The 54,512-nt window shown below is 72.3% G+C and carries 57 protein-coding genes, 2 tRNA genes and 1 riboswitch (1 of these 60 running past the window's edge); of the genes, 32 read left to right on the top strand and 27 right to left on the bottom strand.

The genetic code is table 11. The annotated features are described in order from the left end of the window. The 4 genes from ESG85_RS25050 to ESG85_RS25035 form a co-directional block, all read left to right on the top strand. Positions 1–311, top strand: the 3' portion of a protein-coding gene (locus ESG85_RS25050) for a UPF0182 family membrane protein (protein ID WP_128983046.1). The gene continues 2,704 nt to the left of window position 1, outside the view; 311 of the gene's 3,015 nt are visible here — the last part of the coding sequence; the start codon falls outside the window, past its left edge; it ends in the stop codon at positions 309–311. A gap of 45 nt (positions 312–356) precedes the next feature. Next, a tRNA-Met gene (locus ESG85_RS25045) sits at positions 357–430 on the top strand. Between the two features lie 203 nt (positions 431–633). Further along, on the top strand, positions 634–2,595 hold the full coding sequence (locus ESG85_RS25040) for a tetratricopeptide repeat protein (protein WP_128983008.1): 1,962 nt from the start codon (positions 634–636) through the stop codon (positions 2,593–2,595). Between the two features lie 268 nt (positions 2,596–2,863). Continuing rightward, positions 2,864–2,937, top strand: a tRNA-Met gene (locus ESG85_RS25035). A 153-nt stretch (positions 2,938–3,090) separates the two neighbouring features. Here ESG85_RS25035 and ESG85_RS25030 read toward each other — a convergent pair. After that, positions 3,091–3,510, bottom strand: a complete 420-nt coding sequence (locus ESG85_RS25030; protein ID WP_128983006.1) for a Fur family transcriptional regulator — start codon at positions 3,508–3,510, stop codon at positions 3,091–3,093. Between the two features lie 124 nt (positions 3,511–3,634). Here ESG85_RS25030 and ESG85_RS25025 point away from each other — a divergent pair, with 124 nt between their 5' ends. Then, positions 3,635–5,086 carry a catalase gene (locus ESG85_RS25025; protein ID WP_128983004.1) on the top strand — a complete coding sequence of 484 codons (1,452 nt, stop codon included), beginning with the start codon at positions 3,635–3,637 and terminating at the stop codon, positions 5,084–5,086. Positions 5,087–5,196: 110 nt separating this feature from the next. Here ESG85_RS25025 and ESG85_RS25020 read toward each other — a convergent pair whose 3' ends face one another. Continuing rightward, a complete protein-coding gene (locus ESG85_RS25020; protein ID WP_128983002.1) occupies positions 5,197–5,583 on the bottom strand; it encodes a CBS domain-containing protein in 387 nt (128 codons plus the stop codon). A gap of 188 nt (positions 5,584–5,771) precedes the next feature. Then, complete coding sequence (gene hisN, locus ESG85_RS25015; protein WP_128983000.1) at positions 5,772–6,566, bottom strand: histidinol-phosphatase; 795 nt, start codon at positions 6,564–6,566, stop codon at positions 5,772–5,774. Between the two features lie 106 nt (positions 6,567–6,672). Between hisN and ESG85_RS25010 the strand changes: the two genes are divergently transcribed. Then, positions 6,673–7,326 (top strand): TetR/AcrR family transcriptional regulator, encoded by a 654-nt coding sequence (locus ESG85_RS25010; RefSeq protein ID WP_128982998.1) that lies wholly within the window; start codon positions 6,673–6,675, stop codon positions 7,324–7,326. On the opposite strand, the gene ESG85_RS25005 is transcribed toward ESG85_RS25010, so the two are convergent. From ESG85_RS25005 to ESG85_RS24990, 4 genes are all read right to left on the bottom strand, one after another. Continuing rightward, the gene (locus ESG85_RS25005) at positions 7,218–7,541 is read right to left on the bottom strand and encodes a DMT family transporter (RefSeq protein WP_128982996.1); all 324 of its coding nucleotides are present in this window, start codon (positions 7,539–7,541) and stop codon (positions 7,218–7,220) included. The genes ESG85_RS25010 and ESG85_RS25005 overlap by 109 nt on opposite strands. Before the next feature lie 163 nt (positions 7,542–7,704). Beyond that, entirely contained in the window at positions 7,705–8,715 is a 1,011-nt protein-coding gene (rsgA, locus tag ESG85_RS25000; RefSeq protein ID WP_128982994.1) for a ribosome small subunit-dependent GTPase A, read from the bottom strand. A gap of 3 nt (positions 8,716–8,718) precedes the next feature. Then, entirely contained in the window at positions 8,719–10,080 is a 1,362-nt protein-coding gene (gene aroA, locus ESG85_RS24995) for a 3-phosphoshikimate 1-carboxyvinyltransferase (RefSeq protein ID WP_128982992.1), read from the bottom strand. Between the two features lie 20 nt (positions 10,081–10,100). Continuing rightward, on the bottom strand, positions 10,101–10,796 hold the full coding sequence (locus ESG85_RS24990; RefSeq protein WP_128982990.1) for a M50 family metallopeptidase: 696 nt from the start codon (positions 10,794–10,796) through the stop codon (positions 10,101–10,103). 50 nt (positions 10,797–10,846) lie between these two features. Here ESG85_RS24990 and ESG85_RS24985 point away from each other — a divergent pair, with 50 nt between their 5' ends. From ESG85_RS24985 to def, 8 genes are all read left to right on the top strand, one after another. Then, the gene (locus ESG85_RS24985; protein WP_128982988.1) at positions 10,847–11,662 is read left to right on the top strand and encodes an SOS response-associated peptidase; all 816 of its coding nucleotides are present in this window, start codon (positions 10,847–10,849) and stop codon (positions 11,660–11,662) included. A 194-nt stretch (positions 11,663–11,856) separates the two neighbouring features. Next, positions 11,857–12,489, top strand: coding sequence for an alpha/beta hydrolase family protein (locus tag ESG85_RS24980; RefSeq protein ID WP_128983044.1), 633 nt, complete (start codon positions 11,857–11,859; stop codon positions 12,487–12,489). Positions 12,490–12,744: 255 nt separating this feature from the next. Then, on the top strand, positions 12,745–13,392 hold the full coding sequence (locus ESG85_RS24975) for a sigma-70 family RNA polymerase sigma factor (RefSeq protein ID WP_219825218.1): 648 nt from the start codon (positions 12,745–12,747) through the stop codon (positions 13,390–13,392). A gap of 6 nt (positions 13,393–13,398) precedes the next feature. Continuing rightward, positions 13,399–13,710 (top strand): mycothiol system anti-sigma-R factor, encoded by a 312-nt coding sequence (gene rsrA, locus ESG85_RS24970; RefSeq protein WP_128982984.1) that lies wholly within the window; start codon positions 13,399–13,401, stop codon positions 13,708–13,710. Positions 13,711–13,985: 275 nt separating this feature from the next. Further along, entirely contained in the window at positions 13,986–15,473 is a 1,488-nt protein-coding gene (locus ESG85_RS24965) for an HD-GYP domain-containing protein (protein WP_246095271.1), read from the top strand. Further along, positions 15,470–16,834, top strand: coding sequence for an HD-GYP domain-containing protein (locus ESG85_RS24960; protein ID WP_128982982.1), 1,365 nt, complete (start codon positions 15,470–15,472; stop codon positions 16,832–16,834). Before ESG85_RS24965 ends, ESG85_RS24960 begins: the two co-directional genes overlap by 4 nt. A gap of 79 nt (positions 16,835–16,913) precedes the next feature. Beyond that, positions 16,914–17,894, top strand: coding sequence for a tetratricopeptide repeat protein (locus ESG85_RS24955; RefSeq protein ID WP_128982980.1), 981 nt, complete (start codon positions 16,914–16,916; stop codon positions 17,892–17,894). A 68-nt stretch (positions 17,895–17,962) separates the two neighbouring features. Next, positions 17,963–18,592 (top strand): peptide deformylase, encoded by a 630-nt coding sequence (def, locus tag ESG85_RS24950; protein WP_128982978.1) that lies wholly within the window; start codon positions 17,963–17,965, stop codon positions 18,590–18,592. Here the strand turns inward: def and ESG85_RS24945 are convergent. The 7 genes from ESG85_RS24945 to ESG85_RS24915 all read right to left on the bottom strand — a co-directional run bounded on the left by ESG85_RS24945 (position 18,568) and on the right by ESG85_RS24915 (position 26,177). Continuing rightward, the gene (locus ESG85_RS24945; RefSeq protein ID WP_246095268.1) at positions 18,568–18,996 is read right to left on the bottom strand and encodes a ribosomal maturation YjgA family protein; all 429 of its coding nucleotides are present in this window, start codon (positions 18,994–18,996) and stop codon (positions 18,568–18,570) included. The genes def and ESG85_RS24945 overlap by 25 nt on opposite strands. 158 nt (positions 18,997–19,154) lie before the next feature. Then, positions 19,155–20,174, bottom strand: a complete 1,020-nt coding sequence (locus tag ESG85_RS24940) for a ribonucleotide-diphosphate reductase subunit beta (protein WP_128982976.1) — start codon at positions 20,172–20,174, stop codon at positions 19,155–19,157. Continuing rightward, entirely contained in the window at positions 20,174–22,522 is a 2,349-nt protein-coding gene (locus ESG85_RS24935) for a ribonucleoside-diphosphate reductase subunit alpha (RefSeq protein ID WP_128982974.1), read from the bottom strand. Before ESG85_RS24935 ends, ESG85_RS24940 begins: the two co-directional genes overlap by 1 nt. 130 nt (positions 22,523–22,652) lie before the next feature. Beyond that, positions 22,653–22,775, bottom strand: a riboswitch (cobalamin riboswitch). A gap of 47 nt (positions 22,776–22,822) precedes the next feature. Next, positions 22,823–23,332, bottom strand: coding sequence for a GNAT family N-acetyltransferase (locus ESG85_RS24930; protein WP_128982972.1), 510 nt, complete (start codon positions 23,330–23,332; stop codon positions 22,823–22,825). 87 nt (positions 23,333–23,419) lie between these two features. After that, positions 23,420–25,045, bottom strand: a complete 1,626-nt coding sequence (gene mctP / locus ESG85_RS24925) for a monocarboxylate uptake permease MctP (RefSeq protein WP_128982970.1) — start codon at positions 25,043–25,045, stop codon at positions 23,420–23,422. Then, positions 25,042–25,296: a DUF3311 domain-containing protein gene (locus tag ESG85_RS24920; protein WP_128982968.1), complete on the bottom strand. Its 255-nt coding sequence runs from the start codon at positions 25,294–25,296 to the stop codon at positions 25,042–25,044. Before ESG85_RS24920 ends, mctP begins: the two co-directional genes overlap by 4 nt. Before the next feature lie 116 nt (positions 25,297–25,412). Further along, entirely contained in the window at positions 25,413–26,177 is a 765-nt protein-coding gene (locus ESG85_RS24915) for a GntR family transcriptional regulator (protein WP_128983038.1), read from the bottom strand. 284 nt (positions 26,178–26,461) lie between these two features. Between ESG85_RS24915 and ESG85_RS24910 the strand changes: the two genes are divergently transcribed. The 4 genes from ESG85_RS24910 (at position 26,462) to ESG85_RS24895 (ending at position 31,297) form a co-directional block, all read left to right on the top strand. Next, positions 26,462–27,754 (top strand): extracellular solute-binding protein, encoded by a 1,293-nt coding sequence (locus ESG85_RS24910; RefSeq protein ID WP_128982966.1) that lies wholly within the window; start codon positions 26,462–26,464, stop codon positions 27,752–27,754. Positions 27,755–27,881: 127 nt separating this feature from the next. Next, a complete protein-coding gene (locus ESG85_RS24905; protein WP_128982965.1) occupies positions 27,882–28,904 on the top strand; it encodes a carbohydrate ABC transporter permease in 1,023 nt (340 codons plus the stop codon). Then, positions 28,901–29,770 carry a carbohydrate ABC transporter permease gene (locus tag ESG85_RS24900; RefSeq protein ID WP_374050270.1) on the top strand — a complete coding sequence of 290 codons (870 nt, stop codon included), beginning with the start codon at positions 28,901–28,903 and terminating at the stop codon, positions 29,768–29,770. The genes ESG85_RS24905 and ESG85_RS24900 overlap by 4 nt, the downstream gene beginning before the upstream one ends. A gap of 9 nt (positions 29,771–29,779) precedes the next feature. After that, on the top strand, positions 29,780–31,297 hold the full coding sequence (locus ESG85_RS24895) for a glycoside hydrolase family 3 protein (RefSeq protein ID WP_128982963.1): 1,518 nt from the start codon (positions 29,780–29,782) through the stop codon (positions 31,295–31,297). 122 nt (positions 31,298–31,419) lie between these two features. Here the strand turns inward: ESG85_RS24895 and nagB are convergent, their stop codons facing one another. Both nagB and ESG85_RS24885 read right to left on the bottom strand, forming a co-directional pair. Continuing rightward, positions 31,420–32,205, bottom strand: coding sequence for a glucosamine-6-phosphate deaminase (nagB, locus tag ESG85_RS24890; protein ID WP_128982961.1), 786 nt, complete (start codon positions 32,203–32,205; stop codon positions 31,420–31,422). Positions 32,206–32,406: 201 nt separating this feature from the next. Then, positions 32,407–33,159 (bottom strand): SDR family oxidoreductase, encoded by a 753-nt coding sequence (locus ESG85_RS24885; RefSeq protein ID WP_128982959.1) that lies wholly within the window; start codon positions 33,157–33,159, stop codon positions 32,407–32,409. Positions 33,160–33,242: 83 nt separating this feature from the next. On the opposite strand from ESG85_RS24885, the gene ESG85_RS24880 reads away from it, so the two are divergent. After that, positions 33,243–33,845 (top strand): TetR/AcrR family transcriptional regulator, encoded by a 603-nt coding sequence (locus ESG85_RS24880; protein WP_128982957.1) that lies wholly within the window; start codon positions 33,243–33,245, stop codon positions 33,843–33,845. Between the two features lie 395 nt (positions 33,846–34,240). Next, complete coding sequence (locus ESG85_RS24875; protein WP_128983034.1) at positions 34,241–35,707, top strand: sensor histidine kinase; 1,467 nt, start codon at positions 34,241–34,243, stop codon at positions 35,705–35,707. A 283-nt stretch (positions 35,708–35,990) separates the two neighbouring features. Here the strand turns inward: ESG85_RS24875 and ESG85_RS24870 are convergent, their stop codons facing one another. Both ESG85_RS24870 and ESG85_RS24865 read right to left on the bottom strand, forming a co-directional pair. Continuing rightward, entirely contained in the window at positions 35,991–36,248 is a 258-nt protein-coding gene (locus tag ESG85_RS24870) for a WhiB family transcriptional regulator (RefSeq protein ID WP_003953983.1), read from the bottom strand. A gap of 319 nt (positions 36,249–36,567) precedes the next feature. Then, a complete protein-coding gene (locus tag ESG85_RS24865; RefSeq protein WP_128982955.1) occupies positions 36,568–37,536 on the bottom strand; it encodes a diacylglycerol/lipid kinase family protein in 969 nt (322 codons plus the stop codon). Positions 37,537–37,633: 97 nt separating this feature from the next. Between ESG85_RS24865 and ESG85_RS24860 the strand changes: the two genes are divergently transcribed. Further along, complete coding sequence (locus ESG85_RS24860; protein WP_128982953.1) at positions 37,634–38,089, top strand: hypothetical protein; 456 nt, start codon at positions 37,634–37,636, stop codon at positions 38,087–38,089. Positions 38,090–38,252: 163 nt separating this feature from the next. Here ESG85_RS24860 and ESG85_RS24855 read toward each other — a convergent pair whose 3' ends face one another. The 3 genes from ESG85_RS24855 to ESG85_RS24845 form a co-directional block, all read right to left on the bottom strand. Continuing rightward, positions 38,253–39,197 (bottom strand): RNA polymerase sigma factor SigF, encoded by a 945-nt coding sequence (locus ESG85_RS24855; RefSeq protein WP_128982951.1) that lies wholly within the window; start codon positions 39,195–39,197, stop codon positions 38,253–38,255. Continuing rightward, positions 39,194–39,607: an ATP-binding protein gene (locus ESG85_RS24850; RefSeq protein ID WP_015036094.1), complete on the bottom strand. Its 414-nt coding sequence runs from the start codon at positions 39,605–39,607 to the stop codon at positions 39,194–39,196. The genes ESG85_RS24855 and ESG85_RS24850 overlap by 4 nt, the downstream gene beginning before the upstream one ends. Positions 39,608–39,832: 225 nt before the next feature. Then, the gene (locus ESG85_RS24845; protein ID WP_128982949.1) at positions 39,833–40,093 is read right to left on the bottom strand and encodes a UBP-type zinc finger domain-containing protein; all 261 of its coding nucleotides are present in this window, start codon (positions 40,091–40,093) and stop codon (positions 39,833–39,835) included. A 52-nt stretch (positions 40,094–40,145) separates the two neighbouring features. Between ESG85_RS24845 and ESG85_RS24840 the strand changes: the two genes are divergently transcribed. Then, a complete protein-coding gene (locus tag ESG85_RS24840; protein WP_128982947.1) occupies positions 40,146–41,741 on the top strand; it encodes a Na+/H+ antiporter in 1,596 nt (531 codons plus the stop codon). Positions 41,742–41,876: 135 nt separating this feature from the next. Here ESG85_RS24840 and ESG85_RS24835 read toward each other — a convergent pair whose 3' ends face one another. Both ESG85_RS24835 and ESG85_RS24830 read right to left on the bottom strand, forming a co-directional pair. After that, positions 41,877–42,812, bottom strand: a complete 936-nt coding sequence (locus ESG85_RS24835; protein WP_246095267.1) for a 1-aminocyclopropane-1-carboxylate deaminase/D-cysteine desulfhydrase — start codon at positions 42,810–42,812, stop codon at positions 41,877–41,879. Between the two features lie 213 nt (positions 42,813–43,025). Continuing rightward, complete coding sequence (locus tag ESG85_RS24830; RefSeq protein ID WP_181019102.1) at positions 43,026–43,616, bottom strand: N-acetylmuramoyl-L-alanine amidase; 591 nt, start codon at positions 43,614–43,616, stop codon at positions 43,026–43,028. A 317-nt stretch (positions 43,617–43,933) separates the two neighbouring features. Between ESG85_RS24830 and ESG85_RS24825 the strand changes: the two genes are divergently transcribed. From ESG85_RS24825 to ESG85_RS24805, 5 genes are all read left to right on the top strand, one after another. Continuing rightward, positions 43,934–45,346, top strand: a complete 1,413-nt coding sequence (locus tag ESG85_RS24825; RefSeq protein WP_128982943.1) for a family 2B encapsulin nanocompartment shell protein — start codon at positions 43,934–43,936, stop codon at positions 45,344–45,346. A 32-nt stretch (positions 45,347–45,378) separates the two neighbouring features. Then, positions 45,379–46,431: a family 2 encapsulin nanocompartment cargo protein polyprenyl transferase gene (locus ESG85_RS24820; RefSeq protein WP_128982941.1), complete on the top strand. Its 1,053-nt coding sequence runs from the start codon at positions 45,379–45,381 to the stop codon at positions 46,429–46,431. A 132-nt stretch (positions 46,432–46,563) separates the two neighbouring features. Then, entirely contained in the window at positions 46,564–47,148 is a 585-nt protein-coding gene (locus ESG85_RS24815; protein ID WP_128982939.1) for a dihydrofolate reductase family protein, read from the top strand. Positions 47,149–47,201: 53 nt separating this feature from the next. Beyond that, positions 47,202–47,522: a hypothetical protein gene (locus tag ESG85_RS24810; protein WP_128982937.1), complete on the top strand. Its 321-nt coding sequence runs from the start codon at positions 47,202–47,204 to the stop codon at positions 47,520–47,522. A 42-nt stretch (positions 47,523–47,564) separates the two neighbouring features. Continuing rightward, on the top strand, positions 47,565–47,984 hold the full coding sequence (locus tag ESG85_RS24805) for a DUF6304 family protein (RefSeq protein WP_128982935.1): 420 nt from the start codon (positions 47,565–47,567) through the stop codon (positions 47,982–47,984). Between the two features lie 93 nt (positions 47,985–48,077). Here the strand turns inward: ESG85_RS24805 and snpA are convergent, their stop codons facing one another. Continuing rightward, complete coding sequence (gene snpA / locus ESG85_RS24800; protein WP_128982933.1) at positions 48,078–48,728, bottom strand: snapalysin; 651 nt, start codon at positions 48,726–48,728, stop codon at positions 48,078–48,080. Between the two features lie 178 nt (positions 48,729–48,906). On the opposite strand from snpA, the gene ESG85_RS24795 reads away from it, so the two are divergent. The 3 genes from ESG85_RS24795 (at position 48,907) to ESG85_RS24785 (ending at position 51,030) form a co-directional block, all read left to right on the top strand. Continuing rightward, the gene (locus tag ESG85_RS24795; RefSeq protein WP_181019101.1) at positions 48,907–49,860 is read left to right on the top strand and encodes a LysR family transcriptional regulator; all 954 of its coding nucleotides are present in this window, start codon (positions 48,907–48,909) and stop codon (positions 49,858–49,860) included. Next, positions 49,857–50,387 (top strand): hypothetical protein, encoded by a 531-nt coding sequence (locus ESG85_RS24790; RefSeq protein WP_128982931.1) that lies wholly within the window; start codon positions 49,857–49,859, stop codon positions 50,385–50,387. The genes ESG85_RS24795 and ESG85_RS24790 overlap by 4 nt, the downstream gene beginning before the upstream one ends. Before the next feature lie 181 nt (positions 50,388–50,568). Then, on the top strand, positions 50,569–51,030 hold the full coding sequence (locus ESG85_RS24785) for a GNAT family N-acetyltransferase (RefSeq protein ID WP_128982929.1): 462 nt from the start codon (positions 50,569–50,571) through the stop codon (positions 51,028–51,030). Positions 51,031–51,257: 227 nt separating this feature from the next. Here the strand turns inward: ESG85_RS24785 and sodN are convergent, their stop codons facing one another. Continuing rightward, complete coding sequence (gene sodN, locus ESG85_RS24780; RefSeq protein WP_128982927.1) at positions 51,258–51,653, bottom strand: superoxide dismutase, Ni; 396 nt, start codon at positions 51,651–51,653, stop codon at positions 51,258–51,260. A gap of 143 nt (positions 51,654–51,796) precedes the next feature. Between sodN and sodX the strand changes: the two genes are divergently transcribed. Further along, a complete protein-coding gene (sodX, locus tag ESG85_RS24775; protein WP_128983028.1) occupies positions 51,797–52,231 on the top strand; it encodes a nickel-type superoxide dismutase maturation protease in 435 nt (144 codons plus the stop codon). Here the strand turns inward: sodX and ESG85_RS24770 are convergent. Beyond that, positions 52,135–52,764 (bottom strand): CGNR zinc finger domain-containing protein, encoded by a 630-nt coding sequence (locus tag ESG85_RS24770; RefSeq protein WP_128982925.1) that lies wholly within the window; start codon positions 52,762–52,764, stop codon positions 52,135–52,137. The genes sodX and ESG85_RS24770 overlap by 97 nt on opposite strands. Positions 52,765–52,859: 95 nt before the next feature. Here ESG85_RS24770 and ESG85_RS24765 point away from each other — a divergent pair, with 95 nt between their 5' ends. Further along, positions 52,860–53,642 carry a class I SAM-dependent methyltransferase gene (locus tag ESG85_RS24765; RefSeq protein ID WP_128982923.1) on the top strand — a complete coding sequence of 261 codons (783 nt, stop codon included), beginning with the start codon at positions 52,860–52,862 and terminating at the stop codon, positions 53,640–53,642. Positions 53,643–53,767: 125 nt separating this feature from the next. On the opposite strand, the gene ESG85_RS24760 is transcribed toward ESG85_RS24765, so the two are convergent. After that, positions 53,768–54,512 (bottom strand): amino acid ABC transporter ATP-binding protein (locus ESG85_RS24760; RefSeq protein WP_164986311.1); only part of this gene is annotated, 745 nt, incomplete at its 5' end.

Below are 54,512 nucleotides of genomic sequence, written 5' to 3'. Positions count from 1 at the left end.
CGACGCAGCCGACCACGAACGACGCGGCGCTCAAGCAGGCCATCGCGGACGCGCAGAAGGCGTTCGACGACGGCGAGGCCGCCCTGCAGAAGCAGGACTGGGCGGCCTACGGCAAGGCCCAGCAGGACCTGCAGGAGGCGCTCCAGCGAGCCGCCGACGCCGGGGCGAAGCTCCAGGCCCCGGCCGCCGGCACGGGCGGCGCCAAGCCCACGCCGCAGGCGAGCGCGAGCCCGCCGTCGGCGCCCGGCGCCTCGGCGTCCCCGAGCCCGTCCGCGACCCCGAGCCCGTCGGCGGGTCAGGGCAGCGGATAACCGGTCAGAGCTTCACCCCGCGTCGTGATACGGTTGCGTTACCGACGCGGGGTGGAGCAGCTCGGTAGCTCGCTGGGCTCATAACCCAGAGGTCGCAGGTTCAAATCCTGTCCCCGCTACTCAGAACGAGGGCCCGAATCCATAAGGATTCGGGCCCTCGGCGTGTGTCCGGAGGCGTGACGGGCCCGAAGAGCGGTAGGGATGGGGCGAGTTGGTGTGAGACGTGTTTGACTTGTCTCTCTGTGGGCATGTCGACAAAACGCTGAAGTGACCTCACTGGCTGCGGTATACCAGGTGTACGCGGGTTGCGGGTGGTGCGACGATGGTATTTATGGGGGACAGGGCAACTCTGTTGGAGACAGGGCGGTTTGTGCAGCGGCATGCCGGAAACGCCGCAGACGAGATCATCGAGGCCGCGGAGGCCGTCGATGCGGCCGTCGACACCACCGCCGACCAGGAGACCGAGGCCGAGACCGAAGCCCGCCACCGCCTCGCCGCCGAGAAGGGCGACCCCGCGTCCATGAGCGTCCTGGGCGCACTGCTGCTGCGCCGCGGCGACCTGGACGGCGCCGAGCCGTATCTGCGCGGCGCCACCGCACAGGGCGACCGCGCCGCCGCCAACAACCTGGGCGTCCTGCTGCACCAGCGCGGCTACCCGGACGAGGCCGCCGGCTGGTGGCGGGTCGCCGCCGTCGCCGGCTCCGCGCCGGCCGCCCACGCGCTCGGCCGGCACCACCGCGAGCGCGGCGACGAACCCGCCGCCGAGTACTGGCTGCGCCAGGCCGCCGAGCAGGGCCACGCCCTCGGCGCGTACGCCCTCGCCGACCTCCTGGAGCACCGCAGCGACGTCGGCGCCGAGCGCTGGCTGCGCGCCGCCGCCGAGCAGGGCCACCGGGAGGCCGCGTACCGGCTCGCGCTCGCCCTGGAGCGGCGGGCCACCGAACCCTCCCGCGGCCCCCACTCCTACGACACGGGCACCGGGGCGCGCCCGGGTGCCCGCACCCCCACCGGCCCGGCCGCGGGCGGCGAAGGGCCGCTCGTGGCCGCGGGCGGCGCCCCTCAGGGCGACGCCGTCGGCCTCGCCGAGGCCGAGCAGTGGTTCCGGCAGGCCGCGGCGCGCGGGCACCGCCGGGCCGCCCTCCACCTCGGGGCGATCCTGGAGAAGCGCGGCGAGCTCAAGGAAGCCGGCCGCTGGTACCTGTCCTCCGCCAAGGACGGCGAGGCCAGGGCCGCCTGCGCGCTGGGCTTCCTGCTGCGCGACGCCGGGGACGAGGAGAGCGCCGCCGTGTGGTGGCTGCGGGCCGCGCAGGACGGCGACGGCAACGCCGCCAACGCGCTCGGCGCGCTGCACGCCGCCCGCGGCGAGCAGCAGACCGCCGAGCGCTGGTACCGCGCCGCCATGGACGCGGGCGACGTGAACGGCGCCTACAACCTCGGGCTGCTGTGCGCCGCCCAGGACCGGACCGCGCAGGCCGAGCAGTGGTACCGGCGCGCCGCGTACGCCGGCCACCGCGAGGCGGCCAACGCGCTCGCCGTGCTGCTGCTCCAGGCCGGGGACGCCAACGGCGCCGAGCCGTGGTTCTCCAAGGCGGCCGAGGCCGGCAGCGTCGACGCCGCCTTCAACCTGGGCATCCTCTACGCCGGCCGCGACGACGACCGGACCGCGCTCACCTGGTACGAGCGGGCGGCCGCCGCCGGGCACACCGAGGCCGCCCTGCAGGTCGGCATCGCGCGCCTGCGCGACGGCGACGAGCAGGCCGCCGAGCGCCACCTGCGGTGCGCGGCGGGCGGCGGCAGCGCCGAGGCCGCCTACCGGCTGGCCACCGTCCTCGACGCGCGCCGTCCGGCCCCCGGTCCCGCGGTCCTCGGCGCGCCGCGCGAGGAGAAGAGCGAGTGCGAGGAGTGGTACGAGCGGGCCGCCGAGCAGGGCCACCGGCGCGCCCAGGTCCGGGTCGGCATGCTCGCCGCCGCCCGGGGCGACATCGAGGAGGCGGCCCGCTGGTACCGGGAGGCGGCCGAGGCCGGCTCCCGCAACGGCGCCTTCAACCTCGGCCTGCTGCTCGCCCGCGAGGGCGCGGAGCGCGAGGCCGCCCTGTGGTGGACCCGCGCCGCCCACGCCGGCCACGGCCGCGCCGCGCTGCGGCTCGCGCTGCTGGCGGCCCGGCGCGGCGAGCTCACCGAGGGCCGCCGCTGGTGCGACCGCGCGGTCGAGCTGGGCCCGGCGGAGGTGGCGGAACGCGCGGCACGGCTGAGCGAGGCGCTGCACCAGGAGCTGACGGCCTGAGGTGACGTCATGAGGCGATCGCCTGAGGTGCCGGCCCGAGCTGATGGCCTGAGGCGACGGCCTGAGGCGACGGCCTGAGCTGGTGGGGTGCGGGTTGACGGGACGGGCCGACCGCCCCGGCCTCGTGGCAGGCGGCTCGCCGCGTACGTGTGCGCGTGCGCGTCCGTCGCGTACACGCGGCGTGCTCGGGCGTAACGCGGCTCACATGGTTCACCTGGTTAACCGATTTGCTCTGCTCCGAACGGTCCCGTAAGGTGGTGTTCACCGACGCGGGGTGGAGCAGCTCGGTAGCTCGCTGGGCTCATAACCCAGAGGTCGCAGGTTCAAATCCTGTCCCCGCTACTCAGTAGCACGAAGGCCCGGATCGTTTCGACGATCCGGGCCTTCGTCGTTCCCGGACGTCCGGGCGATGCGCGTGCGTGTGCGGTGTAGGGGCGCACGGAAAAGGCCCCGCCGTGCGGCGGGGCCTTTTCGCGAAGGGTGCGGGAGACGACCTCAGGCGGTCGTCGCGCAGCTCGGGCAGATGCCCCGGTAGGTGACCTCGACGTCCGAGACCGTGAAGCCGAAGCGCTCGGTGACGGGGAGGTCCGCCAGCGGGTCGCCCGCCGGGTGGACGTCACGGATCGCGCCGCAGCGGGCGCAGACCAGGTGCTGGTGCGGCCGGTGCGCGTTCGGGTCGTACCGCTTGGCGCGGCCGTCCGTCGCGACCTCCAGCACCTCGCCGAGCGTGACCATCTCGCCCAGCGTGTTGTAGACGGTCGCCCGCGAGATCTCGGGCAGGCGCTCCACGGCGCGGGCGTGGACCTCGTCGGCGGTCAGGTGCACATGGTCGCCGTCCAGCACCTCGGCCACGACGCGGCGCTGCGCGGTCATCCGCCAGCCGCGGCCGCGCAGTCGTTCCAACAGGTCACTCATGGGAGTCAGGGTAACAGTCGCCGCGGACGAGTCCCGAATCGGTGTGACTTTGGATGTTCACTTGACTTAGACAAAGTCCATCGTAGGATCGAGTCGGGCAAGGCGACGACAGGAGAGACGCACCATGACGCAGGGACCGCTCACGACGGAGGCCGGGGCACCGGTCGCGGACAACCAGAACAGCGAGACGGCGGGCCCCGGCGGACCGGTCCTCGTCCAGGACCAGCACCTGCTGGAGAAGCTCGCCCACTTCAACCGCGAGCGGATCCCGGAGCGCGTGGTGCACGCCCGCGGCGCCGGCGCCTACGGCACCTTCACCGTGACCGCCGACGTCACGCGGTACACCCGGGCGAAGTTCCTCTCCGAGGTCGGCAAGCAGACCGAGACCTTCCTGCGCTTCTCCACCGTCGCCGGCAGCCTGGGCGCGGCCGACGCCGTGCGCGACCCGCGCGGCTGGGCGCTGAAGTTCTACACCGAGGAGGGCAACTACGACCTCGTCGGCAACAACACGCCGGTCTTCTTCATCCGGGACGCCATCAAGTTCCCCGACTTCATCCACACCCAGAAGCGCGACCCGTACACCGGCTCGCAGGAGGCCGACAACGTCTGGGACTTCTGGGGCCTGAGCCCCGAGTCCACGCACCAGGTGACCTGGCTCTTCGGCGACCGCGGCATCCCCGCCTCGTACCGCCACATGAACGGCTACGGCTCGCACACCTACCAGTGGAACAACGAGGCCGGCGAGGTCTTCTGGGTCAAGTACCACTTCAAGACCGACCAGGGCATCAGGAACCTCACCCAGGCCGAGGCGAACAAGCTGGCCGGCGAGGACCCGGACTCCCACCAGCGCGACCTGCGCGAGGCCATCGAGCGGGGCGAGTTCCCGAGCTGGACCGTGCAGGTCCAGATCATGCCCGCGGCCGACGCGGCGACCTACCGCTTCCATCCCTTCGACCTCACCAAGGTGTGGCCGCACGCGGACTACCCGCCGATCGAGATCGGCAGGCTGGAGCTCAACCGCAACCCGCGGAACGTCTTCGCCGAGGTCGAGCAGTCGATCTTCAGCCCCGCGCACTTCGTGCCCGGCATCGGCCCGTCCCCGGACAAGATGCTCCAGGGCCGCCTCTTCGCCTACGGCGACGCCCACCGCTACCGCGTCGGCATCAACGCCGACCACCTGCCGGTGAACCGCCCGCGCGCCACCGAGGCCCGCACCCATGGGCGTGACGGCTTCCTCTACGACGGCCGGCACGGCGGCGCCAGGAACTACGAGCCCAACAGCTTCGGCGGCCCGCAGCAGACCGGCCGCCCGCTGTGGGAGCCACTGCCGGTGACCGGCGCGACGGGCGGCCACCCGACGCCCGCGCACGCCGAGGACGACGACTTCCGGCAGGCCGGCGACCTCTACCGGCTCATGGCCGAGGACGAGAAGGGCCGCCTGGTCGACAACCTGGCCGGCTTCATCGCCAAGGTCTCGCGCGACGACATCGCCGAGCGCGCGATCGGCAACTTCCGCAAGGCGGACGAAGACTTCGGCAAGCGGCTGGACGCCGCGGTCCAGGCCCTGCGCGGCTGACGGCCGCCGCCGTAGGTGAAGAGGGCCGGGCCTCCCGTATCCGTACGGGGGCCCGGCCCTCTCGCGTGTCCGGGCGCGCCGCGTGGCGGGCGTCCGCGGGTGGTGGGGCGTCAGGCGGCGCTGTGCACCGGGAGCCAGCAGCGGATGATGTCGCGTACGGAGACGATGCCGACCGGCCCGTGGTCGTCGAGCACCACGAGATGGCGGAAGCCGCCGCGGGTCATCGCCTCCGCGGCCTCCTCCAGGGTCCAGGTCGGGGCGGCGAAGACGACGTCCCGGGTGGTGTGGGCGTCGGCGGTCTCGTGGTCGGGATTCCGGTCGGTGCCGAGGGCGTTGAGGACGTCGCGTTCGGTCAGGATGCCGAATCCGCCGGCATCACCGTCCTGGACGACGGCCGCGCCGACGCGCCGCGCCGACATCAGCCGCGCCGCCTGACGGAGCGTATGGGCCGGGCCGATGGTGAGGATGACGGTGCTCATGGCGTCGCGGACGAGCATGGAGGGGACCACCTCCGAATCGGTGACTTCGAGAACTCTTTCACAAGTTCACAAAGGGGGGAGTCTCAGAGTGACACCAGGACGAGGACCCAACAAGAGGGCGCGCAGGGTGAGTCGACGGCGTGCGCCGTCGCACGCCCGGGCGCGCCGTAGTCGCGCCCGCGCCGCACGCGATGCCGTACGGGCCCTCAGCCGCCCAGGTAGCTGAGCAGCTCCCCGTGCAGCAGGCCGTTGGAAGCCGCCGCGTTTCCGCTGTGCGGGCCGTGGCGGCCGTCGAGTCCGGTGTACGTGCCGCCCGCCTCCTGGACGACGATCGCGACCGCCGCCATGTCCCACAGCGACAGCTCCGGCTCCGCGCAGATGTCCACCGAGCCCTCGGCGACCATCATGTACGGCCAGAAGTCGCCGTACGCCCGGGTCCGCCACACCGCGCGGCTGAGGTCGAGGAAGCCGTCGAGCCGGCCGCGCTCCTCCCAGCCGGTCAGGCTGGAGTACGCGAACGAGGCGTCCTCCAGACGGCCGACCTTCGACACCCCGATGCGGGTCGCCGAGGCCAGGCTGCGGCCGGTGTACGCGCCGAGCCCCTTCGCCGCCCACCAGCGCCGGCCGAGCGCGGGCGCCGAGACCACGCCCACCACCGGCTGGAAACCGGTCTCGCCGGCCTCCATCAGCGCGATCAGGGTCGCCCACACGGGCACCCCGCGCACGTAGTTCTTGGTGCCGTCGATCGGGTCGACCACCCAGCGGCGCGGGCCCGTGCCCTGCACGCCGTACTCCTCGCCCAGGATCGCGTCGCGCGGCCTGGCGCGCTGCAGCTGCCCGCGGATCAGCTCCTCCGCGGCCTTGTCCGCCTCGCTCACCGGCGTCATGTCGGGCTTCGTCTCGACCTTCAGGTCGAGCGCCTGGAACCGGTCCATCGTGGCCGCGTCCGCGGCATCCGCGAGGACATGGGCGAGACGCAGATCGTCGTGGTAATCGGCCATGGTCGAAACTCTATCCCCCGAAGAAGCGTCGGCCCGCGGCGGCCCTTGACACTGCGTGGCCGCCCGTCAACGCTGAGGCAGGAACCGATCCGGCTGGGAGGCGACGATGCCGACTGCCCGAGAGACCCTGCTCGACACGGCCCTCGCGGCACTCGCCGCGCTGCCCTGGTCCGCCGTGCGGATGGTCGACGTGGCCGCCCGCGCCCGGGTCTCACGCCAGACCCTCTACAACGAGTTCGGCAGCAAGGAAGGGCTCGCCCGCGCCCTCGTCCGGCGCGAGGCCGACCTCTACCTCCGCGGCGTCGAGGCCGCGCTCGCCCGGCCCGGGCCACCCGCGCACCGGCTGGTGGCCGCCGCCGAATGGACCGTCGCCGCGGCCGCCGCCCGGCCCGTCATGCGCGCCCTGCTCACCGGCGCCTGGGGCGAGCGGCTGCCCGCGCCGCGGCCCGCGCGCGGCGGGACCCGCGCCGCCGTACCGGAACAGCGTCGCGCCGACGCCGGGGTGCCGTCACCGGGCGAACTGCTGCTCCAGGCCAGGGACCGGGCCGTGGCTCTGCTCGCGGAGGACACCGTGACCGCCGCCCGCGGCTGCGAGCTGACGCTGCGGCTCGCCCTGTCGTACGTGGTCGCCGGGGCGGACGCGGCGCGGACTCAGTGCGCCGAGCCGGACAGCTGGAGGCCGATCACCCCGGCGATCACCAGCGTGATCGAGACGATCTTGAGCGTGGACACCACGTCGCCGAGGAAGACCATCCCGTAGATCGCGGTCCCCGCCGCGCCGATACCGGTCCACACCGCGTACGCCGGACCCACGTCCAGCTTGCGCAGCGCCAGGGTCAGCAGACCGAAGCTGCCGAGCGCGAAGGCCGCGAAGGCGATGGTCGGCCAGAGCCGCGTGAAGCCGTGGGAGAGCTTCAGGCACACCGCGAACCCGGTCTCCAGCAGCCCGGCGACCACCACCAGCAGCCACGCCATCGTCAGTGCCTCCCACGCCGTCGGTGACTGCTTCGTCGCACTTGGTGCGATTATGCACTTGCCAGGCGCCCGCGCCCGCAAACGTGCGCGAGACGGGCGAACGCGCCGCCGGCGTCCCACCCGGCGCCCCGGCCGCTCCCTCCGCGGTGGCCCCGTCGACCGCTCAGTCGCCCTCGCGGCGCTCGCGGGTCGCGAGCAGCCGGCGCAGCGACAGCAGCCGGGCCGGATCCGCGTGGCCCTCCGCCACCCACGCGTCGAGCGCGCAGTCCGGCTCGTCGTGGCTGCACGCCCGCGGGCACTCCTCGGTGCCCGGCTCCAGGTCCGGGAAGGCGTGGATGACCCGGGCCGGGTCGACGTGGTGCAGCCCGAAGGACCGCACGCCCGGCGTGTCGATGACCCAGCCGTCCGCCTTGTCCAGCGGCAGCGCGAGCGCCGAGGTCGTGGTGTGCCGGCCGCGGCCCGTCACCGCGTTCACATGGCCGGTGACCCGCCGCCGCTCCTCCGGCACCAGCGCGTTCACCAGCGTCGTCTTGCCCACGCCCGAGTGCCCCACGAACGCGGTCACCCGGTCGCCCAGGTACTCGCGCACCCGGTCCGCCGCGCCGCCGTCGTACAGCTCCTCGCGGTTGACGACGACGTACGGGATGTCCAGGTCGCCGTACAGCTCCAGGAGCGCCGACGGCGGTGCCAGGTCGGACTTCGTCAGCACCAGGAAGGGCGAAAGCCCGCCGTCGTAGGCCGCGACCAGACAGCGGTCGATCAGCCGCGGACGCGGCTCCGGATCGGCGAGCGCCGTCACGATCGCCAGCTGGTCCGCATTGGCGACGACCACCCGCTCGAACGGGTCGTCGTCGTCCGCGGTCCGGCGCAGCACCGAACTGCGCTCGCCGATCCGCACGATCCGGGCGAGGGTGTCCTTCTCCCCGGACAGGTCGCCCACCAGGGAGACCCGGTCGCCGACCACGGCGGCCTTGCGGCCCAGCTCGCGCGCCTTCATCGCCATCACGACCCGGTCGTCGACGAGGCAGGTCAGCCGGCCGCGGTCGACGGTGAGGACCATGCCCTCCTCGGCGTCCTCGTGCTTGGGCCGGATGCTGGTACGGGGGCGGGTGCCCTTGCGGTTGGGCCGCTGGCGGATGTCGTCCTCGTCGGTGTGCTTCCCGTAACGCCGCATGGCTCAGACTCCGAGCATTTCGGTCCACATCCTCGGGAAGTCCGGCAAGGTCTTCTCCGTCGTCGCCACGTTCTCGATCTCCACACCCTCCACGGCCAGGCCGATGATCGCGCCCGCGGTCGCCATCCGGTGGTCGTGGTACGTGTGGAAGACGCCGCCGCGCAGCGGGCGCGGGCGGATGTGGAGACCGTCCTCGGTCTCCGTGACGTCGCCGCCGAGACCGTTGATCTCCTTGGTCAGCGCCGCCAGCCGGTCCGTCTCGTGCAGCCGCAGATGGGCGACGCCGCGCAGCGTGGACGGCGAGTCGGCGAGCGCGGCGACGGCCGCGATGCCCGGCGTCAGCTCGCCGACCTCGCCCAGGTCCACGTCGATGCCGTGGATCTTCCCGGAGCCGGTGAAGGTCAGGCCCCGCTCGGTCAGCTCGCAGGAGCCACCCATCTCGGTGAAGATCTCCCGCAGCGCGTCACCGGGCTGGGTGGTCCGCTCCGGCCAGTCCGGCACCGTGACCCGGCCGCCGGTGACCAGCGCCGCGGCCAGGAACGGCTGGGCGTTCGACAGGTCGGGCTCCACCACGAGGTCCCGGCCGAGCAGCGCCGACGGCGTCACCCGCCACACGTCGGGGCGCCCGCCGTGCTCGGGCTCGTCGACCTGGGCGCCGACCGCCCGCAGCATGTCGACCGTCATCCGGATGTGCGGCAGCGAGGGAAGCCGGCCGCCGACGTGCCGCACCTCCACGCCCTGGTTGAAGCGGGCGCCCGAGAGCAGCAGGGCGCTGACGAACTGGGACGACGAGGAGGCGTCGATCTCCACGACACCGCCCTCGACACCGCCCGCCCCGTGCACGGTCATCGGCAGCGCCCCGCGCCCGTCGTCGTCGATGCGGGCACCCAGCGCGCGCAGCGCGTCGATCACGCCGTGCAGCGGGCGCTCGTGGGAACGCGGGTCGCCGTCGAAGCGCACCGGGCCGTCGGCCAGGGCCGCGACCGGCGGCAGGAAGCGCATGACGGTGCCCGCGTTGCCGACGTCCACGGCCGCCGGGCCGCGCAGCCCGGCCGGGATGACCCGCCAGGCCTCGCCGCCCGTACCGCCGGCGTCCGGGCCGCCCGCGGCGGAGGAGCTGGACGACACCGTCTCCTCGATCCTCACGCCGAGGGCGCGCAGGCCCTCCGCCATCAGCAGCGTGTCGCGCGAGCGCAGCGGGCGGCGCACCCAGCCCGGCTCGGCGGCCAGCGCGGCCAGCACCAGGGCGCGGTTGGTGACCGACTTCGATCCGGGCACGGTGACGGTGGCGTCGACGGCGCCGCCGGCATGAGGGGCGGGCCAGAGGCCGGTGAGCGGATCGGTGGACGCGGGGCTTTCGGTCATGCCCTCACTTTACGGGGGAGTCACCACGCCAGGAGCCAGCGGAAGCCGCCGATCAGGGCGCTCAGGGACACCGTGTGGAAGAAGAACAGCCACAGCGCGGCGGGCACGTGGGTGAGCCGGGAGAGCTGGTCGGCGTCCGAGTCCCCGGCGCCGCCGTGCCGACGCTTGGCCTGCAGTTCGAACGCCGGTCGGACCCCGCCGAGCAGCAGGAACCACACCGCCGCGTACGCGAACACGGACTGCACGTCCGGGGCCGCCAGCCAGGACACCAGCAGGAACAGCGCGCCGGTCAGCAGGACCGTGAAGATCCCGTACGCGTTGCGCACCATCACCAGGAGCGCCAGGAGCAGCGCCGTGGCCAGCCAGAGCAGCAGCGTCACGTGGTGCGAGGCGAGCAGTGCGGCGCCGCCGAGGCCGAGCAGCGGGGCGGCGGTGTACCCGGCGGCGGCCGTGAGGATCATGCCGAACCCGGTGGGCCGGCCCCGCGAGACCGTGAGCCCGCTGGTGTCCGAGTGCAGCCGGATCGACTGGAGGCGCCGGCCGGTGAGCAGGGCCACCAGGCCGTGGCCGCCCTCGTGGGCGATGGTGATCGCGTTCCTGGACAGCCGCCATATGGGGCGCGGCACGACCGCGGCGAGGGCGGCGACCGCCGTGGCGACCACGATCCACGTGGCGGGCGCGGGCTGGGTGCCGAGGAGGTCGAGTTCGGGGCTCATTTCGCGGACGGGCTCCTCGGTCGGGGTCGGGACCTGGCAGTGTGGCACTTATGTGCGGACGGTATGCGGCGAGCAGGCGCCCCGAGGATCTGGTGGACGCCTTCGAGGTCGAGAAGTGGGAGCCGGAGGAGACCCTGGCCCCCGACTGGAACGTGGCCCCGACCAAGGAGGTCTACGCGATCCTGGAGCGTCCCCTCAAAGACGCGGAATCGCGCCGGCCGGTTCGCCAGATGCGGGTCCTGAAGTGGGGGCTCGTGCCGTCCTGGGCGAAGAGCCCGGAGGGCGCCGCCCGGATGATCAACGCGCGCGCGGAGACCCTGCACGAGAAGCCCTCCTTCAAGAAGGCCTTCTCGGCCCGCCGCTGCATCCTGCCCGCCGACGGCTATTACGAGTGGGTCACCGCCGCCGAGGAGCGGGAGCTGGAGGTCGAGGGCAGGAAGAAGCGGCCCCGCAAGCAGCCGTACTTCGTGACCCCCGCCGACGGCTCGGTCTTCGCCATGGCCGGGATCTACGAGTTCTGGCGCGACCGCACCCTGCCCGACGACCACCCGCAGGCCTGGTGGGCGACCTGCTCGGTGGTCACCACCGAGGCCGAGTCCGGCCCGCTGGGCGTGGCACCGGCCGAGGGTCCGCGCTCGCTCGCCGACATCCACCCCCGGATGCCGCTCATGCTGACCCCCGACCACTGGGACGCCTGGCTCGACCCGTCCCGCACCGGCCTCGACGAGCTGCGCTCGCTGCTCGCCCCGCCGCCGGAGGGCCTGATGCGCGCCTACCCGGTCGCGACCGCCGTCAGCAACGTGCGGAACAACGGACCCGAACTCCTGACGGAGCTGGAGGGGCCGGAGGTGGCGACGCTCTTCTAGGAGGGCGTGCGTCGAAAGTCCCGCCTGCCCGGCGGCGCCCGGCACGCACGCTCGCCGCGCTGTCGGGTCGCCCCGACACGCACCGGACACCGCCGGGCCCGCCCTTCGGGCGGACGACGCTCCTGTCGACACACGCCCTGGCGGGCCGTGATCCGCGCCGCGGATCGCGCGCCGGGCAGGATGGGCGGGTGACCGTGACGAAGAGCGAGACCGTTCCGACCGACGCCGGGGACGCCCGGATCACCTGGCACGCCGCGAAGGAGCCGTGGACCGTGCTCGCCGTGAGCCACGGCGCCGGCGGCGGCATCGAGGCCCGCGACCTGCGGGCGCTGGCCGCGGCGCTGCCGGCCGAGGGCGTGACCGTGGCGCTGGTCGAACAGCCCTGGCGGGTCGCCGGCAAGAAGGTCGCGCCCGCGCCGAAGACCCTGGACACCGGGTGGCGCGGCCTGTGGCCCGCGCTCACCGCGCCCGGCCTGCCGGTGATCGCCGGCGGGCGCAGCGCCGGAGCCCGGGTGGCCTGCCGCACCGCCCACGAGCTCGGCGCGAGCGCCGTCCTCGCCCTGAGCTTCCCGCTGCACCCGCCCGGCAGGCCGGAGAAGTCCCGAGGTGACGAACTGCGCGGCGCCGGCGTGCCGACCCTGGTCGTGCAGGGCGGCAACGACCCGTTCGGCAGGCCCGACGAGTTCCCGCCGGGCGACCACGCCCTCGTCGAGATCCCGTACGGCGACCACGGCTTCGCCGTGCCGAAGCGGGCCCCGCTCACGCAGGACGAGGCCCTGGACATGATCATCCGCGAGGTCGGCGGGTGGATCGCGTCACTTCGCTGACCGCCCGGCGACGCCGGGAATGCCGAGCCCCAGGCCGCTGTTGTGAGGGACGTCGGTACAGCCGGAACAAGGAAGCAGGGAGTCCGTCGCATGGGTTCGACCATCTGCCCGCAGCGCCCGCAGGCCGCTGACCTGGACTGGACGGTACTGCCCGCGCCCAGGAGCGCGCCCGTTCGGGCGGCGGACGGAGCGGTTCCTCGTCTATCCTCCGAAGCGAGCGGGTCCGCGTTCGGGTTCGCCGCAGCGCTGGAGGAGGTGGGTCCGGTCACCGGTACCGACACAGGGACCGACGAAGGCCCCGAGGAGACGACCGAGGAGCGCAACGCGCGCTTCGAGCGGGACGCCCTCGGCTACCTCGACCAGATGTATTCGGCCGCCCTGCGCATGACGCGCAACCCCGCGGACGCCGAGGACCTGGTGCAGGAGACCTACGCGAAGGCGTACGGCTCCTTCCACCAGTTCCGCGAGGGCACGAACCTGAAGGCGTGGCTGTACCGCATCCTCACGAACACCTTCATCAACTCGTACCGCAAGAAGCAGCGTGAGCCCCAGCGTTCGGCTGCCGAGGAGATCGAGGACTGGCAGCTCGCCCGCGCCGAGTCGCACATGTCGACCGGACTGCGGTCCGCCGAGTCCCAGGCCCTCGACCACCTGCCGGACTCGGACGTGAAGGAAGCGCTGCAGGCGATCCCCGAGGAGTTCCGCATCGCCGTCTATCTGGCCGATGTCGAGGGCTTTGCGTACAAGGAGATCGCGGACATCATGGGTACACCCATCGGTACGGTGATGTCCCGGCTGCACCGGGGCCGCCGCCAGCTGCGCGGCATGCTCGAGGACTACGCCCGCGATCGCGGGCTGGTTTCCGCGGGCGCCGGTGAGTCGTCGCACGATCTGAAAGGCTAGGGGCTCATGAGCTGCGGAGACCCGCACGAGACGGACTGCTCAGAGGTCCTGGACCATCTCTACGAGTTCCTCGACCGAGAGATGCCCGACGGCGAATGCACCAAGTTCGAGGTGCACTTCGAGGAGTGCTCCCCGTGCCTGGAGAAGTACGGCCTCGAACAGGCCGTGAAGAAGCTGGTCAAGCGCTGCTGCGGCAGTGACGACGTGCCGGTCGACCTGCGCTCCAAGGTCATGGGCCGGATCGAACTGATCCGCTCGGGCCATCTGGTGCCCGAGCAGGACGTGGCCGCGCCCTCCGCGACGCCGCAGGAGCAGTAGCCGCGGGACGCCGACGCGGCCACGAGGCATGTGGGCGACGGCACGCAGGTCACGCGCGCAGACCGCGCCACACGGACCGCGCGACACGGACCGCGCCCCGCAGACCGCGTCAGGTGGACCACGGCGCGCAGCACCCCTCCGTGTGTGACGGGAGCCGGGCGAGGACATCGCCCGGCTCCCGGTCCGTCTGTCGCACCATCCGCTTGTATCACCCGATGGTGCGAAAAGCCCCTGCACGGCCGCTCCGCGCACCCCGACTCGCTAGCGTGACAGCCGTGATGGTGGTCCCGCGATCGGCGCGCGTGCTCGTCGGCTGTGCCCTGCTGGCCGCCGCCGCGGTCACCCTGCCCGCCTTACGCCCCGGCACGTCCTGGCCGACCGTGCTGCTGCTCGCGGCGCTCCACCCGGTCTGCGCGCTGCCCGCCCGCTGCCGGCTCGCCGTCCGGGTCCTCGGCGGCGGCCCGGACCGCGTCCCCGCACTGCCCGGCACGGGCTCCTTCTTCCCCGTCCTGCTCACCGCCGCGCTGCTGCTGCCGCCCGCCGCCGCCGCGCTCACCGCCCTGCCCGGCGCCCTGCTCGCCCGCGTCGAGCGCCCGCCCTTCGGCCTCCGCCGGGCCTGGCGCGCCGCCCGGCTCGCCCTCGCCGTAGGGGCCGCCGCGCGGGCCGGCCAGGCCCTCCGCTGCCCCGATGCCCTCGGACTCGGGCCGGACACCCCCGACTTCCCGTACGTCCTGCTCCCGGCCGGAGCCACGGCCCTCACCTTCTGCCTGGCCCTCGCCGCCCTCGACGGCGCCATCCGCGCCACCGCCGAACAGTTCCCGCTGCGCACCGCCTGGCGGGGCCTGCTCGGCCGGTTCCTGGCCCCGCACACCGTCCACGGCCTCGCCGGCCTCATGATGGCCGTCCTCTGGCGCAGCAGCTACGGCCCGGCGGCCGCCCTCTTCGTCCTGCTGCCCATGTACATCTCCTGCTGGGGCTTCGCCCAGTACCACCGGGAGCGCGCCGCCCACCAGGCCACCATCCGGGCCCTCGTCCAGGCCGTCGACATCAAGGACCGCTACACCCGCGGCCACAGCGAACGCGTCGGCCACGCCTCCGTCCTGATCGCCCGTGAGCTCGGCATGGACGAGCCCCGTCTGGAGGTCGTCCGCTTCGCCGGCATCCTCCACGACGTCGGCAAGCTCGGCGTCCCCACCCGCGTCCTGCGCAAGGACGGACCCCTCACCCCCGAGGAACGCCGGATCATCGAACTCCACCCCGAGTACGGGCACGAGATGGTCCGCGGCATCGGTTTCCTCGGCGAGGCCCGCACCGCGATCCTCCACCACCACGAACGCATGGACGGCTCCGGCTACCCGTACGGCCTCAAGGGCGAGCAGATCCCGGAGTACGCGCGCGTGGTCGCCGTGGCCGACGCCTTCGACGCCATGACCTCCACGCGCTCCTACAGTCGCGCCCGCCCGGTCGAGACGGCCCTCGCCGAGCTGCGGCGGTGCTCGGGCAGCCACTTCGACCCGCGCATGGTCGAGGCGCTCACCCGGGCGCTCCACGACCACGGCTGGCAGCCCGAGGTCACCGCCGGCGAGCCCACCGTCCCGGCCCCCAGGAACCCGCGGGCCGCCCAGGCGCCGCCCCAGCCCCCCGCGAGCCGCACCGACCCCGCGGACCGGGCAAACCCGACGGACCTGACGGGCCCGACGGGCCCGACGGACCGGACGAATCCGGCGGGCCCGCGAGCCCGCCGCGGCCGGCGGCCGGCATGAAGGCCGCCGGTTCCGGGCGGGCCGGTTCCGGGCGGGCTGGTGGCGCCCGTACGAGGACCGCCGGCGTCGGGCGGCCCCGTACGAGAACCAGGGGCGTCAACCCGGCCCGCACCGGAGCCACCGGCGCCCGGACCGCCACCGCCGTTCACGGCGCCGCCCTCCTGCTCACCCTCACCGCCCTCGGCCTCACCTTCTGGCACGGTCTCGACGAGCCGGCGAACGCCCTGGCCTTCGGCGTCCTCATCGCCTTCGGCGAGCTCGCCCGCTGGGGCGCCCGGCCCGGCGAGCGGGAACCGGCCCCGCTCGCCACCGCCGGCGCGCTCGCCTACGCCCTGCTCGGGCAGAACGCCGGCAAGACCACCACCCACGGCGTCCTCCAGACCGTCGCCGTGGTCGTCGCCGCCGGCCTCGCCGGAACGGTGCCCCACCTCGCCCGCGGCCGCGACCCCGACCTGGACCACCTGGCCCGCCGGGTCCTCACCGTCGCCTTCGCCGCCGCCTGCTTCCAGCCCCTCTACAACGCCGGCGCCGTCACCGCCCGCCTCGGCCAGGGCCCGTCGCACGTCCTCTTCCTGGTCCTGCTGCTCCTCCTCACCGCCCTGTGCGACGCCGTCCTCGCCGCCCTGCTGCACCGCGCCCGCACCGGCCACCCCTACGCGCCGCTGCTCCGCGACGAGCTGCGCGCCCTGCCCGGCATCGGCTCCGCCGTGTGCGCCACCGGCGCGGTCATGGCCCTCGCGGTGGCCGTCGCCGGACTCTGGGCGCTGCCCGTCCTCGCCGTACCGCTGGTCCTCACCCAGGTCTCGTTCCGGCGGTACGCGGCCGTGCGCACCACCAGCCGGCAGACCATCGCCTCCCTCGCCCGCGCCACCGAGATCGCCGGCTGCACCCCGCCCGGCCACGCCCACCGGGTCGCCGCGCTCAGCCGCGCCGTGGGCCGCGAGCTCGGCCTCTCCGGGCCCGAGCTGACCGTCCTGGAGTCCGCGGCGCTCATGCACGACATCGGGCAGCTCTCCCTCGTCGACCCGGTGGCCGGCGGCGCCACCGCCCCGCTGCCCGCCGAGGAACAGCGCCGGATCGCCCTGCTCGGTGCCGCCGTGGTGCGGCAGACCGGGGTCCCCGAGGCCGTCGCCCGGATCGTCGAGCGGCAGGCCGATCCGTACCGTGAGCAGCCCCTTCCGGCCAGGATCGTGCGGGCCGTCAACGCCTACGACGACCTCGCCGCCGACCGCGCGTGCGGCGGCCTCGGCGCCCTGGAACGGCTCCGGCTCGGCACCGCCCGCGACTACCACCCCGACGTCGTGGAATCGCTCGCACGCGTTCTCGCACGCGGCGGCGTCACCCCAGCTCCTCCGGGGTAACCCATGGGTAATGAGCGCGTGTCCGACCGGGCATGGTTGGATGCGAACAAGAGGGTGAAGCGACCGGCAGGCGGGAATCGTGAGGATCTTCGGGAAGGTACGGCATCGGCCCTCCGCCTCGTGGCGGCAGGCCACCGACCGCGCGTTCACGCTGATCGGCGACGGCCGGTACGAGGACGCGGGCGCGCTGCTCACGCGCGCGGCGGACCTGGAGCCCTGGCTGTCCGAGTCCTGGTTCAACCTGGCCCTGCTGCACAAGTTCCGGCACGACTGGGAGCAGGCCCGCGCCGCAGGGCTGCGCGCCGTCGCCCTGCTCGACAAGGAGTCCGGCGCCCCCGACTGGTGGAACGTCGGCATCGCCGCCACCGCCCTGCAGGACTGGCCGCTGGCCCGCCGCGCCTGGCAGGCCTACGGGCTCAAGGTCCCCGGAGCCGCCTCCGGCACCGGCGAGCCGGCCGGCATGGAACTGGGCAGCGCCGCCGTGCGGCTCTCCCCGGAGGGGGAGGCCGAGGTCGTGTGGGGCCGCCGCCTCGACCCGGCACGCATCGAGGTCCTGTCCATCCCGCTGCCGTCCTCGGGCCGCCGCTGGGGCGAGGTCGTCCTGCACGACGGCGTCCCGAACGGCGAGCGCACCACCAGCGCCGGCCCCTCGTACCCCGTCTTCGACGAGATCGAGCTGTGGGCGCCCTCGCCCGTCCCCACCTGGGTGGTCCTCCTGGAGGCCGCCACCGAGGCCGACCGGGACGCCCTGGAGCAGCTCGCCGCCGACGCGGGCTTCGCCGCCGAGGACTGGTCGTCCTCCGTCCGGCTGCTCTGCCGCGCCTGCTCCGAGTCGACGATGCCCAGCGCCGAGGGCGAGGGCGAGCACCTGGACCCGCACGACCACAGCGAGCCCGGCCACCCCGGCCCGCTCGGCCACCGCTCGCCCGGCGAACTGTGGGTGCCGGAGCGCGAGTGCGGCATCGCCGCGCCGGCCGGGCTGGTCCGCGGGCTGCTCGACGGCTGGGTGGCGGACAGCCCGGACAGCCGCGAGTGGCGTGATCTGGAAGAGGTCTGCTGAGGCCGGTGGGCTCGGGCCCGTAGGCTGTCCTCCGACGGAATCGGGTTTTCAGAAGGGCGCGGCCGGACATGGCGCAGCAGGAGACGGACGAGCAGATCAACGACGGCTTCGTCGTGGACACGGAGGACTGCGAGGCGCGTGAGCTCGCCCACCGCGAGCGGGGCACCTCGCGCCCGATCACGGTCGTCGGCAACCCCGTGCTCCACCGCGAGTGCAAGGACGTCACCGAGTTCGGCGACGAGCTCGCCCAGCTGATCGACGACATGTTCGCCAGCCAGCGCACCGCCGAGGGCGTCGGCCTCGCGGCGAACCAGATCGGCGTCGACCTCAAGGTCTTCGTCTACGACTGCCTGGACGACGAGGGCGTCCGGCACGTCGGCCACGTGATCAACCCGGTCCTCCAGGACCTCCCGGCCGACCGCCGCCACCTCGACGACTCCAACGAGGGCTGCCTCTCGGTCCCGACCGCGTACGCCTCGCTGGCCCGCCCGGACTACGCCGAGGTCCACGGCAAGGACATGCACGGCAACGACATCAAGGTCCGCGGCACCGGCTACTTCGCCCGCTGCCTCCAGCACGAGACGGACCACCTGTACGGCTTCCTGTACATCGACAAGCTCTCGAAGCGCGACCGCAAGGACGCCCTCCGCCAGATGTCCGAGGGCACCCCGCGCTACCCGGTCGTCCCCAACGACTGACCCGGGCCCCGTCGGGTGCGTACGGCGCGGTGGACGGTCCATCCGAACGCCGCGCCGACCGCGTACCAGAGCAGATCCGGCGCGTTGAACGATGTCCCCAGGACCAGCCGGGCGAGCGGGGCGTGCGTCGCCAACTGCGCCGGGATGCCGCTCAGCTGGAAGAGTTCCACGGCGCAGCTGAACCCGAGGGCGGCGCTCGCCGCGATGCCCGGCCGGATCCGTGGCGCCACCAGCACCACGAGCGTCAGGACCAGCACGGTGTAGAGCGCGTCCCCCGCGTGCTCGGCGACGGGCCCCCGTCCCACGGAACGGATTCCCAGCCCCGCCGCGACGACCGCCAGGCCGGCACCGGCCGTCCACAGCCGGGCCCGTACGGGGCCCACTTCTTCGGGGCGTTCCGTCACGGTCCGGCCTCCTGCTCGACGTCGTAAGGGATCCCGCCGGTGGTCGCGCCGGACCGGCGGGTGGAGAAGCCTGCTGCCGGCGTGCGCCGGTGCGCCGAAGGGCCCCGCTCTCCCCCCGTGGTGGAGCGGGGCCCTTCGGCGTTCTCGGAACGCGGGTCCTAGAAGTCCTCGTCCAGGTCCACCGAGCCCTCGACCGCCACCTGGTAGGCGGACGGGCGGCGCTCGAAGAAGTTGGTGAGCTCCTGGACGCCCTGGAGCTCCATGAAGCCGAACGGGTTCTCCGAGCCGTACACCGGCGCGAAGCCCAGCCGGGTCAGGCGCTGGTCGGCGACGCACTGGAGGTACTCGCGCATCGACTCGGTGTTCATGCCCGGCAGGCCCTCGCCGCACAGGTCCCGGCCGAACTGGAGCTCCGCCTCGACGGCCTCCTTCAGCATGTCGGTGACCTGCTGCCGCAGCTCGTCGTCGAAGAGCTCGGGCTCCTCCTTGCGGACGGTGTCCACGACCTCGAACGCGAAGTTCATGTGCATGGTCTCGTCCCGGAAGACCCAGTTCGTCCCCGTCGCCAGGCCGTGCAGCAGGCCGCGGCTGCGGAACCAGTACACGTACGCGAAGGCGCCGTAGAAGAACAGGCCTTCGATGCAGGCGGCGAAGCAGATCAGGTTCAGGAGGAAGCGGCGGCGGTCGGCCTGGGTCTCCAGGCGGTCGATCTTCTCGACCGAGTCCATCCACCGGAAGCAGAACTGGGCCTTCTCGCGGATCGACGGGATGTTCTCCACGGCCGCGAAGGCCGCCGCGCGGTCGTCCGGATCGGGCAGGTAGGTGTCGAGCAGCGTCAGGTAGAACTGGACGTGCACGGCCTCCTCGAAGAGCTGGCGCGACAGGTACAGGCGCGCCTCCGGGGAGTTGATGTGCTTGTACAGCGTCAGGACCAGGTTGTTCGCCACGATCGAGTCGCCGGTCGCGAAGAACGCGACCAGGCGGCCGATCATGTGCTGCTCGCCGGGGGACAGCTTGGCGAGGTCGGCGACGTCCGAGTGGAGGTCGACCTCCTCGACGGTCCAGGTGTTCTTGATGGCGTCGCGGTAGCGCTCGTAGAAGTCCGGGTAGCGCATCGGACGGAGTGTCAGTTCGAAGCCCGGGTCCAGCAGGTTCTTCTCGGTGTTCGTCGTGCTCATCACTGGCAGGCCTCGCAGGACTCGGGGTTCTCAAGGGAGCAGGCGACGGCGTCGGGGTCGGCGACCTGCTGGACGGGGATGGTGGTGGCCTGGGCGGCGCGGGCGATGCGGGTCGCCGGGCGCGAGCGCAGGTAGTACGTCGTCTTCAGACCCTGCTTCCAGGCGTACGCGTACATCGACGACAGCTTGCCGATGGTCGGCGTCTCCATGAACAGGTTCAGGGACTGCGACTGGTCCAGGAACGGGGTGCGGGCGGCGGCCATGTCGATCAGGCCGCGCTGGGGGATCTCCCAGGCCGTGCGGTACAGCTCGCGGACCTCGGCCGGCACCCAGCCGAAGCCCTGCACCGAGCCGTTGGACTCGCGCAGCGCCTCGCGGGTCTGGGCGTCCCACACGCCGAGCCGCTTCAGCTCGTCCACCAGGTACGAGTTGACCTGGAGGAACTCGCCGGACAGCGTCTCGCGCTTGAAGAGGTTGGAGACCTGCGGCTCGATGCACTCGTAGACACCGGCGATGGAGGCGATGGTCGCGGTCGGCGCGATGGCGAGGAGGAGGCTGTTGCGCAGACCGGTGGCGGCGATCCGCTCGCGCAGCGCGGCCCAGCGCTCCGGCCAGGCCGGCTCGACGTCGTAGTGGTCGGGGTGCAGGACGCCCCGGGCGGTGCGGGTCTGCTCCCAGGCGGGCAGCGGTCCGCTGCGCTCGGCGAGGTCGGCGGAGGCCTCGTACGCGGCGAGCATGATCCGCTCGGCGATCCGGGTGGACAGGGCGCGGGCCTCGGCCGAGTCGAAGGGCAGCTTCAGCTTGAAGAAGACGTCCTGGAGGCCCATGGCGCCCAGGCCGACCGGACGCCACTTGGAGTTGGAGCGGCCGGCCTGCTCGGTCGGGTAGAAGTTGATGTCGACGACCCGGTCGAGGAAGGTGACCGCGGTGCGGACGGTGGCGTCGAGCCGCTCCCAGTCCATGTCGTCGCCGGAGACGAAGGCGCCGAGGTTGACCGAGCCGAGGTTGCAGACGGCGGTCTCGTCGTCGTTGGTGACCTCGATGATCTCGGTGCAGAGGTTCGAGGAGTGGACGACGGTGCCGGGCAGCGCGGTCTGGTTGGCGGTGCGGTTGGAGGCGTCCTTGAAGGTCATCCAGCCGTTGCCGGTCTGCGCGAGGGTGCGCATCATCCGGCCGTAGAGGTCGCGGGCCGGCATGGTCTTGCGGGCCAGGCCCGCCGCCTCGGCCTTGCGGTAGGCGGCGTCGAACTCCTCGCCGTACAGGTCGACGAGCTCGGGCACGTCGGCCGGGGAGAACAGCGACCACTCGGCGTCCGCGTTGACCCGGCGCATGAACTCGTCCGGGATCCAGTGCGCCAGGTTGAGGTTGTGCGTACGGCGGGCGTCCTCGCCGGTGTTGTCGCGGAGCTCCAGGAACTCCTCGATGTCCGCGTGCCAGGTCTCCAGGTAGACCGCGGCGGCGCCCTTGCGGCGGCCGCCCTGGTTGACGGCGGCGACGGAGGCGTCGAGCGTCTTCAGGAACGGGACGATGCCGTTGGAGTGGCCGTTGGTGCCGCGGATGAGCGAACCGCGGGCGCGGATGCGGGAGTACGACAGGCCGATGCCGCCGGCGTGCTTCGACAGGCGGGCGACCTGGTGGTAGCGGTCGTAGATGGAGTCCAGCTCGTCCTGCGGGGAGTCCAGGAGGTAGCAGGAGGACATCTGCGGGTGGCGGGTGCCGGAGTTGAAGAGCGTGGGGGAGGAGGGCAGGTAGTCGAGCCGGCTCATCAGTCCGTACAGCGCGGCCACTTCGTCCACCGCGCGCACCGAGTCGTCCTCGGCGAGGCCGGAGGCGACGCGCAGCATGAAGTGCTGCGGGGTCTCGATGACCTTGCGGGTGATCGGGTGGCGCAGCAGGTAGCGCGAGTAGAGGGTGCGCAGGCCGAAGTAGCCGAAGCGGTCGTCGGCGGCCGCGTCGATCGTCGCGTCGAGCCGGGCGGCGTGCGCGGCGACGAACTCGGCGGTGCGGTCGGCGATGAGGCCCTCGCGGTGGCCGACGGCGACGGAGGCGGAGAAGGACACCGCGCCCTGACCGGCCGCCTCTTCGGCGATGGTGAGGGTCAGCAGCCGGGCGGCGAGCCGGGAGTACGCCGGGTCCTCGGCGATCAGCCCGGCGGCGGCCTCCGTGGCGAGCTCGCGCAGCTCCGCCTCGTCCGAGCCGGCGTGCCGGCCGCGGAGCGCGGCGGCGGCGACCTTGCCGGGGTCGGTGTCCGGGAGGTCGGCGGTGAGATCGGTCAGGGTGCGCAGCAGCGCGGTCCCGGGGCCGTCGTTCTCGATCGCTGCGGCCGGATCGGCGGGCGCGATGGTCACGTGGGGGCTCTCCCTCGCTCGGCTCGGGGCCAGGGCGGGGAGGCGGGAACGGGCGGGCCGCACGCACGGCCGCGCCGCGTCCACCGGCCCACTCCGCGAGGCCCGGACGTCTGTGGCACCCGGAACGGACGGACCGGGTGCGCCGTCGGCAGGTCCTCGGACTCACGTCACACGAAAACGCACGAAGCACACCGTTGCGGGACAGTTCCGGATTTCCACCGGATTCCCCTGCGGCGACAGCGAGGTAGAGCATACATGTGGGGGGCGCCTCCCATGGCACCCCCCACATGTTGTGTGTCGTCAGCGAGCGCTCAACTCCAGGGAGTAGGTGCGCAGCAGATGGCCGGGGACCGGCGCCCAGTCCCGCTCAGGAGTGCGGACGAAGCCGAGCCGTTCGTATATCCGGTGCGCCGCGGCCATCACATCGGCGGTGGAGAGGACGAGCCGCGCACAGCCGGGCACGGCCCGCGCCCGGTCGGCGCAGGCCCGTACGAGGGCTTCGCCGACGCCCCGGCCGCGGGCGGCCGGGGCGACCACCAGCATCCGGAACTCCGCCTCGCCGACGACCGCGATGTCCGCCCAGGGAGTGCCGCCGAGGGCGAAGGTCACCCCGCCGATGACCCGGCCCTCGGCGTCGACGGCGACGAGCACCTCGCTCTCGCGCGCCCGCCGGGCCGTGTCGCGGAGCACGGCCAGGTAGAAGTCGTCCTCCCCGTGGAGCAGCAGCCCGTCGTTCAGATAGGTCAGCGCGGTGAGGTCACCGAGCTCCTCGTACTCCTCGGGCCGTACCGCCCTGATCGTGAAGTCCATGCCGGCCAGTCTGCCCCGGACGCGGCTCCGCCCGCCCCCGGGATGTCCGGGGACGGGCGGAGAGCCGCGTCCGGCATGGGTGCGGGATCAGTGGCCGGCGGCGCCGACCTTCGGCAGCTCGGTGGCGACGCCCGCGTCACCCGCGTCGGCCGTGTAGTCCGCCGGGGAGGTCTCGTCGACGCCCTCGGGCGCCTTGGCGGCCTTGAGGACGAAGGTGAGGACGACGGTGACGAGGACGTTGAGGACGAAGGCGGTGAGGGCGATGTAGCCCATCTCGCCGATGCCCGGGATCTCCGCCGAGGAGCCGCCGAAGTGCTTCTGGGCGGGGCTCGCGACCCCGTAGGCGGTCCAGGTGCCGTAGATCATGCCGACGGCCCAGCCGGCGAGCAGCGCCCAGCGGTGCATCCAGCGGGTGAACAGGCCGCCGACCAGGGCCGGGAAGGTCTGCAGGATCCAGATGCCGCCGAGGAGCTGGAAGTTGATCGCGACGGTCTTGTCCATGGTGAGGACGAAGACCAGGGCGCCGACCTTCACCAGGAGCGACACCAGCTTGGAGACCTTGGTCTCCTGGGCCGGGGTGGCGTCCTTCCTGATGAAGTCCTTGTAGATGTTCCTGGTGAAGAGGTTGGCGGCGGCGATCGACATGATCGCGGCGGGCACGAGCGCGCCGATGCCGATGGCGGCGAAGGCGACGCCCGCGAACCAGGCCGGGAACATGTTCTCGAAGAGCTGCGGGATGGCCAGCTGGCCGTTGGTCACCTTCACGCCGGCGGCGATCGCCATGAAGCCGAGGAGCGCGAGCAGACCCAGCATCAGCGAGTACAGCGGCAGGATCGTGGTGTTGCGGCGGATGACCTCGCGGCTCTTGGAGGAGAGCGTCGCGGTGATCGAGTGCGGGTACATGAAGAGCGCGAGCGCCGAGCCGAGCGCCAGCGTCGCGTAGGTCCACTGGCCCGCCTCGCCGGGCACGAGGGCGCCCTTCGGCTTGCCCGTGGCCGGGTTGGTCTGCCCGTACGCCTCGCTCGCCCTGGCGAAGATCTCGTCGAAGCCGCCCAGCTTGATGGGGATGTAGATGATCGCCACCGCGATGACGATGTAGATGAGCGTGTCCTTGACGAAGGCGATGAGCGCCGGGGCGCGCAGGCCGGAGGAGTACGTGTACGCGGCGAGGACGCCGAAGGCGATGAGCAGCGGCAGGTCCTTGACGAACCAGTTGGTGTTCTCGCCGCCGCCGACGCCCATCACGTCCAGCACGGCCTGGATGCCGACGAGCTGGAGCGCGATGTACGGCATGGTGGCGAGGATGCCGGTGACGGCGACCGCGAGCGACAGGCCCTTGGAGCCGAAGCGGCCGCGGACGAAGTCCGAGGTGGTGACGTAGCCGTGCTTGTGGGAGACCGACCACAGGCGCGGCAGGAAGGTGAAGATCAGCGGGTAGACCAGGATCGTGTAGGGCACGGCGAAGAAGCCGGCCGCGCCCGCCGCGTAGATGGCCGCCGGGACGGCGACGAAGGTGTACGCGGTGTAGAGGTCGCCGCCGAGCAGGAACCAGGTGATCCAGGTGCCGAACGAGCGGCCGCCGAGGCCCCATTCGTCGAGGCTGTGCTCGTTCTCGGCCTTGCGCCAGCGCGCGGCCAGGAAGCCCATGACCGTGACGGCCAGGAAGAAGAAGACGAAGACGCCGAGCGCCACGCCGTTCACGCCGTCGTTCACCGCGACGCACCTCCCTTGCGGGCGCGCTGGTCACGCTGCCACAGCTTGTAGGCGACCATGGTGAGCGCGGTGGACACCACGACCCAGAGCATCTGGTACCAGTAGAAGAACGGGACGCCGACGAAGGTGGGTTCCACCTTGGCGTACGAATCGACCCAGAGCATCGCGACGAACGGCGCGAACAGGCAGAGCGCGATCACCACTCTGACCGGTGTGATGACCGGTTGTTTCCCTTGTGTGGCTTCTGACATGGCGAAACCGTCCCCTCAACTGATCACCTCGTAATGCCGAGGAAATCTAGGGGACGGTTTCGTTTCTAGGAACCCCTGTCCGTATAACGGATCAGTGGTCAATCGCCTTGTGCGGATCAGCCGTTCGGGCGCTGCAGGCGGGCCACGAACTTGTAGCGGTCGCCGCGGTAGACGGAACGCACCCATTCGACCGGTTCGCCGTTGGCGTCGAGCGAGTGGCGGGAGAGCATCAGCATCGGCAGGCCGACGTCGGTGCCGAGCAGGCCGGCCTCGCGCGGGGTGGCGAGGGAGGTCTCGATGGTCTCCTCGGCCTCGGCCAGGTGGACGTCGTACACCTCCGCGAGTGCGGTGTACAGCGAGGTGTACTTGACCAGCGAGCGCCGCAGCGCGGGGAAGCGCTTGGCGGACAGGTGGGTGGTCTCGATCGCCATCGGCTCGCCGCTGGCGAGCCGGAGCCGCTCGATGCGCAGGACCCGTCCGCCGGGGGAGATGTCGAGGAGGCCGGCGAGGGTGTCGTCGGCGGTGACGTAGCCGATGTCGAGGAGCTGCGAGGTGGGCTCGAGGCCCTGGGCGCGCATGTCCTCGGTGTACGAGGTGAGCTGGAGGGCCTGGGAGACCTTGGGCTTGGCCACGAAGGTGCCCTTGCCCTGGATCCGCTCCAGGCGCCCCTCGACGACCAGCTCCTGCAGGGCCTGGCGGACCGTGGTGCGCGAGGTGTCGAACTCCGCGGCGAGCGTCCGCTCGGGCGGGACCGGGGTCCCGGGCGGCAGGGTCTCCGTCATGTCGAGCAGGTGCCGCTTCAGCCGGTAGTACTTGGGCACGCGCGCGGTACGGGTGGCGACGCCGCCCTCTGTCTCGGTGTTGCCCGCGTCCGTGGCCATGGCCTGCCTCTCCGACTCCTGTGCTGCTGCCGTCACCGGCTCCTCCGTCTGTCGCGGCTCACATGGTGGCACGGACCGGTCACGGGTCGTCGCCCTCCCTCAGGTGTCGGTCCGATAACGGACGCGACTGCCCTTCTTATACACCCTTGACACCCCTAAAGGTCTAGGCCAAGCTCCGGGTACTGGTCTAAACCATTAAAGACCAGGTCCCAGCCCCACAGCATTACTACGACGTATGTCTTCGCGCGGTGGTGGGGGGAGCAGGCATCCCTGAGGAGGGTGGCGTGAAGCGCAAGCTCATCGCGGCGATCGGCGTCGCGGGCATGATGGTCAGCATTGCCGCGTGTGGTTCCGGCAGTGGTGACAAGGGGGACAAGGGCAAGGCCGACGGCGGCGCCAAGTCCCTCACCGTCTGGGTGATGGAGGGGTCCGCGCCGGCCGGCTGGACCGACGAGATCAACAAGGCCTTCGCGGCCAAGCACCCCGGTGTCACGGTCAAGGTCGAGACGCAGCAGTGGACCGACATCCAGACGAAGGTCACCGCCGCCCTCTCCGAGGACACCCCGCCGGACGTCCTGGAGCTCGGCAACACCCAGACCGCCGGCTACGCGGCCACGGGCGGCCTCGCCGACCTCACCGGTGACAAGGCCAAGCTCGGCTACGACAGCTGGAACAAGGGCATGCTGCCCTCGAACGAGCTGGACGGAAAGCTCTACTCCGCCCCGTGGTACGCCACCAACCGCGTGGTCATCTACGACAAGGCCGCCTACGCGAAGGCCGGCGTCACCCCGCCGAAGACCCGCGCCGAGTGGATCGAGGGCCTGAAGAAGCTCAAGGCCGCCGACCCGAAGTCGCAGCCGATCTACCTGCCCGGCCAGAGCTGGTACGTCCTCGCCGGCTTCATCTGGGACGAGGGCGGCGACCTCGCGGTCAAGGACGGCGACAAGTGGAAGGGCAGCCTCTCCTCTCCCGAGGCCGCGGCCGCCATGAACTTCTACAAGGAGCTCGCGTCCTACTCCACCGCTCCGAAGGACAAGGACGAGGCGACCCCGCAGCAGTCCACCGACGTCGTCCCCAAGGGCGGCGTGGCGTCCTGGATCGGTCTCGGCTGGGAGGCCGGCGGCGCGATCGACGCCCTGAAGAAGGCGGGCAAGACCGCCGACTTCGGCTACTTCCCGATCCCGGGCAAGACCGCCGACAAGCCGGGCTCCGTCTTCTTCGGCGGCTCCAACCTCGCCGTGGCCGAGCGCTCCCAGAACAAGGACCTCGCCAAGGAGTGGCTGGCGATCGCCGCGAGCAAGGAGCTCCAGGCGAAGTACGCCGAGCTGGCCGGCGGCGCGTCGCTTCCCAACAACGACGCCGCGCAGTTCGCACCGGCCGCCGGTTCCTTCGCCGAGGCCATGAAGCAGGCCGCCTCCGTCGGCAAGATCACCCCGGTCACCCCCGGCTGGGCGAACGTCGAGACCGCCCCGAACCCGGTCAAGGACTTCATGACGAAGGTCCTGCAGGGCACGGACCCGAAGGCCGCCGGTGAGGCCGCCGACAAGGTCATCAACGAGCGCATCAACCAGCAGTGATCACGGCCCGGCGGTGCGGTCCGGTGACCCGGACCGCACCGCCGGCGCTCCGCAGTGTGCGGCGGCCCGCTCCCCAGGGCCGCTTCCCGGTGGGCACGGGAGCCCCAGAACCGCGAGGAAGAAGATCATGACCGTGGACTCCCCGGGGACGGCGACCGCCGGTCCCCAGGACGCGCCCGGAAGGGCGGCACGGAAGTCTCAGACCCCGCCGGCCCCCGCCGGCCCGAAGGAAGTCCGTCAGCCCTCGCGGGGGAGACGCTCCCTGCCCGGCGGGCTGGTGCCGTACCTGCTCGTCGCCCCGGCCCTGGTGTCGATGGCACTCCTGCTGCTCTACCCGCTGATCCGCAACGTGGTCCTCTCCTTCCAGCAGCTGAACCGGAAGGAGTTCATCACCCACGAGACGGTGTGGATCGGCTTCGATAACTACACCGCACTGCTCGGCGACCCCGACTTCTGGACCGTCGTCGTCCGCTCGGTCGTCTTCACCGCCGTCAACGTCATGCTGATCATGGCCGTCGGCACCGGCATCGGCCTGCTCCTCAACCGCCTCGGCAAGAAGATGCGGCTGGTGCTCTCGCTCGCCCTGGTCTTCGCCTGGGCCATGCCGATCGTCGCCTCCGTCACCGTCTTCCAGTGGCTCTTCGACGAGCAGTTCGGCGTCGCCAACTGGGTGATGCGCACGCTGGGCTTCTCCGGCTACGAGCAGCACAACTGGTTCGAGACCGGCTTCTCCACCCTGGTGATCTCGCTGCTCCTGCTGGTCTGGGGCTCGGTCCCGTTCGTGGCCCTCAACATGTACGCCGCCCTCACCACCATCGGCAGCGAGCTCTACGAAGCCGCCAAGATGGACGGCGCGAACGGCTGGCGCACCTTCTGGGCCGTGGTCTTCCCGAACCTCAAGCCCTTCTTCCTGGTCACCACGTTCCTGGAGATCATCTGGATCTTCAAGGCGTTCACCCAGATCTACGCGATGAACAAGGGCGGCCCCGACCGAGCCTCCGAGACCCTGCCGGTCTTCGCGTACATCGAGGGCGTCGGCCAGTTCCACTACGGCGTCGCCGCGGCCGTCTCCGTCCTGACGATCGTGATGCTCGTCGCGATCATGTCCTTCTACTTCCGCCTGATCCTGAAGCAGGAGGAGCAGCTGTGAGCGCCACCACCAGCCCGGCCCCGAAGAAGTACCGCGCGAGGAAGCGGATCACGGCCGGAGCCGTCGTCAAGAACGTCTCCGCCCTCGTGATCGCGGCGGTGTTCGTCTTCCCGGTCTACTGGATGTTCTCGTCCTCGCTGAAGCCGCAGCACCAGATCCTCACCAAGGACCCGGTCTTCGCCTTCACGCCGACCTTCGAGAACTACACGACCGCCACCGGCGTCGACCTGTTCTGGACCTACGTCACCAACAGCCTCGTGGTGACCCTGGGCGCGGTGCTCGTCGCCCTCCTCGTGGCCCTCCTCGCGAGCTTCGCGCTCGCCCGGATGAAGTTCCGCGGACGCAAGGGCATCGTCCTCGTCGTGATGATGGCGCAGATGGCCCCCTGGGAGGTCATGGTCATCGCGATGTACATGATCTCCCGTGAGAACGACATGCTGAACAGCATCCCGGTCCTCACGCTGATCTACTTCGTGATGGTCCTGCCCTTCACCATCTGGACCCTGCGCGGCTTCATCGCCGCCGTCCCGGTCGAGCTGGAGGAGGCCGCCCAGATCGACGGCTGCACCCGCGGCCAGGCCTTCCGCAAGGTCATCTTCCCGCTGCTCGCCCCGGGCCTGATGTCGACCTCGATCTTCGGCTTCATCACGGCCTGGAACGAGTTCGCCATGATCCTCCTGCTCAACAAGGACAAGGAGTCCCAGACGCTGACGCTCTGGCTGACCCAGTTCCAGACCGCGTTCGGCAGCGACTGGGGCGCCACCATGGCCGCCTCGACCCTCTTCGCGCTCCCTGTCCTGATCGTCTTCCTCTTCCTCCAGCGCAAGGCCGTCGGCGGCATGACCGCCGGCGCGGTGAAGGGATAACGGCGCCTCATGACCACGCTCGCAACCGCCCCGGACACCCTGACCAGGGACGCGCTCACCGTCCTCCAGCCGGGCTTCGTCGGCACCACCGCGCCCGACTGGCTGCTCCGGCGGATCGCCGAGGGACTGTCCTCGGTCGGCCTCTTCGGCCGGAACATCGTCGCCCCCGGGCAGCTCGCCGCGCTCACCGCGCGGCTGCGCGCCGAGCGCGAGGACGTCCTGGTCGCCATCGACGAGGAGGGCGGCGACGTCACCCGCCTCGAGGTGAAGGAGGGCTCCTCCTTCCCCGGCAACTACGCCCTCGGCACCGTCGACGACGTCGAGCTCACCCGGGCCGTGGCCCGTGAGCTCGGCCGCCGGCTCGCCGAGTGCGGCGTCGACCTCAACTGGGCGCCGTCCGCCGACGTCAACTCCAACGCCGACAACCCGGTCATCGGCGTGCGCTCCTTCGGCGCCGACCCCGGGCTCGTCGCCCGGCACACCGTGGCCTACGTCGACGGCCTGCAGTCCGTGGGCGTCGCCGCGTGCACCAAGCACTTCCCCGGGCACGGCGACACCAACGTGGACTCCCACCACGCGCTGCCCCGGATCGATGTGGACCTCGACACACTGCACGCCCGTGAGCTGGCACCTTTCCGCGCGGCCATCGCCGCGGGTACCAAAGCCGTGATGAGCGCGCATATCCTGCTCTCCGCGCTCGACCCCGACCGGCCGGCCACCCTGAGCCCGCAGATCCTCACCGGACTGCTGCGCCGGGAGCTGGGCTTCGAGGGGCTGATCGTCACCGACGGCATGGAGATGCAGGCCATCTCGTCGACGTACGGCATCGAGCGCGGATCCGTCCTCGCGATCGCCGCGGGCGCCGACGCCATCTGCGTCGGCGGCGGGCTGGCCGACGAGGACACCGTACTGCGACTGCGCGACGCGCTGGTGAACGCGGTACGGACCGGTGAACTGCCCGAGGAGCGGCTGGCCGACGCCGCGGCGCGCGTGCGCGCCCTGGCGGCCTGGACCCAGTCGCACCGGGCCAGGGGGGTATCGGGGCCGGGCGCGGCACGACAGGAGGGGACCGCGCCCGGCACCGAGGTCGGCCTCGTCGCGGCCCGCAGGGCCCTGAAGGTCACGGCGGGGGAGCGGGTCCACGAGCCGCTGACCACCGCGCCCTACGTGGCCTCCTTCACGCCCGTCGCCAACTTCGCGGTCGGCGACGAGACGCCCTGGGGCATCGCCGCCGAACTGGAGCGCCTGCTGCCCGGCACCACGACCGGCTCCTACGGGGCCGAGGCCTCGGTGGACGCCGTCCTGGCCGCCGCGGGGGACCGGCGCGTGGTCGCCGTCGTCCGTGACGCCCACCGGCACCCGTGGATGTCCGGCGCCCTGGACGCCCTGGTCGCGGCCCGCCCGGACACGGTCGTGGTGGAGATGGGCCTGAACGAGTCGGCGCCCCGCGGCGCCCTCCACATCGCCACCCACGGCGCCGCCCGCGTCTGCGGCCGCGCGGCGGCCGAGGTCATCACGGGCCGGTAACCCGGCGACCCGCAAGCGCCACGCGAGAGGGGCCCGGCACCCGATCCTCACGGATCCGGGTGCCGGGCCCCTCTCGCGTGGGCCGGGACAGGCCCGTGGGCCACGGCAGGCCGCGCGGTGGATCAGATGCCCTGCCAGGAGGGCTTGTTCGCGTAGGTGTGGCGGAAGTAGTCCGCGAGCTTCAGCTTGGAGGCGGCGGCCTCGTCCACGACCACGGTCGCGTGCGGGTGCAGCTGGAGCGCCGAGGCGGGGACCAGCGCGGCGACCGGGCCCTCGACGGTCTGCGCCACGGCCTCGGCCTTGCCCTCGCCGGTGGCGAGCAGCACCAGGTGGCGGGCCTCCAGGATGGTGCCGATGCCCTGGGTGATCACGTGGTGCGGCACCTGCTCGATGTCGTCGTCGAAGAAGCGCGCGTTGTCGACCCGCGTCTGCTCCGTCAGCGTCTTGATCCGGGTCCGGGACGCCAGCGAGGAGCAGGGCTCGTTGAAGCCGATGTGCCCGTCGGTGCCGATGCCCAGGATCTGGAGGTCGACGCCGCCCGCCTCGGCGAGCGCCCGGTCGTAGGCCTCGCAGGCCGCCTGGACGTCCTCGGCCGACCCGTCGGGGCCCATGAAGGCGTCCTCGGAGAGCCCGAGCGGCTCGACGACCTGGCGGAGCACCGTGGCCCGGTACGACTCCGGGTGCCCGGTGGGCAGGCCCACGTACTCGTCCAGCTGGGCGATCCGGGCCCGGGAGGCGTCCACGGAGCCGGCCTTGACCTGCGCGGTCAGGGCGTCGTAGATGGGCAGCGGGGTCGAGCCGGTGGCCACGCCGAGCAGCGCGTCGGGCTTGCGGCGCAGGAGGCCGGCGATGCCGTCCGCGATGAGCTCGCCGCCCGCCTTGGCGTCCTTGACGATGACAACTTCCACGCTGAGCCTGCCGATCTGGTGAGGGGCTGGAAAGAACTAGGTGGTATAGACCAATCTAAGTCCAAATCTAGCAGAGCGCGGGCCGTCCGCCCATGCCGTTCCGCCCCGCGGACGGGCTCTGTTCCATCGTCGGCCGCACCCGTCCCACCAGCCACTCGAACCCCTCGGCTCCGGCGCGCTCGGGCAGTGGTCCGCCGCGGGTCAGTCGAGGGAGCCTCCCGTCGCGTCGATCCACTGGCCCGTCACCCAGCGCGCGTCGTGAGAGGCCAGGAAGGCCACCACGTCGGCGATGTCCTCGGGGGTGCCGACCCGGCCGAGGGCCGCCATCGCCGAGGCGCCGGCTATCGCCTCCTCGTCACCCCGCAGCCAGTGCGCGTTGATGTCGGTGTCGACGATGCCGGGCGCCACCGCGTTGACCGTGATCCCGCGCGATCCGAGCACCTTCGAGAGATCCCGGGTGAAGACGTCCAGGGCGCTCTTCGACATCGCGTACGCGATCAGGTCCGGCATCTTGGCGGAGTGCGACAGGCCCGTCGACACGTTCACGATCCGGCCCCCGTCCCGCAGCCGCTCCGCGCCCAGCTGCGCCAGGAAGAACGGCGCCTTGGTGTTGACCGCGAAGATCCGGTCGTACTCCTCCTCGCCGATCGTGGCGAAGGGCCGCGTGGCCCCGATCCCCGCGTTGTTCACCAGGATGTCGAGGCCGTCCGCGTGGGCGTCGAACGCCGTCCACAGTGCCTGGGCGTCGCCCGGGACCCCGAGCTCCTGGCCGATCGCGAACGCGTCGCCGCCGGCCGCGGTGATCGCCGCGACCGTCTCCTTCGCCGCCGCCTCGTTGCTCCCGTAGTGCACCGCGACCCGCGCGCCGTCCCGGGCCAGCCGCTCCGTGATCCCCCGCCCGATGCCCCGGCTGCCGCCCGTGACCAGTGCCGTCTTCCCCTTGAGCACGCCCATGACGACGCCCCCTCGCATTTCCTAGTGGTCGTTACAGAAAGACCGTACCCCACGTTCCGTAGTGCCCGCTATAGAATTTCGCCATGACGACCAAGCAGCGCGGCCGCCCCCGCTCCTTCGACCGTCCGACGGCACTGGAGCGGGCGACGATGGCCTTCTGGGAGCACGGGTACGAGACGACCTCCGTCGCCGACCTCACCCGGGTCATGGGGATCAGCGCGCCGAGCCTCTACGCGGCCTTCGGTGACAAGAAGACGCTGTTCGAAGAGGTCGTCGAGGCGTACGCGGGCTCGTACGGGGCCTTCGGCGGGCGGGCCCTCGCCGAGGAGCCGACGGCGCGCGGCGGCATCGGCAGGATGCTCAGGGAGGCCGCGGCGCTGTACACGGACCCCGACCACCCGCGCGGCTGCCTGATGATCTGCGCGGCGATCAACTGCTCGACCCCCGAGGTCGAGCAGGCCCTCCGCGAGCGGCGGAACGCCAACATCGCGCGGTTCGAGAAGCGGATCTGCCAGGACGTCGAGTCGGGCGAGCTGCCGCCCGGCACGGACGCGGTCGCTCTGGCCCGCTTCAGTGGTGCCGTCCTCCAGGGCATGTCCCAGCAGGCCCGCGACGGGGCGACGAAGGAGGAGCTGGAGGCGCTGGCCGAGCTGGCGATGCGGGCCTGGCCGGCCCCGCGCCCGTAAGCCCGCCGCGTTCGTAAGCCCGCCGCGCCCGTTTAGCCCGCCGCGCCCGGCCCGGCGCCCGTACGGCGGCCCTGAAACACCCGCGGGCCGCGGCGCCGGGACGGGACCCTCAACCCGTCCGGCACCGCAGCCCGGAGTTGCCCGGCCGGGGTGTGCGGTCCCTCGGCCGTGATGGGAGGTCTCGGCGCCGTCAGGGCAGAAAGCGCCGGGTACCTCGGTCCGTCCTCCTGTGCGGGGAGGGCGGAGGCTCTGTGGAAAACATTGTGGACTAGACCATTCTCGTCTGTCCATCCATGGGAACGCGGTGGTTCCGGGCCCATCCTCCAACACGAACGCCGGGAACTCCAGGTTCACCGCCGTCGAATTCCACGGGTACGCTCGCACACGTGCCCTCCATGAACGACCTCGTCCGCCAGCACACCGCGCTGAGCGAGTCCGACCTCGACTGGCTCCACATGCTGGTGTCGGAGTGGCAACTGCTCTCCGACCTCTCCTTCGCCGACCTGGTCCTGTGGGTCCCCACCCTGGACGGCACCCGCTACGTCTCCGTCGCCCAGATGCGGCCCAACACCGGGCCCACCTCCTACCAGGACGACATGGTCGGCCACCTCGTCCCGCGCGGCCGGCGCCCGCTGCTCGACGCCGCGCTCGACGAGGGCCGGATCGTCCGCGAGGGCGACCCCGAGTGGCGCGAGGAGGTCCCGGTCCGGGTCGAGTCGATCCCCGTACGCCGCGACGGCCGCGTCCTCGGAGTGATCGCCCGCAACACCAACCTGCTCACCGTCCGGACCCCGTCCAGGCTGGAGCTCACCTACCTCCAGTCCGCCTCCGACCTGGCCCAGATGATCGCCGCCGGCTCCTTCCCCTTCCCCGGCGAGCAGGTCGACATGGACTCCTCGCCGCGGGCCGGCGACGGGCTCATCCGGCTCGACGCCGAAGGCGTCGTCCAGTACGCCTCGCCCAACGCGCTCTCCGCCTACCACCGGCTCGGCCTCGCCGCCGACCTCGTCGGGCAGGACCTCGGCCAGATCACCGCCGAACTCGCGCCCTCCCGCGGACCGGTGGACGAGGCCCTGGTCAAGCTGGCCTCCGGCTACGCCCCGCGCGAGTTCGAGGTCGAGGGCAACGGCGGGGTGATCCAGCTGCGCGCGATCCCGCTCAAGCCCAAGGGCACCCGCATCGGCTCGCTCGTCCTGCTCCGCGACGTCACCGAACTGCGCCGCCGCGAGCGCGAGTTGATCACCAAGGACGCCACCATCCGGGAGATCCACCACCGGGTGAAGAACAACCTCCAGACCGTGGCCGCCCTGTTGCGCCTCCAGGCCCGCCGGATGGACTCCGACCGCGGACGCGAGGCCCTCAACGAGGCGGTGCGGCGCGTCGGTTCGATCGCCATCGTCCACGAGACGCTGTCCCAGAACCTGGACGAGCGGGTCGAGTTCGACGAGATCGCCGACCGCGTGATCGCCATGGTCGCCGAGATCTCCCCGGGCAAGGTCACCTGCCGGCGCAACGGCCGCTTCGGCATCCTCGACGCCGAGGTCGCCACGCCGCTCTCCATGGTCCTCACCGAGATCCTGCAGAACGCCCTCGAGCACGCCTTCGCGCCGGGCGAGCAGGGCACCGTGGAGGTCACCGCCGTCCGCGGCGAACCGCGCGCCGACGCCCGGCTGCTCATCACGGTCAAGGACGACGGTCGCGGTCTGCCCGAGGGCTTCGACCCGCAGCGGGCCGGCAACCTCGGTCTGCAGATCGTGCGGACGCTGGTCGAGGGCGAGCTGGGCGGCAGTTTCGACATGCAGCCGGGCACCGGGCGCGGCACCCGCGTCGTCCTCGACATCCCGGTGCAGCCGCAGAAATAAGTCGCGGTCGGAAAAGGGGAGTTCGCCGCGAACCCTCGCAACAAAAGGGATTCACCGAGGGTTCACTTTCCGTTCACCTTCGGCCTTCGGCCCGAATGACCCCGCCGCCCCTCGCTGCTCTTCCCGCGCCGCTCGCCGATGCGCGAAGAGCAGCGAGCCCCGGACCGAAGGGAATTCGGTCCGGGGCTCGAATGCTGTGGGTTACTGCTGCGCGGCTGCGGCTCGGAGGGCGGTGATGACGTACGCGGTGTACGCGCCGCGTGCCTCAGGCTGTGCAGGTGGCTCAGGCGCTGGCGTTGCGCGCCCGGTTGCGGGCGGCGCGGCGCTTCATCGCGCGGCGCTCGTCCTCGCTGAGGCCACCCCAGACGCCGGAGTCCTGGCCGGACTCGAGCGCCCACTGCAGGCACTGCTCCATGACGGGGCAGCGGCGGCAGACGGCCTTGGCTTCCTCGATCTGCAGCAGCGCAGGACCGGTGTTGCCGATGGGGAAGAACAGCTCGGGGTCTTCCTCACGACAAACGGCGTTGTGACGCCAGTCCATGGCTGCTACCTCTCTCAGGTGTTGCGTGCAAGTTGCTTGTGAATGTGAACGCTTTCACGAATCCCCCCGCAGGGGAAGGGCCGACTGCCAGGTGAACTGGCGTGGTCCTTGTCACTGGGGTGGGGTTCTGGCTTTCAGTGGAGGCCGGTCTTGCGGGCCGTCCCGATCGCCAAGAAGAGACTCCCAAACCCCAGCAACGGATACAACCCCTTCTGGAAAGTTTTTTTTGATTCCTCGGTGTCGGCTCCGTCACAGCCGTACTTCTAGGGGGTGGAGGGCAGCCTAAACGTTCGAGTGGAAGGACTTTCGGTCCTTCTGGTCACACAATCACACGCAGTGCACGGCGTACGCCTGTGAACGTCACGCTCGTACGCAGCCCCAGGTGGTCTCCGTCCATCTGGAGGGGGAGCGGCACCTTCGAATGCAAGGTGAAGTCCGTGAGGTCGTGCAGGGTCACCGCGTGCTTGCCGTGCGGCCCGCGCTCCGGGCTGGAAGTGAGCAGCTGGGTGGCGTACCGGGCCACCGAGGGCGCCGACAGCCGGCTCAGTCCGAGCACGTCGAGCGCCGTCTCGAAGGAGGCGTCCGGCGACGCGTACACCGGACGATTCCCCAGGTAGGTCCAGGGAGAGGTGTTGCAGATTATGGAGAGGACAAGATCCTTCACGGGGTCCTCGCCCGGCCGCTCCAGGGTGATCGTGCCGTGCCGCCGGTTCCGCTCGCCCAGGAACTGGCGCACCACCTGGCGCAGATAGAGCGCGTGGGTCGAACGCTTGCCGCGCTCGCGCTGCTGTTCGACCCGGCCGATCACGCTCGCGTCGAAGCCGAATCCGGCGCAGAAGGTGAACCAGCGTTCGGGGACGCCTTCGTCGTCCGTGCCCGGCGTCCCGGACGCGAGCCCCAGGCTCACCGTCCGTGCCCGCCGCTCACGCAGCGCGTCGAGGAGCGCGCCGGTCGCCTCCACCGCGTCGTTCGGCAGCCCGAGCGCCCGAGCGAAGACGTTCGTCGATCCGCCCGGCACCACCGCGAGCCCCGGCAGCCGGTCCGGATCGGGCCCGGCGTGCAGCAGCCCGTTGACCACCTCGTTGACCGTGCCGTCGCCACCGAGCGCCACCACCAGGTCGACGTCGTCCGACTCGGCGGCCTTGCGCCCCAGGTCACGGGCGTGGCCCCGGTACTCGGTCGTCACCGCCTCCAGCTTCATCTCGCTGGCGAGCGCGTGGATCAGCACGTCCCGTGTGCGGGCACTGGTGGTGGTTGCTGCCGGATTGACCACGAGAAGCGCGCGCATGACCGCCAGCGTACCTACCCGGCGGTACCGGGCCCAGCCCCGGCCGCCCTGGGCAGCCCCCGGCCCGTCCCCGGCCGGCCCGGCTACCCTGCCTTGCATGAGCAGTGCGAGCAGTGCCGACACCACCCGTCCCGAGCAGCGTACGGAGCCGGAATCCCGGCCCGGGCGGCTCACCGCCGCCGCGGCGGTGGCCGGCGTCGAGGGCCTGGCCCTCGTGGCGGGCGGCCTCGTCATGCTGGTGACGAGTCTCACCGACCGCTCCGGCGACCTCACCTCCGCCCTCATGGGCGCGGCCACCCTGGTCGCCCTGGGGCTGATCCCGCTGGTCGCCGCCCGCGGTCTGTGGCTGCGCCGCTCCTGGAGCCGCGGCCCCGCGGTGATCACCCAGGTCCTGGCGCTGCCGGTGGCCTGGCAGCTGCTCCAGGCGAACAGCGTCATGATCCCGGCCGGCATCGCCCTCGCGCTCCTCGCCGTGACCGGCCTCGTCCTCCTGGCGAGCCCGTCCACGACCGAGGCGCTCGGCATCAAGCGCCCGGGCCAGGACAAGGCCTAGGCCTGGGTCCGCCCGTACGAGGAGCGCGCCGGGGGCCGCCCCAGGTGCCGGGCCCCGGGGGTAGTCCCGAGCGCCGGGGGTGGTCCCGAGCGCCGGGGGTAGTCCCGGGCGCCGGGCGCCGGGGGTAGTCCCGGGCGCGGGCCGGTCGCCCGGCCCCCGCGGCTCACTCCTCCACGAGCAGCTTGTCCCGCAGCTGGGCCAGCGTGCGCGCGAGCAGCCGGGAGACGTGCATCTGCGAGATGCCGACCTCCTGGGCGATCTGCGACTGGGTCATGTTCCCGAAGAAGCGCAGCAGCAGGATCCGCTTCTCGCGCGGCGGCAGGTCCTCCAGGAGCGGCTTCAGCGACTCCCGGTACTCGACGCCCTCCAGCGCCTCGTCCTCCGCGCCCAGCGTGTCCGCCACCGCCGGCGACTCGTCGTCCGTGTCCGGCACGTCCAGCGACAGCGTCGAGTACGCGTTCGCCGACTCCAGGCCCTCCAGGACCTCCTCCTCGGAGATCCCCAGACGCTCGGCCAGCTCGTGCACGGTCGGCGAGCGCCCGTGCTGCTGCGACAGCTCCGCCGTCGCCGTCGTCAGCGAGAGCCGCAGCTCCTGGAGCCTGCGCGGGACCCGTACCGCCCAGCCCTTGTCCCGGAAGTGGCGCTTGATCTCGCCCACCACCGTCGGCGTCGCGTACGTGGAGAACTCCACTCCGCGGTCCGGGTCGAACCGGTCCACCGACTTGATCAGACCGATCGTCGCCACCTGGGTCAGGTCGTCCAGCGGCTCGCCCCGGTTGCGGAAGCGCCGGGCCAGGTGCTCCACCAGCGGCAGGTGCATCCGCACCAGCCGGTCGCGCAGCGCCGCCTTCTCGGGCGAACCCTCCGGAAGGCCGCGCAGCTCGACGAAGAGCGCCCGCGCACCACTGCGGTCGTGCGGGTCGGGCACCTCCTGCGGCGGCGCCTCCCGCGGCCCGGCCGCGTCAGGCACCGCTTCGTGCTGCTCCTGCTGCTCGCTCATCTGGTCCGCCTGCTCCGTAGCGACCTCGATCTCGACCTCGGTACCGGCCGGCTCCTGCGACCGTGCCTGCTGCTGAGGGATGCCGGCCGTCGCGTCCCCGCTCCTCACGCCGGGCCTGGCCCCGCGCCGCGCTGTTTGTACAGGCTGATGGAGACCGTACGGTCCTCGGCCACCGACGACTCCACCTTGCCCGCGAGCGCCGACAGCACCGTCCACGCGAACGTGTCCCGCTCCGGCGCCCGGCCGTCGGTCGTCGGAGCCGACACCGTCACGTCCAGGGAGTCGTCGACCAGGCGGAACACACAGCTCAGCACCGAGCCGGGCACCGCCTGCTGGAGCAGGATCGCGCACGCCTCGTCGACGGCGATCCGCAGGTCCTCGATCTCGTCGAGGGTGAAGTCCAAGCGCGCCGCGAGACCGGCCGTGGCCGTACGCAGCACGGACAGGTAGGCACCCGCAGCGGGCAGCCGGACTTCCACGAAGTCCTGGGTCCCGGGCTCGCCTGCGATCTGGGACACCCTCACCTCCAAGGTGGCACAAGCTCTTTCGGGGTCCGGGAAGGAAGCTCCCCGGACCTGGCGGTACGCAGTCGTTGCGCAGTCCGCCGAGACGCTATCGCGATCCGTCCCGCCGTGTCGCCGGGGGCCCGGCAGGACCGCCCCCGTCCGACGCCCCGCCCGATGGACCCGCCGTACGCGCCCGGCGGCCGCGGAGAACCCGCGGAGGGGTGACGTACCCAGCCGTCAGACGATCGAACCGTCCACGAAGCACCACCGCCAGCGTTCGTTCGGCTCGAAGGTCCGCATCACCGGGTGCCCGGTGCTCCGGAAGTGCGCCGTCGCGTGCCGGCCCACCGACGAGTCGCAGCAGCCCACGTGCCCGCAGCTCAGACAGAGCCGCAGCTGGACGGGGTGCGTGCCGTCGGCAAGGCACTCCGGGCAGGTGTCGTGCAGCGGCGCCGGTTCGGGGCGCGGCACCTCGGCAACGTGCGGGCACTCGCTCATGATGGCCAGGTTACGTTGTGGCGCGAGTGACACGAGGAGAGACGGACGCGGCATGGACGCACTGCAACTGGTGGCACTGGTCGCGGCGAGCACCACCGTGGCGGGCCTCGCCCGCCGGACGCCGGTGCCCGCGCCGCTGCTCCTCGTCGCCGTCGGCCTCGCCGCCGCGTACGTGCCCGGCGTGCCCGACTACACCCTCGACCCGCACATCGTGCTCCCGCTGATCCTGCCGCCGCTGCTCTACACGGCCGCCGTCGAGTCCTCGTACCTCGACCTGCGCGCCAACATCCGGCCGGTCGCCCTGCTCTCCGTCGGCTACGTGCTCTTCGCGACCGTGGCGGTGGGCTGGCTCGCGTACGTCCTCGTCCCCGAGCTGCCGCTGACCGCGGCCCTCGTCCTCGGCGCGGTCATCGCCCCGCCCGACGCGGTCGCCGCCACCGCCATCGCCCGCCGGCTCGGGTTGCCGAACCGCATCACCACGATCCTCCAGGGCGAGTCCCTGGTGAACGACGCGACCGCGATCACCGCCTACAAGGTGGCTCTCGCCGCCGCCGTGGGGGAGGGCATCAGCTGGGCCGGCGGCCTGGAGGAGTTCGCGCTCGCCGCGGTCGGCGGCGTCGGCGTCGGCCTGCTCCTCATGGTGCCGATCCACTGGCTGCGCACCCATCTGCGCGAGGCCCTGCTGCAGAACACCCTCTCCCTGCTGATCCCGTTCGTCGCGTACGCCGCCGCCGAGGAGGTCGGGGCCTCCGGCGTGCTCGCCGTCGTCGTGGTCGGCCTCTTCCTCGGCCACAAGAACTGGCAGGTCGACTTCGCCACCCGGCTCCAGGAAGAGGCGGTGTGGCGGATGGTCGCCTTCGTCCTGGAATCCGCCGTCTTCGCGCTGATCGGCCTCCAGCTGCCCTTCGTGGTCCGGGGCCTCGGCCCGTACGGGATCGGCGAGGCCGCCTGGTACGCGGCCGGGGTCTTCGTCTTCGTGGTCGTGGTCCGCTTCGTGTGGGTCTTCCCCGCGACCTTCCTGCCCCGCGCGCTGTCCGCCCGTGTCAGACGGCGGGAGCAGGGCGTGGACTGGAGGGGGCCGGTGATCGTCGGCTGGGCCGGCATGCGGGGTGTCGTCTCGCTCGCCATCGCCTTCTCCATCCCGGTCGTCTCGGGCGACGTCGAGTTCCCGTCCCGCAACCTCGTCCTCTTCCTCACCTTCACCACCGTCATCGGCACCCTCGTCGTCCAGGGCCTCACCCTGCCGCCGCTGATCCGGGCCCTGAAGCTGCCCGCCCGCGACCGCGTCCAGGAGACCCTCGCCGAGGCACAGGCCCAGAGCGAGGCGTCGCGGGCCGCCGAGGCCCGGCTCGACGCCCTCCTCGCCGACGAACGCAACGCCCTCCCCGGCCCGCTCGCCGACCGGCTGCGCACGGTCATGGAACGCCGCCGCAACGCCGTCTGGGAGCGCCTCGGCACCGTCAACGAGGTCACCGGCGAGACCGCGGACGACACCTACCGCCGGCTCGCCAGGGAGATGATCGCCGCCGAGCGCGCGGTCTTCGTCGAACTCCGCGACGCCCGCCGCATCGACGACGAGATGATGCGCACCCTGCTGCGCCGGCTCGACCTGGAGGAGGCGGCGGCGTACCGGGAGGAGAACGACTGAGGGCGCGGCGGGCGAGGGGGAGGGGATCGCCCCCTGCTGCGGCGGCCCGTTCGCGGAGGGTTCCGGCCTACGGGGCGGGTTACGGCCGGGAGGGGGGGGGCCGGCCTACGGCCGGGGGGCCGGCCTACGGGCGGGTTACGGCCGGGGTTCCGGCGCGCCCGTGATCACCGCGGCGATCCGGGTGCCGGACGGGAAGGCGCCCTCCTCGGCGAGCGTCACCAGTCCGTGGAGCATTTTGGCCACATACAGTCGCTCGATGGCGAGTCCATGCCGCGCGCCGTGACGGCGTTCGAAATCCCGTGCGAAAGCGTCCAGTTCGGGGGTCGTACGGGCGTATCCGCCACCGTGGAAGCGTTCGTCCAGGCTCCACTCGCCGCGCGGTCCGCCGTACGCGGCCTCCTGCAAGGCGGTGATCTCGCCGCCGAGGAAACCGCCCTTCAGTACCGGCACGCCCAGGGTCCGGCCGTCGAAGCCGGCCGCGAGGCCCGCGAGGGTGCCGCCGGTGCCGCACGCGACGGCGGCCACGTCCGCGGCACCGCGCAGCTCGCCGCCGAGCCCGGCGCAGCCGCGGACGGCGAGCGCGTTGCTGCCGCCCTCGGGGACGGCGTACACGTCGTCGTATCCGTCGTACCCGTCCTCCGGGAGCCGCTCCAGGATCCGGGCGAGGACGGCGGGGTCGTTCTTGGCGCGGTACGTGGCGCGGTCGACGAACAGCAGCCGCATCCCGTCCGCCGCGCAGCGCGCCAGCGAGGGGTTGAGGGGGCGGTCCGCCAGCTCGCCCCCGCGCACCACCCCGACGGTGGGGAAGCCGAGCAGCCGGCCGGCGGCGGCCGTGGCGCGCAGGTGGTTGGAGTAGGCGCCGCCGAAGGTCAGCACGGGCCGGCCCGCGGCCTCCCGCAGGTTGAGCGCCAGTTTGCGCCACTTGTTGCCCGGCAGGTCCGGGTGGATCAGGTCGTCGCGCTTGAGCAGCAGCCGCAGCCCGCGCCGGGTGAAGCGCTCGTCATCGACGGGCTCCAGAGGGGACGGCAGCCGGGGCCGCAGCCGGGAGAGAGCGAGGTCGAACGCGTTCACCCGGCCATTGTCCAACGCGCTGACCGAACGCGATCCCGCGCGCTCCCTGGACGCGATCCCGCGCGTCCCCCGGCCGCCGTCCAGCATGCTCCCGGCTGCCGCCGACGCGCTCCCCGGCCGCCGCTCCCCACGCTGACCGGCCGCGATCCCGCGCGTCCCCCGGCCGCGACCCCGCGCATCCCCCGGCCGCCGTCCCGTGGTGACGGCGGCCGGTCAGCGCAGGCGTTCGGCGATCCGCTCGCGCATCGACGCCATGGTGAAACCGCGCGGGTCGACCTTGCCCGGCTGCCACTCCAGGTGGCCGATGACCGAGCGGTGGGTCCAGCCGTGCACCCGGCAGACGGCGGCCGCGGCCTTGGCGATGGCGTCCAGCTGGACCTTGGGCCACGGGTCCTTGCCGTTGCCGAGGTTCTCGCACTCGAAGCCGTAGAAGTGGCGGTTCCCGTCGGTGGTGGCCTCGTCGTCGCGGGGGAGGCGCTTCTCGGCGATGACCGCCCGCAGCACCTCGTCGTCGCCGAGGCCGGCGTGGTTGGCCCTGCCGTAGCCGACCAGGTGGACGGTGCCGTCCTTGGCGATCACGCCGTGGCACAGCGGCCCGGGCAGGCTCTCGTAGCCGTCCCGGCAGATGCGGACGGTGTTGCTGGTGCCCCGGGTGACGGTGTGGTGGATCATCACGCCGTGCACGGGGCCCCAGGGGCCCTTGTGGTTGCGGTTGTGGGTGCGCCACTGGCCGACCTCGACGACGGTCAGACCCTCGTCGCGCAGGGCGTCGACGAAGCGGCTCGCGGACATGGGTGGGGCCATGACCGGCTCCTTTCGGGACGGGGGATCCGGCTTCCTCCGGGTCTCCTCCGGTCCCACCGGAGTACCGGAGGGACGGACTCCACTGCCATCCGTTCGGACGGTGTGCGAGCCGATCCGGCCGGGGGGGAGGTCGAGCGGGGCGCTCGCGCATGCCGCACGGGCCGCGGGGTGCTCGCGCGGGCCGTACGGGCGTCCGGAAATCGTGCGCCAATGCCCAGCCGGAGGCGGTCGACACCCACTCTTTTGTGTAATGGCGCGAGCACGCTGCGTGCTGAAAGGCTTTCCCTCGCAGATTTGTCGTATCGAGAGGAAGTTCCATGTCCGTCCGTTCGCTTGGCGGCGAGGTGCGCGAGGGCGGGCCCCCGCAGCAGAGTCTCGGCACCGACGCCGCGCGGAACCTCGCGAGCACCACCAAGTCGGCACCGCAGATGCAGGAGATCACCTCCCGCTGGCTGCTGCGCGCGCTGCCGTGGGTGCAGGTGCGGGGAGGCGCCTACCGGGTGAACCGGCGGCTGAGCTACGCGGTGGGTGACGGCCGGGTCACCTTCGTGCAGACCGGCGGGCGCGTCGCGGTCGTCCCCGCCGAACTCGGCGAACTCCCCGCCCTGCGCGAGTTCGAGGACCAGGACGTCCTCGCCGAGCTGGCCGCGCGCTGCGTGCAGCGGGAGTACGCGGCGGGCGAGGTCATCGCCGTCCGGGGCGGGACCGCCGACCGCGTCCACCTGCTCGCGCACGGCAAGGTCGAACGGCTCGGCGAGGGGCCCTACGGGGACGAGACCGTGCTGGGCGTCCTCGCCGACGGCGCCTACTTCGGCGAGGACACGCTGGTCAGCGCGGAGGCCACCTGGCAGTGGACCGCCCGCGCCGCCACCGCCTGCACGGTCCTCGAACTCGGCAGGGCCGAGGTCCTCGGCGTCGCCGCGCGGGCCGGCGCGCTCGCCGGCCACCTCGCCGAGTTCGCCGTGCTGCCCAGGCGACCCGCCAACAGGCACGGCGAGGCGGCCATCGACCTCTCCGCGGGCCATGCCGGCGAGCCCGTCATCCCGCACACCTTCGTCGACTACGAGATCTCCCCGCGCGAGTACGAGCTGAGCGTCGCCCAGACCGTGCTCAGGGTCCACACGCGCGTGGCCGACCTCTACAACCACCCGATGGACCAGACCGAGCACCAGGTGCGGCTCACGGTCGAGGCGCTGCGCGAGCGCCAGGAGCACGAGCTGGTCAACAACCGGGAGTTCGGCCTCCTCGCCAACTGTGACCACGGCCAGCGCCTCCAGCCCCACGACGGCGCGCCGGGCCCCGACGACCTGGACGAGCTGCTCTCCCTCCGGCGCGACTCCCGGCTGTTCCTCGCCCATCCGCGGGCCATCGCCGCCTTCGGACGCGAGCTCGACCGGCGCGGGCTGGTCCCCGACACGATCGACGTCGACGGCACCCGGATCACGACCTGGCGGGGCGTCCCGATCTACCCGTGCGACAAGATCCCGGTCTCCGACGCCGGCACCACCTCGATCCTCTGCATGCGTACGGGCGAGTCGGACCAGGGCGTGGTCGGGCTTCACCAGACCGGCCTGCCGGACGAGATCGAGCCGGGCCTGTCCCGCCGCTTCATGGGCATCGACGAGAAGGCGATCGTCTCGTACCTGCTCACCGCCTACTACTCGGCGGCCGTCCTGGTTCCCGACGCGCTGGGCGTCCTGGAGAACGTCGAGACCGGCCGCCGGCACTGACCGCGCACCGAGGCATGAAGGTGACCGAGAACATGACCACGACCAGCGTGGACGCCGCGACCGGGGGACCGAGCGCCGTGCTGCTCCTCGACCGGACGCGCAGCGTCGTCGACCCCCAGCTCCGCACGACCGTCGCGTCCCTGCCCGGTTCCATACGGCGCATCGCCGCCTACCACTTCGGATGGGAGGAGGCCGACGGCAGCCCGGCCGCGGACGGGCAGGGCGGCAAGGCCATCCGCCCGGCCCTGGTGCTCGCCGCCGCGCGCGCCCTCGGCGCCGACCCGGCGCCCGCGGTGAAGGCCGCCGCGGCGGTGGAACTGGCCCACAACTTCACCCTGCTCCACGACGACATCGTCGACGAGGACCCGACCCGCCGTCACCGGCCGACCGCCTGGAAGGTCTTCGGCATCCCCGACGCCCTGCTCGCGGGCGACGCGATGAACGCGCTCGCGCTGCGGCTGCTCGCCGAGGATCCCCATCCGGCCTCCGTTCCCGCCGCGGCCCGGCTCGCCGCCTGTGTGATCGAGCTGTGCGCGGGTCAGCAGGCGGACTGCGCCTTCGAGCAGCGCGGGCCGTACGAGGTGTCCCTGGACGAGGTGGTGGCGATGGCCACCGCCAAGACCGGGGCTCTCCTCGGCTGCGCCTGTGCCCTGGGAGCTCTGTACGCGGGCGCCGACGAGGAGGCGGTCGCGGCGCTCGACGCCTTCGGCCGGGAGGCCGGGCTGGCCTTCCAGCTGATCGACGACCTGATCGGCATCTGGGGCGACCCGGGGCGTACGGGCAAGCCGGCCGGGGCCGATCTCGTCGCGCACAAGAAGTCGCTGCCGGTGGTGGCCGCGCTCGCCTCCGGGACCGCGGCGGGGGAGGAGCTGGCCGAGCTGTACGCCCGCCCGGTCCTGGACGCGGATGCGGTGCGGGCGGCGGCGGACGCGGTGGAGCGGGCCGGCGGCCGGGACTGGGCGCAGGGCCAGGCGGCCGAGCGGATGGCCCGCGCGGTCGAGCAGCTCTCGCGGGCGGTGCCGGACCTGTCGGCGGCGGGGGACCTGCTGGCGCTCGCGGAGTTCGTGACCCGGCGCACCCGCTGACGCCCGCGGGGCCGGGGAGCGGCAGGTGTGAATCCCCGTGCGAAAACGGCTTGCGTAACCACTACGGGTGGAGCACTATGAGCGCAGTGGTCAGCATGTCGCGCCACTGCCTCCTCATGGAAAGAGTCCGGTTTGCGCAAGCTCACGTACTACGTCGCCTGTTCCCTCGACGGCTTCATCGGTGACCCCGACGGCGACGCCTCGTCGATGTTCACGTTCGTCGACGAGGAGTACGCCGCCTTCATGAGCAAGGAGTTCCCTGAGACGCTCCCGACCGTCGTCCGCGAGGCCTTCGGCGTCGCGGACGCCCCCGGCAAGCGGTTCGACACGGTGATCCAGGGCCTCGGCTCGTACCGCGTCGGCCTGGACGCCGGCATCACCAGCCCGTACAACCACCTGCGGGAGATCGTCGCCACCCGCTCGCTCACCGAGTCGCCCCACCCCAACGTCGAACTGGTCGCCGGCGACCTGGCCGCCCGGGTCCGCGAGCTCAAGGCCGAGGACGGCCCGCTGGGCATCTGGCTCTGCGGCGGCGCCGACATCGCCGGTCAGCTCGCCGACGAGATCGACGAACTGATCATCAAGAGCTATCCGCAGGTGTACGGCTCCGGAATGCCGATGTTCGGCACCGACTTCGCCGTGCGCGACTTCGCGCTCGAAGACGTCCGGTCCTTCGGGAACGGGGTCGTCGTGCGGACGTACACGCGGAAGCGGTGACGGGGCACGGTGACGGGGAAGCGGCGGCGGGGGTCCCGTCCTAGTCTGGAGACATGACCGAGCCGGCCCCGTACACCACACGGGACCCCGAGGCCGTGCACCCCTGCCCGGCCTGCGGGGAGCCCCGTCAGGTCCTGGCGAAGCGCCACAAGGTCCTCGGCGCCTGGGTCCCCGAGTGGGAGGTGCAGCCCTGCCGCAACCCACGCTGCAGGCTGTACGTGCCCGACGACGGAGAACCGCGGGGCGGGGAACCGCGGGGCGGGGAAGAGCCGAGCGGCGGCGCGGTGCCACGCGGCGAAGACGGCGCGGAAGCCACCAGCACACACGTGACCGGCAAGAACGGCGAGACCGGGAGAAGTCAGGCCGCCGGGTGACCGGCCGCGCGCCGGAGCCGGTCATACCGCTACAGTCCGCGCATGTCATCGGAGTCGACAGAAGTCTGGACCGGTTGGTACCGGGACCGCAGTGGTGCGGAAGCGATCGTCATCACGGCCGACGGGAGCCGTGTGGCGACCCGTATCAGGGGAATCGAGTACACGGGCGCGAGCTTCGCCGCGCTCAGCGCCGCGGACGAGGGCGGGCAGGCCCTCACCGGGTGCGTGCTCGAGTGGGACCTCCCGCTCCCCGTCGTCGCGGACGGCGTCACCCAGCACGCGACGCTCAGCTGCCTGCTGACCCTCGGTGAGCGCGCCGACCTCAGCCTCACCCTCCACTACGGAGGCGCGGCCTTCGAATCGGGCATCGCCGGCGCCGATTTCGAGGAGGCGCTGGGCCGGGTACGGCGACAGCTGCCGCCCGGCACGGAGTTCGGACGGAGGCTGCTCCAGGTGGCCTGACGGCCCCGCCCTTCGCCCGCAACCGCATCCGAACCCGTCCGTACGCACGGCTTCGCCGTGCCCCGGCCCCGCGCCCCGCTCGTCAGGGGTCGGTCAGGACGCCTTGAACGCCGTCGCGAGCCCGTAGCGCCACAACTGGTCGACGCGGGCCCGCTCCTGGGAGTTCGGGGTGGCGTTCTGGCACGACGTGCCGGGGCCGCCGCCGGACATCAGCTCGCTGCACGGGCCGCTGTAGTGGTCCGGGAGGCCGAGCACGTGGCCGGTCTCGTGGGCGGTGACACGGGTGGAGTTGTACTGCTGGTTCTGCCGGTAGTCGAGGAAGATGTAGCCGTTGCCGTGCCCGTCGGTGCTCGCGTACGAGCCGCGGGAGTCGTTCCCCTCGTAGTACCGGAAGTCGGGGTTGCTGCCCTCGACGAGGCGGACGTTGGTGACGGAGCTGTTCCAGATCTGCGTCGAGCGGGATATCTGGGTGCGGAAACTCGGCGCGTTGGCGGCGCTGTACACCACGGTGACGGCGGTGGCACCAGGCGTGGCGGCCCGCTTCTTCGCGACCGACCTCAGGACGGCGTCGAAGAACGCCTGGTTGGCCCTGGCCTCCTCGGCGGACCCGGCGTACGCCACCGCGGGCGTCGCGGAGACGGAAGCGTGGGCGGAGGCGGAGGCCGGAACGGCTCCGAGGGAGAGGGAGAGTCCGGCACCGACGGCGGTGGCCAGTAAGGACGAGAGGATCTTCGGGTGTCTCATGGGGGGCTCCTCCTGTGGGGATGAGGAGAGTCTCGGGGGAGTCGGGGCGCAGGGGAATGATGTCATCCGCCGATAACGCGATGACATCATGCGGCGGCCAACTCCCCTTCCGTGGCAGCGGGTTGGCGGAGCGGGTGGGTCTGGCGCGCGCACCGAGAGGCGTCCTAACCTCGGACCCATGGAGCTGGAGGTGAGGCATCTGCGGGCGCTCTGCGCCATCGCGGACACCGGCAGTCTGCACAAGGCCGCCCGCCGGCTCGGCGTCAGCCAGCCCTCCCTGACCACCCAGCTCCGCCGCATCGAGAACGCCCTCGGCGGCGAGCTCTTCACCCGCGGCCGCACCGGCTGCCACCCCACCCCGCTCGGCCGCACCGTCCTCGGCCGGGCCCGCCCGCTCGTCGACGGCATGACCGCCCTGGTCGCCGAGACCCGCGCGGCCGCCGCCCGCGCCGAAGGCCCCGCGCTGCGCGTCGGCTCCACCGCGAGCCGCGCCCTGGCGGGCTGGTTGCGCCGCCTCCGCCAGGGGCTGCCCGGCAGCGACATCGCGCTGCGGGTGGACGTCTCCGCGACCGCGCTGCTGCGCGCGACCGCCGCCGGCCGCCTCGACCTGGCCTTCGTCCACGAGGTCGAAGGCTGCCCGCTACGGGTCCCGGACGGTCTGCGGGGCCGCGTCCTGGTCGAACGCGAGCCGCAGTTCGTCTCCATGGCCCGCGACCACCCGGCGGCCGTCCGCGAGGTCGTCGACCTCGCGGACCTCGCGCACGACCGCTGGACGGTCGACCCGGCCGTCGACGGCGAGTGGGACGGCCTGCGCCGGGTCCTCACCGCGGCCGGCCTCGACCCGCCGGTCCTGCACGCCGACTACCACACGGCCGCCTCCCTCATCGCCCTCGGCGAGGCCGTCGCCCCCTGCCAGCCCACCTCGGGCCCGCGCGAGGACATGGCGATCCGCCCGCTCCGCGGCGATCCGCTCGCCGTCCGCCTGTTCCTCTTCGCCGCCCCGGGCGTCCCCCTGGACCGCCCGTACGCCGAACTCGCCGCCGCCTACCGCGAAGCCGCCCTCCGCGCGGCCCCGTACCGCAGCTGGCTGCGCGCGGGCGGGACGGCGGGGCCGTGCATGATGGCGGTATGAGCGAACACGGGGGTGACGGCACCACGGGCGGCCGGCACGGGCACTGGGACGCCGTCATGGCGCTGTCGGAGGAACACCACACGCGCACGGTACGGCCGTTGGGCACCCGGGAGACGGCCGGACACCTGCTGAAGGTGTACGGGATCGAGGCCCCGGGCCGTACGGTCGGCGAGGCGGAGACCGCGCCCGCACTGCGCCTGGCCGCCGACCACCTGGCGCTGGGCCGCCACCGCGGCTCCCTCGGCCTCGCGGTACTCCTCGTCCACGCGGACGCGGACGGCGACTACGTGCTCGTGCACAGCTGGATCGAGGGCCACATGTCGGACCTGGCGATCTGGACCGGCCCGGCGGCCCGCCCGGAGGCCCTCCGCCCGGGCCGCGCCGGCCTCGCCCCCTGCGTCTGGGAAGCCGCCGTCCTCGCCCACGAACGCGAGGCCTTCGTCCACCACGTCCTGGACGGCACGGGCGGGGCGGAGAGCCGACTGGCGGCGTGGTCGGCGGACGTACGGGAGGGGGAGGTCCGATGAAACGCGCACGAGGACATGCCGACGAGGCGGGAGGAGCGACCCAGACCGACCACCGCACCCGTGCGACCGGAGGGGGAGGCTCGATGACCGCGGCCCAGGTCCGCCACGCCAGGCCGGAGGACCCGGCCGGAAGCGGGGTGACCGGAGCGCCCGTGCGCCGTCACGCCGGAGGTGAGCCCCGATGACCGCGTCCCACGTCCGCCACGCCAGGCCCGAGGACCTGGACCGGGTCGCCGAACTGGCCGCCGAGCACGCCGCGTACGAGAAGGCCGCGCCGCCGCCACCGGAGCTCGCCGCCCGCCTCCACCGTCTGCTCTTCGGACCCACGCCCGCCCGCCTGCGCTGTCTGGTCGCCGAACTCCCCGACACCACGCTCGCCGGCTACGCCACCTGCGCCCCGGAGCTCTCCACCTGGTCCGCGACGGAGTACCTCCACATGGACTGCCTCTACCTCACGGAAGGCTCCCGAGGCCACGGCCTGGGCCCGCTCCTCATGGCCGCGATCCGCGCGGAGGCCCGCGCCCTGGGCCTCGCGGAGATCCAGTGGCAGACCCCGACGTGGAACGAGGGCGCGATCCGCTTCTACGACCGCCTGGGCGCCACGTCGAAGGAGAAGCGCCGCTACTCGCTGCCGGTGGACTGACGGGCCCTGCCGGCTCCGGGCAGCCGGGACCCCGGCGACACGGCACGGCGACCTCGGTCCGGACGGCGCACGCCCGGCGGGTCAACGTGTGGCGGATCAACGTGTGACCGGGCGAAGAAACCGCACCCGGTCCGCCACGGACGCCATGGGTGGCGCCCTGCGGGCCGGGTGCGGGCAGGTCGACCAGACGATCGGAGAAATCGCAGGTCAAGCGGCTTGATCGAAGATCAGGCCTTCTTCGTCTCCCAGAAGATGCGGTCGATCTCGGCGATGAGCTCCAGCGCCTTCTCGCCCGTCTTCGGGTCCGTCGAGGCCTTCGCCGCCGACAGGGCCTTCAGGGTGTCGTTGATGAGCACGTGCAGCTCGGGGTACTTCTCGAAGTGCGGGGGCTTGAAGTAGTCGCTCCACAGGACCGAGACGTGGTGCTTGGCCAGCTCGGCGCGCTGCTCCTTGATGACCGTGGCGCGGGCGCGGAAGTGCGGGTCCTCGTTCGCCTGGTACTTCTCCTGGACGGCCTTGACCGACTCGGCCTCGATGCGTGCCTGGGCCGGGTCGTACACGCCGCAGGGGAGGTCGCAGTGGGCGCTGACCTTCACCTTGGGGGCAAACAGGCGGGAGAGCATGCTGCTGTCCTTCCTCGTGATCGTCTTCTCAAGGTGGGACATTACTCGGTGGGAAGCGCGATTTCGCGAGTGCCCCCTGGTGCTTAGGACAAAAGTCCAGGGTCACCATGGGACTCGTGGACGATCGGACCGGGAGGTGCCGGATGGTGGAATCGGGGCGTGAGCCGGGGCGGGAGCCCGGGGCCCCGTTCGGGATCGCCGAGGTGACGGGGGTGTCGATGGTGCCCACGCTGCTGCACGGCGATCAGCTGTTCGTGCGGTACGGGGCGCGGCTGCGGGCCGGGAACGTGGCCGTGCTGCGGCATCCGCTCCAGCAGGATCTGCTCATCGTGAAGCGGCTGGCCGAGCGTCGCGACGGCGGCTGGTGGGTGCTGGGGGACAACCCCGGTGCCGAGGGCGACAGCCGGGTGTTCGGGGTCGTCCCCGAGCCGCTGGTGCTCGGGCGGGTGCTGGCGAGGTACCGGCCCGTCACCCCCGGGCGTCAGCGGTCGGTCGGAGTGGTGCTGTCCTGGCTGCTGTCCGCCGTGCGGCCGGTGCGTTCGGCGGCGAGGGCCTCCTGGCGCTTGCGGGCGCGGTAGGCGGCCACGTTGGCGCGGGTGGCGCAGCGGTCGGAGCAGTAGCGGCGGGAGCGGTTGGTGGAGGTGTCCAGGTAGGCGTTGCGGCACGGGGCGGCCTGGCACAGGCCGAGGCGGTCGGCGCCGAACTCGGTCAGGTGGAAGGCGAGGCCCATGGCCGCGATGGCGGCGTAGCCCGCGGTCGCGTTCGACGGGTGATCGGCGAGGTGCATGTGCCACCGCGGCCGGCCCTCCTCGTCGAGGTAGTCGTGGCCGGAGATCTGCGGGCTGACCGGGAACTCCAGCAGGAGCGAGTTGAGCAGGTCCACGGCTCCGGTGTGATCGCCCTCGTCGGCCGCCGTGAAGACGGCGCGCAGCCGGGACCGTACCGAGCGGAAGCGGGTCACGTCGGCGTCCGTCGCCCGCCGGGCCATCTGGGACGCCGCGCCGAACAGTTCGCGGACCGCCTCGACGGAGGTGAGCGAGTCCTTGCCGCGCGCCGGTTCCTCGGTGTTGACCAGTCGCACGGCGTAATCCGAGTAATAGGCGAGTTCCACTTGTAGTCCTTACTCCGGCGGGCTAGGGTCAGGGGCGGGAAGGGTAAGCGACGCTTGCCCTTCGAGGGTATTACGAAGCGGGTGGAGGGAGAGTCATGTCGGACAAGACCACCGGGCGGGCGGACACGGCCACCGGGACCGACTGGGCGGCCTGGCAGCGCAGCTGGGACCGCCAGCAGGAGTGGTACATGCCGGACCGCGAGGAGCGGTTCCGGATCATGCTCGACATGGTCGAGGCGCTCGTGGGCCCGGAGGCCCGCGTCCTCGATCTCGCCTGTGGTACGGGAAGTATTACGGACCGGCTCCTCCGGAGGTTCCCGAACGCCACCAGCACCGGCGTCGACCTCGATCCGGCGCTGCTCGCCATCGCCGAGGGCTCCTTCGCCGGCGACGACCGCGTCACCTTCGTGACCGCCGACCTCAAGGACCCGGCCTGGACCGAGGCGCTGCCGTACGACTCGTACGACGCCGTCCTCACCGCCACCGCCCTCCACTGGCTGCACAGCGAGCCCCTGGCCGCGCTCTACGGCCGGCTCGCCGGGCTCGTCCGCGAGGGCGGCGTCTTCATGAACGCCGACCACATGATCGACGAGACCACCCCGCGCATCAACGCCGCCGAGCGCGCCCAGCGGCACGCCCGCATGGACCGCGAGAAGGCCGCCGGCGTCCTCGACTGGGCCGACTGGTGGGCGCTCGCCGCCGAGGACCCGGTCCTCGCCGGACCCACCGCCCGGCGTTTCGAGATCTACGGCGAGCACGCCGACGGCGACATGCCCTCGCCGCGCTGGCACGCCGACACCCTGCGCGCCGCCGGCTTCGCCGAGGCCCGCACCGTCTGGGCCTCGCCGTCCGACACGCTGCTCCTCGCCGTGCGCTGACACGAGGGCGCCCTCGAGGCATCGACGCGCCGGCGCGCAGGTGCGCATGAGGAAGGGGCGGTACGGGCGCTGTGCCGCGCTCGTGCCGCCCCTTCGTCGTGTTTTCTCCGTGTCTTCTCCGTGTCTTACAGGACCTTGGAGAGGAAGGCCTTGGTGCGGTCGTGCTGGGGGTTGGTGAGGACGTCGCGGGGGTGGCCGGATTCGACGACGACGCCGCCGTCCATGAAGACGAGGTTGTCGCCGACCTCGCGGGCGAAGCCCATTTCGTGGGTGACGACGATCATTGTCATGCCGTCCTCGGCGAGCTGGCGCATGACATCGAGGACGTCGCCGACCAGTTCGGGGTCGAGGGCGGAGGTGGGCTCGTCGAAGAGCATGAGCTTGGGCTGCATGGCGAGTGCGCGGGCGATGGCGACGCGCTGTTGCTGGCCGCCGGAGAGCTGGGAGGGGTAGTTGCCCATGCGGTCGCGCAGGCCGACCCGGTCGAGGAGTCGCTCGGCGCGTTCCCGGGCGACGGCCTTGGACTCGCCCTTCACCTGGATCGGTGCCTCCATGACGTTGGCGAGGGCGGTCATGTGGGGGAAGAGGTTGAAGCGCTGGAAGACCATGCCGATGTCGCGGCGCTGGGCTGCGACCTCGCTGTCCTTGAGCTCGTAGAGCTTGTCGCCCTTCTGGCGGTAGCCGACGAGCTGGCCGTCGACGGACAGGCGTCCGCCGTCGATGCGCTCGAGGTGGTTGATGCAGCGCAGGAAGGTGGACTTGCCGGAGCCGGAGGGGCCGACCAGGCAGAACACCTCGCCGTTCTGCACCTCCAGGTCGATGCCCCGCAGGATGTGCGCCGCGCCGTAGGACTTGTGGACGCCTTCGGCC

The sequence above is a fragment of the Streptomyces roseicoloratus genome (assembly GCF_004117935.1).
In the GTDB taxonomy this organism is placed as follows: domain Bacteria; phylum Actinomycetota; class Actinomycetes; order Streptomycetales; family Streptomycetaceae; genus Streptomyces; species Streptomyces roseicoloratus.
The sequence above is the reverse complement of the archived record's forward strand: the minus strand, read 5'-3'. Positions and strand labels throughout refer to the sequence as shown.

What these genes read in the sequence shown, in the direction of transcription:
- ESG85_RS25040 (WP_128983008.1), top strand. Translation starts at nt 634, where the DNA reads ATGGTATTTATGGGGGACAGGGCAACTCTGTTGGAGACAGGGCGGTTT.
- ESG85_RS25030 (WP_128983006.1), bottom strand. Translation starts at nt 3,510, where the DNA reads ATGAGTGACCTGTTGGAACGACTGCGCGGCCGCGGCTGGCGGATGACC.
- ESG85_RS25025 (WP_128983004.1), top strand. Translation starts at nt 3,635, where the DNA reads ATGACGCAGGGACCGCTCACGACGGAGGCCGGGGCACCGGTCGCGGAC.
- ESG85_RS25020 (WP_128983002.1), bottom strand. Translation starts at nt 5,583, where the DNA reads ATGCTCGTCCGCGACGCCATGAGCACCGTCATCCTCACCATCGGCCCG.
- hisN (WP_128983000.1), bottom strand. Translation starts at nt 6,566, where the DNA reads ATGGCCGATTACCACGACGATCTGCGTCTCGCCCATGTCCTCGCGGAT.
- ESG85_RS25010 (WP_128982998.1), top strand. Translation starts at nt 6,673, where the DNA reads ATGCCGACTGCCCGAGAGACCCTGCTCGACACGGCCCTCGCGGCACTC.
- ESG85_RS25005 (WP_128982996.1), bottom strand. Translation starts at nt 7,541, where the DNA reads ATGGCGTGGCTGCTGGTGGTGGTCGCCGGGCTGCTGGAGACCGGGTTC.
- rsgA (WP_128982994.1), bottom strand. Translation starts at nt 8,715, where the DNA reads ATGCGGCGTTACGGGAAGCACACCGACGAGGACGACATCCGCCAGCGG.
- aroA (WP_128982992.1), bottom strand. Translation starts at nt 10,080, where the DNA reads ATGACCGAAAGCCCCGCGTCCACCGATCCGCTCACCGGCCTCTGGCCC.
- ESG85_RS24990 (WP_128982990.1), bottom strand. Translation starts at nt 10,796, where the DNA reads ATGAGCCCCGAACTCGACCTCCTCGGCACCCAGCCCGCGCCCGCCACG.
- ESG85_RS24985 (WP_128982988.1), top strand. Translation starts at nt 10,847, where the DNA reads ATGTGCGGACGGTATGCGGCGAGCAGGCGCCCCGAGGATCTGGTGGAC.
- rsrA (WP_128982984.1), top strand. Translation starts at nt 13,399, where the DNA reads ATGAGCTGCGGAGACCCGCACGAGACGGACTGCTCAGAGGTCCTGGAC.
- ESG85_RS24960 (WP_128982982.1), top strand. Translation starts at nt 15,470, where the DNA reads ATGAAGGCCGCCGGTTCCGGGCGGGCCGGTTCCGGGCGGGCTGGTGGC.
- def (WP_128982978.1), top strand. Translation starts at nt 17,963, where the DNA reads ATGGCGCAGCAGGAGACGGACGAGCAGATCAACGACGGCTTCGTCGTG.
- ESG85_RS24940 (WP_128982976.1), bottom strand. Translation starts at nt 20,174, where the DNA reads ATGAGCACGACGAACACCGAGAAGAACCTGCTGGACCCGGGCTTCGAA.
- ESG85_RS24930 (WP_128982972.1), bottom strand. Translation starts at nt 23,332, where the DNA reads ATGGACTTCACGATCAGGGCGGTACGGCCCGAGGAGTACGAGGAGCTC.
- ESG85_RS24920 (WP_128982968.1), bottom strand. Translation starts at nt 25,296, where the DNA reads ATGTCAGAAGCCACACAAGGGAAACAACCGGTCATCACACCGGTCAGA.
- ESG85_RS24915 (WP_128983038.1), bottom strand. Translation starts at nt 26,177, where the DNA reads ATGGCCACGGACGCGGGCAACACCGAGACAGAGGGCGGCGTCGCCACC.
- ESG85_RS24905 (WP_128982965.1), top strand. Translation starts at nt 27,882, where the DNA reads ATGACCGTGGACTCCCCGGGGACGGCGACCGCCGGTCCCCAGGACGCG.
- ESG85_RS24895 (WP_128982963.1), top strand. Translation starts at nt 29,780, where the DNA reads ATGACCACGCTCGCAACCGCCCCGGACACCCTGACCAGGGACGCGCTC.
- ESG85_RS24885 (WP_128982959.1), bottom strand. Translation starts at nt 33,159, where the DNA reads ATGGGCGTGCTCAAGGGGAAGACGGCACTGGTCACGGGCGGCAGCCGG.
- ESG85_RS24880 (WP_128982957.1), top strand. Translation starts at nt 33,243, where the DNA reads ATGACGACCAAGCAGCGCGGCCGCCCCCGCTCCTTCGACCGTCCGACG.
- ESG85_RS24875 (WP_128983034.1), top strand. Translation starts at nt 34,241, where the DNA reads ATGAACGACCTCGTCCGCCAGCACACCGCGCTGAGCGAGTCCGACCTC.
- ESG85_RS24870 (WP_003953983.1), bottom strand. Translation starts at nt 36,248, where the DNA reads ATGGACTGGCGTCACAACGCCGTTTGTCGTGAGGAAGACCCCGAGCTG.
- ESG85_RS24865 (WP_128982955.1), bottom strand. Translation starts at nt 37,536, where the DNA reads ATGCGCGCGCTTCTCGTGGTCAATCCGGCAGCAACCACCACCAGTGCC.
- ESG85_RS24860 (WP_128982953.1), top strand. Translation starts at nt 37,634, where the DNA reads ATGAGCAGTGCGAGCAGTGCCGACACCACCCGTCCCGAGCAGCGTACG.
- ESG85_RS24845 (WP_128982949.1), bottom strand. Translation starts at nt 40,093, where the DNA reads ATGAGCGAGTGCCCGCACGTTGCCGAGGTGCCGCGCCCCGAACCGGCG.
- ESG85_RS24840 (WP_128982947.1), top strand. Translation starts at nt 40,146, where the DNA reads ATGGACGCACTGCAACTGGTGGCACTGGTCGCGGCGAGCACCACCGTG.
- ESG85_RS24830 (WP_181019102.1), bottom strand. Translation starts at nt 43,616, where the DNA reads ATGGCCCCACCCATGTCCGCGAGCCGCTTCGTCGACGCCCTGCGCGAC.
- ESG85_RS24825 (WP_128982943.1), top strand. Translation starts at nt 43,934, where the DNA reads ATGTCCGTCCGTTCGCTTGGCGGCGAGGTGCGCGAGGGCGGGCCCCCG.
- ESG85_RS24820 (WP_128982941.1), top strand. Translation starts at nt 45,379, where the DNA reads ATGACCACGACCAGCGTGGACGCCGCGACCGGGGGACCGAGCGCCGTG.
- ESG85_RS24810 (WP_128982937.1), top strand. Translation starts at nt 47,202, where the DNA reads ATGACCGAGCCGGCCCCGTACACCACACGGGACCCCGAGGCCGTGCAC.
- ESG85_RS24805 (WP_128982935.1), top strand. Translation starts at nt 47,565, where the DNA reads ATGTCATCGGAGTCGACAGAAGTCTGGACCGGTTGGTACCGGGACCGC.
- snpA (WP_128982933.1), bottom strand. Translation starts at nt 48,728, where the DNA reads ATGAGACACCCGAAGATCCTCTCGTCCTTACTGGCCACCGCCGTCGGT.
- ESG85_RS24795 (WP_181019101.1), top strand. Translation starts at nt 48,907, where the DNA reads ATGGAGCTGGAGGTGAGGCATCTGCGGGCGCTCTGCGCCATCGCGGAC.
- ESG85_RS24790 (WP_128982931.1), top strand. Translation starts at nt 49,857, where the DNA reads ATGAGCGAACACGGGGGTGACGGCACCACGGGCGGCCGGCACGGGCAC.
- ESG85_RS24785 (WP_128982929.1), top strand. Translation starts at nt 50,569, where the DNA reads ATGACCGCGTCCCACGTCCGCCACGCCAGGCCCGAGGACCTGGACCGG.
- sodN (WP_128982927.1), bottom strand. Translation starts at nt 51,653, where the DNA reads ATGCTCTCCCGCCTGTTTGCCCCCAAGGTGAAGGTCAGCGCCCACTGC.
- sodX (WP_128983028.1), top strand. Translation starts at nt 51,797, where the DNA reads ATGGTGGAATCGGGGCGTGAGCCGGGGCGGGAGCCCGGGGCCCCGTTC.
- ESG85_RS24765 (WP_128982923.1), top strand. Translation starts at nt 52,860, where the DNA reads ATGTCGGACAAGACCACCGGGCGGGCGGACACGGCCACCGGGACCGAC.